Source organism: Pseudomonas sp. F1_0610 (assembly GCF_047470865.1).
GTDB lineage: Bacteria > Pseudomonadota > Gammaproteobacteria > Pseudomonadales > Pseudomonadaceae > JAZDRH01.
The window spans coordinates 1-54,773 of record NZ_JAZDRH010000005.1 but is presented as its reverse complement, the minus strand read 5'-3'; the positions used below and the strand labels follow the sequence as shown (position 1 = coordinate 54,773).

General features: G+C 44.8%; 67 protein-coding genes, 1 tRNA gene and 1 other RNA gene. 11 read left to right on the top strand and 58 right to left on the bottom strand.

What is annotated here, in order from left to right:
- Positions 1-26: 26 nt before the first annotated feature.
- From VQ643_RS04515 to minC, 13 genes are all read right to left on the bottom strand, one after another.
- A complete protein-coding gene (locus VQ643_RS04515) occupies positions 27-464 on the bottom strand; it encodes a GNAT family N-acetyltransferase (protein ID WP_414198092.1) in 438 nt (145 codons plus the stop codon).
- Positions 465-663: 199 nt separating this feature from the next.
- Positions 664-930: a hypothetical protein gene (locus tag VQ643_RS04510; RefSeq protein WP_414198091.1), complete on the bottom strand. Its 267-nt coding sequence runs from the start codon at positions 928-930 to the stop codon at positions 664-666.
- 110 nt (positions 931-1,040) lie between these two features.
- Positions 1,041-2,117 carry a 3-deoxy-7-phosphoheptulonate synthase gene (locus VQ643_RS04505; protein WP_414198090.1) on the bottom strand — a complete coding sequence of 359 codons (1,077 nt, stop codon included), beginning with the start codon at positions 2,115-2,117 and terminating at the stop codon, positions 1,041-1,043.
- Between the two features lie 153 nt (positions 2,118-2,270).
- Positions 2,271-3,875, bottom strand: a complete 1,605-nt coding sequence (locus VQ643_RS04500; protein ID WP_414198089.1) for a BatD family protein — start codon at positions 3,873-3,875, stop codon at positions 2,271-2,273.
- Positions 3,872-5,428 (bottom strand): VWA domain-containing protein, encoded by a 1,557-nt coding sequence (locus tag VQ643_RS04495; protein ID WP_414198088.1) that lies wholly within the window; start codon positions 5,426-5,428, stop codon positions 3,872-3,874. The genes VQ643_RS04500 and VQ643_RS04495 overlap by 4 nt, the downstream gene beginning before the upstream one ends.
- Complete coding sequence (locus VQ643_RS04490) at positions 5,421-6,404, bottom strand: VWA domain-containing protein (protein ID WP_414198087.1); 984 nt, start codon at positions 6,402-6,404, stop codon at positions 5,421-5,423. Before VQ643_RS04490 ends, VQ643_RS04495 begins: the two co-directional genes overlap by 8 nt.
- Complete coding sequence (locus tag VQ643_RS04485) at positions 6,397-6,876, bottom strand: DUF4381 domain-containing protein (RefSeq protein WP_414198086.1); 480 nt, start codon at positions 6,874-6,876, stop codon at positions 6,397-6,399. Before VQ643_RS04485 ends, VQ643_RS04490 begins: the two co-directional genes overlap by 8 nt.
- Positions 6,864-7,775 (bottom strand): DUF58 domain-containing protein, encoded by a 912-nt coding sequence (locus VQ643_RS04480; RefSeq protein WP_414198085.1) that lies wholly within the window; start codon positions 7,773-7,775, stop codon positions 6,864-6,866. Before VQ643_RS04480 ends, VQ643_RS04485 begins: the two co-directional genes overlap by 13 nt.
- A gap of 1 nt (position 7,776) precedes the next feature.
- Positions 7,777-8,736 carry an AAA family ATPase gene (locus tag VQ643_RS04475; protein ID WP_414198084.1) on the bottom strand — a complete coding sequence of 320 codons (960 nt, stop codon included), beginning with the start codon at positions 8,734-8,736 and terminating at the stop codon, positions 7,777-7,779.
- 91 nt (positions 8,737-8,827) lie between these two features.
- Entirely contained in the window at positions 8,828-9,460 is a 633-nt protein-coding gene (locus tag VQ643_RS04470; protein WP_414198083.1) for an RluA family pseudouridine synthase, read from the bottom strand.
- 201 nt (positions 9,461-9,661) lie between these two features.
- Positions 9,662-9,916, bottom strand: a complete 255-nt coding sequence (minE, locus tag VQ643_RS04465) for a cell division topological specificity factor MinE (protein ID WP_414198082.1) — start codon at positions 9,914-9,916, stop codon at positions 9,662-9,664.
- Entirely contained in the window at positions 9,913-10,728 is an 816-nt protein-coding gene (minD, locus tag VQ643_RS04460; RefSeq protein ID WP_414198081.1) for a septum site-determining protein MinD, read from the bottom strand. The genes minE and minD overlap by 4 nt, the downstream gene beginning before the upstream one ends.
- 58 nt (positions 10,729-10,786) lie before the next feature.
- Positions 10,787-11,542: a septum site-determining protein MinC gene (gene minC / locus VQ643_RS04455; RefSeq protein WP_414198080.1), complete on the bottom strand. Its 756-nt coding sequence runs from the start codon at positions 11,540-11,542 to the stop codon at positions 10,787-10,789.
- A gap of 104 nt (positions 11,543-11,646) precedes the next feature.
- Between minC and VQ643_RS04450 the strand changes: the two genes are divergently transcribed.
- Entirely contained in the window at positions 11,647-12,567 is a 921-nt protein-coding gene (locus tag VQ643_RS04450; RefSeq protein WP_414198079.1) for a lipid A biosynthesis lauroyl acyltransferase, read from the top strand.
- Between the two features lie 11 nt (positions 12,568-12,578).
- Positions 12,579-13,697 carry a patatin-like phospholipase family protein gene (locus VQ643_RS04445; protein WP_414198078.1) on the top strand — a complete coding sequence of 373 codons (1,119 nt, stop codon included), beginning with the start codon at positions 12,579-12,581 and terminating at the stop codon, positions 13,695-13,697.
- A gap of 2 nt (positions 13,698-13,699) precedes the next feature.
- On the opposite strand, the gene VQ643_RS04440 is transcribed toward VQ643_RS04445, so the two are convergent.
- The 3 genes from VQ643_RS04440 to metG form a co-directional block, all read right to left on the bottom strand.
- The gene (locus VQ643_RS04440; RefSeq protein WP_414198076.1) at positions 13,700-14,485 is read right to left on the bottom strand and encodes a VacJ family lipoprotein; all 786 of its coding nucleotides are present in this window, start codon (positions 14,483-14,485) and stop codon (positions 13,700-13,702) included.
- Positions 14,478-15,779, bottom strand: coding sequence for a serine/threonine protein kinase (locus tag VQ643_RS04435; RefSeq protein ID WP_414198075.1), 1,302 nt, complete (start codon positions 15,777-15,779; stop codon positions 14,478-14,480). The genes VQ643_RS04440 and VQ643_RS04435 overlap by 8 nt, the downstream gene beginning before the upstream one ends.
- Positions 15,780-15,925: 146 nt before the next feature.
- The gene (metG, locus tag VQ643_RS04430) at positions 15,926-17,968 is read right to left on the bottom strand and encodes a methionine--tRNA ligase (protein WP_414198074.1); all 2,043 of its coding nucleotides are present in this window, start codon (positions 17,966-17,968) and stop codon (positions 15,926-15,928) included.
- A gap of 170 nt (positions 17,969-18,138) precedes the next feature.
- On the opposite strand from metG, the gene apbC reads away from it, so the two are divergent.
- Positions 18,139-19,221: an iron-sulfur cluster carrier protein ApbC gene (apbC, locus tag VQ643_RS04425; RefSeq protein ID WP_414198072.1), complete on the top strand. Its 1,083-nt coding sequence runs from the start codon at positions 18,139-18,141 to the stop codon at positions 19,219-19,221.
- A gap of 60 nt (positions 19,222-19,281) precedes the next feature.
- On the opposite strand, the gene VQ643_RS04420 is transcribed toward apbC, so the two are convergent.
- Entirely contained in the window at positions 19,282-19,494 is a 213-nt protein-coding gene (locus VQ643_RS04420) for a cold-shock protein (protein WP_414198071.1), read from the bottom strand.
- Between the two features lie 316 nt (positions 19,495-19,810).
- On the opposite strand from VQ643_RS04420, the gene dcd reads away from it, so the two are divergent.
- Both dcd and VQ643_RS04410 read left to right on the top strand, forming a co-directional pair.
- Positions 19,811-20,377 (top strand): dCTP deaminase, encoded by a 567-nt coding sequence (gene dcd / locus VQ643_RS04415; protein ID WP_414198070.1) that lies wholly within the window; start codon positions 19,811-19,813, stop codon positions 20,375-20,377.
- A 55-nt stretch (positions 20,378-20,432) separates the two neighbouring features.
- Positions 20,433-20,509, top strand: a tRNA-Asp gene (locus tag VQ643_RS04410).
- Positions 20,510-20,832: 323 nt separating this feature from the next.
- On the opposite strand, the gene VQ643_RS04405 is transcribed toward VQ643_RS04410, so the two are convergent.
- The 16 genes from VQ643_RS04405 to VQ643_RS04330 all read right to left on the bottom strand — a co-directional run bounded on the left by VQ643_RS04405 (position 20,833) and on the right by VQ643_RS04330 (position 36,191).
- Positions 20,833-22,995, bottom strand: coding sequence for a phage tail protein (locus VQ643_RS04405; RefSeq protein WP_414198069.1), 2,163 nt, complete (start codon positions 22,993-22,995; stop codon positions 20,833-20,835).
- Positions 22,985-23,212, bottom strand: coding sequence for a hypothetical protein (locus VQ643_RS04400; RefSeq protein WP_414198068.1), 228 nt, complete (start codon positions 23,210-23,212; stop codon positions 22,985-22,987). Before VQ643_RS04400 ends, VQ643_RS04405 begins: the two co-directional genes overlap by 11 nt.
- Positions 23,212-23,442 carry a hypothetical protein gene (locus tag VQ643_RS04395; RefSeq protein ID WP_414198067.1) on the bottom strand — a complete coding sequence of 77 codons (231 nt, stop codon included), beginning with the start codon at positions 23,440-23,442 and terminating at the stop codon, positions 23,212-23,214. Before VQ643_RS04395 ends, VQ643_RS04400 begins: the two co-directional genes overlap by 1 nt.
- An 8-nt stretch (positions 23,443-23,450) precedes the next feature.
- Complete coding sequence (locus VQ643_RS04390; protein WP_414198066.1) at positions 23,451-24,266, bottom strand: phage BR0599 family protein; 816 nt, start codon at positions 24,264-24,266, stop codon at positions 23,451-23,453.
- Positions 24,247-25,956: a hypothetical protein gene (locus tag VQ643_RS04385; protein ID WP_414198065.1), complete on the bottom strand. Its 1,710-nt coding sequence runs from the start codon at positions 25,954-25,956 to the stop codon at positions 24,247-24,249. The genes VQ643_RS04390 and VQ643_RS04385 overlap by 20 nt, the downstream gene beginning before the upstream one ends.
- Before the next feature lie 2 nt (positions 25,957-25,958).
- On the bottom strand, positions 25,959-26,801 hold the full coding sequence (locus VQ643_RS04380; protein ID WP_414198064.1) for a hypothetical protein: 843 nt from the start codon (positions 26,799-26,801) through the stop codon (positions 25,959-25,961).
- Positions 26,801-27,646, bottom strand: a complete 846-nt coding sequence (locus VQ643_RS04375) for a hypothetical protein (protein ID WP_414198063.1) — start codon at positions 27,644-27,646, stop codon at positions 26,801-26,803. Before VQ643_RS04375 ends, VQ643_RS04380 begins: the two co-directional genes overlap by 1 nt.
- Before the next feature lie 30 nt (positions 27,647-27,676).
- Positions 27,677-31,300 (bottom strand): tape measure protein, encoded by a 3,624-nt coding sequence (locus tag VQ643_RS04370; protein WP_414198062.1) that lies wholly within the window; start codon positions 31,298-31,300, stop codon positions 27,677-27,679.
- A 126-nt stretch (positions 31,301-31,426) separates the two neighbouring features.
- Positions 31,427-31,894: a DUF6631 family protein gene (locus VQ643_RS04365; RefSeq protein WP_414198061.1), complete on the bottom strand. Its 468-nt coding sequence runs from the start codon at positions 31,892-31,894 to the stop codon at positions 31,427-31,429.
- A 3-nt stretch (positions 31,895-31,897) separates the two neighbouring features.
- The gene (locus VQ643_RS04360) at positions 31,898-32,665 is read right to left on the bottom strand and encodes a hypothetical protein (RefSeq protein WP_414198060.1); all 768 of its coding nucleotides are present in this window, start codon (positions 32,663-32,665) and stop codon (positions 31,898-31,900) included.
- Entirely contained in the window at positions 32,658-32,843 is a 186-nt protein-coding gene (locus tag VQ643_RS04355) for a hypothetical protein (protein ID WP_414198059.1), read from the bottom strand. Before VQ643_RS04355 ends, VQ643_RS04360 begins: the two co-directional genes overlap by 8 nt.
- Positions 32,825-33,292: a hypothetical protein gene (locus tag VQ643_RS04350; protein WP_414198058.1), complete on the bottom strand. Its 468-nt coding sequence runs from the start codon at positions 33,290-33,292 to the stop codon at positions 32,825-32,827. Before VQ643_RS04350 ends, VQ643_RS04355 begins: the two co-directional genes overlap by 19 nt.
- Complete coding sequence (locus VQ643_RS04345; protein WP_414198057.1) at positions 33,292-33,708, bottom strand: gp436 family protein; 417 nt, start codon at positions 33,706-33,708, stop codon at positions 33,292-33,294. The genes VQ643_RS04350 and VQ643_RS04345 overlap by 1 nt, the downstream gene beginning before the upstream one ends.
- A gap of 4 nt (positions 33,709-33,712) precedes the next feature.
- Positions 33,713-34,114, bottom strand: coding sequence for a hypothetical protein (locus VQ643_RS04340; protein WP_414198056.1), 402 nt, complete (start codon positions 34,112-34,114; stop codon positions 33,713-33,715).
- 45 nt (positions 34,115-34,159) lie between these two features.
- Positions 34,160-35,077 carry a Mu-like prophage major head subunit gpT family protein gene (locus VQ643_RS04335; RefSeq protein WP_414198055.1) on the bottom strand — a complete coding sequence of 306 codons (918 nt, stop codon included), beginning with the start codon at positions 35,075-35,077 and terminating at the stop codon, positions 34,160-34,162.
- A 1-nt stretch (position 35,078) separates the two neighbouring features.
- Entirely contained in the window at positions 35,079-36,191 is a 1,113-nt protein-coding gene (locus VQ643_RS04330; RefSeq protein ID WP_414198054.1) for a phage protease, read from the bottom strand.
- 304 nt (positions 36,192-36,495) lie between these two features.
- Here VQ643_RS04330 and VQ643_RS04325 point away from each other — a divergent pair, with 304 nt between their 5' ends.
- From VQ643_RS04325 to VQ643_RS04310, 4 genes are read left to right on the top strand one after another with little or no spacing between them, the layout of a single operon-like run.
- Entirely contained in the window at positions 36,496-37,206 is a 711-nt protein-coding gene (locus VQ643_RS04325; RefSeq protein WP_414198053.1) for a hypothetical protein, read from the top strand.
- A complete protein-coding gene (locus tag VQ643_RS04320; RefSeq protein WP_414198052.1) occupies positions 37,193-37,489 on the top strand; it encodes a hypothetical protein in 297 nt (98 codons plus the stop codon). Before VQ643_RS04325 ends, VQ643_RS04320 begins: the two co-directional genes overlap by 14 nt.
- The gene (locus VQ643_RS04315) at positions 37,489-37,755 is read left to right on the top strand and encodes a hypothetical protein (RefSeq protein WP_414198051.1); all 267 of its coding nucleotides are present in this window, start codon (positions 37,489-37,491) and stop codon (positions 37,753-37,755) included. The genes VQ643_RS04320 and VQ643_RS04315 overlap by 1 nt, the downstream gene beginning before the upstream one ends.
- Positions 37,748-37,972 carry a helix-turn-helix domain-containing protein gene (locus VQ643_RS04310; RefSeq protein WP_414198050.1) on the top strand — a complete coding sequence of 75 codons (225 nt, stop codon included), beginning with the start codon at positions 37,748-37,750 and terminating at the stop codon, positions 37,970-37,972. The genes VQ643_RS04315 and VQ643_RS04310 overlap by 8 nt, the downstream gene beginning before the upstream one ends.
- A gap of 162 nt (positions 37,973-38,134) precedes the next feature.
- Here the strand turns inward: VQ643_RS04310 and VQ643_RS04305 are convergent, their stop codons facing one another.
- The 25 genes from VQ643_RS04305 to VQ643_RS04185 form a co-directional block, all read right to left on the bottom strand.
- Positions 38,135-38,719 (bottom strand): phage virion morphogenesis protein, encoded by a 585-nt coding sequence (locus VQ643_RS04305; RefSeq protein WP_414198049.1) that lies wholly within the window; start codon positions 38,717-38,719, stop codon positions 38,135-38,137.
- Between the two features lie 110 nt (positions 38,720-38,829).
- On the bottom strand, positions 38,830-40,161 hold the full coding sequence (locus tag VQ643_RS04300) for a phage minor head protein (RefSeq protein ID WP_414198048.1): 1,332 nt from the start codon (positions 40,159-40,161) through the stop codon (positions 38,830-38,832).
- Positions 40,158-41,720, bottom strand: a complete 1,563-nt coding sequence (locus VQ643_RS04295) for a DUF935 domain-containing protein (RefSeq protein ID WP_414198047.1) — start codon at positions 41,718-41,720, stop codon at positions 40,158-40,160. Before VQ643_RS04295 ends, VQ643_RS04300 begins: the two co-directional genes overlap by 4 nt.
- Positions 41,704-41,892, bottom strand: a complete 189-nt coding sequence (locus VQ643_RS04290) for a hypothetical protein (RefSeq protein ID WP_414198046.1) — start codon at positions 41,890-41,892, stop codon at positions 41,704-41,706. Before VQ643_RS04290 ends, VQ643_RS04295 begins: the two co-directional genes overlap by 17 nt.
- Positions 41,893-41,894: 2 nt before the next feature.
- Positions 41,895-42,038 carry a hypothetical protein gene (locus tag VQ643_RS04285; RefSeq protein ID WP_414198045.1) on the bottom strand — a complete coding sequence of 48 codons (144 nt, stop codon included), beginning with the start codon at positions 42,036-42,038 and terminating at the stop codon, positions 41,895-41,897.
- Complete coding sequence (gene terL / locus VQ643_RS04280; protein WP_414198167.1) at positions 42,038-43,636, bottom strand: phage terminase large subunit; 1,599 nt, start codon at positions 43,634-43,636, stop codon at positions 42,038-42,040. Before terL ends, VQ643_RS04285 begins: the two co-directional genes overlap by 1 nt.
- 78 nt (positions 43,637-43,714) lie before the next feature.
- Complete coding sequence (locus tag VQ643_RS04275; protein WP_414198044.1) at positions 43,715-44,218, bottom strand: DUF1804 family protein; 504 nt, start codon at positions 44,216-44,218, stop codon at positions 43,715-43,717.
- A 4-nt stretch (positions 44,219-44,222) separates the two neighbouring features.
- On the bottom strand, positions 44,223-44,417 hold the full coding sequence (locus VQ643_RS04270) for a hypothetical protein (RefSeq protein ID WP_414198043.1): 195 nt from the start codon (positions 44,415-44,417) through the stop codon (positions 44,223-44,225).
- 107 nt (positions 44,418-44,524) lie between these two features.
- Positions 44,525-44,929 (bottom strand): hypothetical protein, encoded by a 405-nt coding sequence (locus tag VQ643_RS04265; protein WP_414198042.1) that lies wholly within the window; start codon positions 44,927-44,929, stop codon positions 44,525-44,527.
- Positions 44,926-45,345, bottom strand: a complete 420-nt coding sequence (locus VQ643_RS04260; protein WP_414198041.1) for a structural protein — start codon at positions 45,343-45,345, stop codon at positions 44,926-44,928. The genes VQ643_RS04265 and VQ643_RS04260 overlap by 4 nt, the downstream gene beginning before the upstream one ends.
- Positions 45,338-45,769 carry a hypothetical protein gene (locus VQ643_RS04255; protein ID WP_414198040.1) on the bottom strand — a complete coding sequence of 144 codons (432 nt, stop codon included), beginning with the start codon at positions 45,767-45,769 and terminating at the stop codon, positions 45,338-45,340. Before VQ643_RS04255 ends, VQ643_RS04260 begins: the two co-directional genes overlap by 8 nt.
- Positions 45,770-45,773: 4 nt before the next feature.
- On the bottom strand, positions 45,774-46,109 hold the full coding sequence (locus VQ643_RS04250; protein ID WP_414198039.1) for a hypothetical protein: 336 nt from the start codon (positions 46,107-46,109) through the stop codon (positions 45,774-45,776).
- A 54-nt stretch (positions 46,110-46,163) separates the two neighbouring features.
- The gene (locus VQ643_RS04245; protein WP_414198038.1) at positions 46,164-46,568 is read right to left on the bottom strand and encodes a PH domain-containing protein; all 405 of its coding nucleotides are present in this window, start codon (positions 46,566-46,568) and stop codon (positions 46,164-46,166) included.
- Between the two features lie 8 nt (positions 46,569-46,576).
- Positions 46,577-47,020, bottom strand: a complete 444-nt coding sequence (locus VQ643_RS04240; RefSeq protein WP_414198037.1) for a Mor transcription activator family protein — start codon at positions 47,018-47,020, stop codon at positions 46,577-46,579.
- Position 47,021: 1 nt separating this feature from the next.
- Entirely contained in the window at positions 47,022-47,426 is a 405-nt protein-coding gene (locus VQ643_RS04235) for a gp16 family protein (protein WP_414198036.1), read from the bottom strand.
- A complete protein-coding gene (locus VQ643_RS04230; protein ID WP_414198035.1) occupies positions 47,423-47,701 on the bottom strand; it encodes a hypothetical protein in 279 nt (92 codons plus the stop codon). Before VQ643_RS04230 ends, VQ643_RS04235 begins: the two co-directional genes overlap by 4 nt.
- A gap of 5 nt (positions 47,702-47,706) precedes the next feature.
- Positions 47,707-47,773: hammerhead ribozyme type II (locus tag VQ643_RS04225), an RNA gene on the bottom strand.
- Position 47,774: 1 nt separating this feature from the next.
- The gene (locus VQ643_RS04220; protein WP_414198034.1) at positions 47,775-48,386 is read right to left on the bottom strand and encodes a DUF3164 family protein; all 612 of its coding nucleotides are present in this window, start codon (positions 48,384-48,386) and stop codon (positions 47,775-47,777) included.
- A 2-nt stretch (positions 48,387-48,388) separates the two neighbouring features.
- A complete protein-coding gene (locus tag VQ643_RS04215; protein ID WP_414198033.1) occupies positions 48,389-48,568 on the bottom strand; it encodes a hypothetical protein in 180 nt (59 codons plus the stop codon).
- On the bottom strand, positions 48,555-48,881 hold the full coding sequence (locus tag VQ643_RS04210) for a hypothetical protein (protein ID WP_414198032.1): 327 nt from the start codon (positions 48,879-48,881) through the stop codon (positions 48,555-48,557). The genes VQ643_RS04215 and VQ643_RS04210 overlap by 14 nt, the downstream gene beginning before the upstream one ends.
- Positions 48,878-49,498 (bottom strand): hypothetical protein, encoded by a 621-nt coding sequence (locus VQ643_RS04205; protein ID WP_414198031.1) that lies wholly within the window; start codon positions 49,496-49,498, stop codon positions 48,878-48,880. The genes VQ643_RS04210 and VQ643_RS04205 overlap by 4 nt, the downstream gene beginning before the upstream one ends.
- 2 nt (positions 49,499-49,500) lie before the next feature.
- Positions 49,501-50,217 (bottom strand): AAA family ATPase, encoded by a 717-nt coding sequence (locus VQ643_RS04200; RefSeq protein ID WP_414198030.1) that lies wholly within the window; start codon positions 50,215-50,217, stop codon positions 49,501-49,503.
- 18 nt (positions 50,218-50,235) lie between these two features.
- Complete coding sequence (locus VQ643_RS04195) at positions 50,236-52,350, bottom strand: Mu transposase C-terminal domain-containing protein (RefSeq protein ID WP_414198029.1); 2,115 nt, start codon at positions 52,348-52,350, stop codon at positions 50,236-50,238.
- Positions 52,350-52,790 (bottom strand): hypothetical protein, encoded by a 441-nt coding sequence (locus VQ643_RS04190; protein WP_414198027.1) that lies wholly within the window; start codon positions 52,788-52,790, stop codon positions 52,350-52,352. The genes VQ643_RS04195 and VQ643_RS04190 overlap by 1 nt, the downstream gene beginning before the upstream one ends.
- A 2-nt stretch (positions 52,791-52,792) precedes the next feature.
- A complete protein-coding gene (locus VQ643_RS04185; protein WP_414198025.1) occupies positions 52,793-53,131 on the bottom strand; it encodes a helix-turn-helix domain-containing protein in 339 nt (112 codons plus the stop codon).
- A 231-nt stretch (positions 53,132-53,362) separates the two neighbouring features.
- Between VQ643_RS04185 and VQ643_RS04180 the strand changes: the two genes are divergently transcribed.
- Both VQ643_RS04180 and VQ643_RS04175 read left to right on the top strand, forming a co-directional pair.
- On the top strand, positions 53,363-54,019 hold the full coding sequence (locus tag VQ643_RS04180; RefSeq protein ID WP_414198024.1) for an XRE family transcriptional regulator: 657 nt from the start codon (positions 53,363-53,365) through the stop codon (positions 54,017-54,019).
- 412 nt (positions 54,020-54,431) lie between these two features.
- Positions 54,432-54,773, top strand: a 342-nt coding sequence (locus VQ643_RS04175) for a hypothetical protein (RefSeq protein WP_414198023.1), incomplete at its 3' end; no start/stop codon positions are given.

Genomic DNA, 54,773 nt, shown 5'->3' with positions numbered 1-54,773 from the left:
GCTTGTGGCGGAATATTAGAGACCAATTAGTATTCTTTAATAGCTAAGATGTCATCACCATCTTGATCTAAACCTTGCTCAATAAAACCAAAGCTAGCGTAAAAATTTTTAGCGATAGGATTATTAGGGTCATAACAAATTTCAATTTGTTTAGGTGCTAAACTTTGTTGAATTTCAGCTAAGGCTAATAACATTGCTTGGCGTCCTATGCCTTGAGCTTGATATGCTTTATCAAGCATAAAGCGCCAAATAGAAGTTTTATCTGTTGTTTCAGGAACCCACATAAAAAATCCAACAGGCTGTTCATCTAAGAAAATTCCTCGAGTTATATAGCTTGGATTAAATGCAGCCTCAACCAGTGACCATACATTGCTAGCAACAAATTCTTCTTGTGCTTCGTACACTTCTAAATCACAAATGGCTTCGTAATTTTGTTGGGTGATAGGCTTTAACGATATATTCATGCTATAGAATCCTATTATTAGGCTAAAAATCTAACCAGCCTTAATAATTATTGGTAAAATCTAGTGTTAGTAATTCATCATTACCCAGCGCTGTTTGTCTGCTTCTGTCACGTTATAAGATAAATACTCTTCAAATAAATCTCTGTTCTTTAGTATTTCTTTATTGTCTTTGTCAGAGCGATATAAGCACTTAGCTCGTTCATCTGCCGTGCAAAAGTAAATGAAGGTTAGCCTTTAATACCTGGCTTTGTGGGGCAACTAAGGATGAGAGTTTACGCTGTGCATAAGCGCCTGTGTAATAGGTTTTATCTGGTTTTGCATTCCAAGCTAAGAGTTCTGTTTGGTTAGCCCATAGTACCCAAACGCCCGTTTGGGTTAGGTAACTTTTTTGCGATTCATTTAGAAATTGAGCAATAGTTTTATCGCTTTTTTTCGTTAAAAGATAAGTGATTTCATGGTTCGTCATATCATCATCTGCGCATACGCTATCTCTATCAATACTGATTTACATAGGTAATTCATTATCTTTTTTGATAAAAAACGCCAGCAAAAGCTGGCGTTGTGTTGTTGCCAAGCTTAAGTACGTTCGCGCTTAGGTAATACGTCTTTGAGTTTGTCGCGCATTGAGCGAATGGATTTTTCAGTGGTTTCCCAGTCAATACAGGCATCAGTAATAGATACACCGTATTTCAGTGCTGAAAGATCAGAACAGATAGGTTGAGCACCCCAGTTAAGGTTGCTTTCTACCATAAGGCCAATAATAGATTGGTTGCCTTCTACAATTTGGTTGGCAATGTTTTCTAATACCAGTGGCTGTAATGCTGGATCTTTATTAGAGTTGGCGTGGCTGCAATCAATCATAATGTTTGGTTTGATTTTTGCCTTGCTTAATTCTTGCTCGCACACAGCAACGCTCACTGAGTCGTAGTTTGGTTTGCCATTGCCACCGCGTAAAACCACATGTCCGTAAGCGTTACCTTTGGTTTCAACCAATGACACGCCGCCTTGTTGGTTGATACCTAAAAAACGGTGCGGGCTAGAAACAGATTGCAAGGCGTTAATAGCTACAGTTAAGCCGCCATCAGTGCCATTTTTAAAGCCAACAGCAGATGACAACCCAGATGCCATTTCGCGGTGCGTTTGTGATTCAGTAGTACGCGCGCCAATAGCAGACCAGCTAATTAAATCTTGTAGATATTGTGGCGTAATAGGGTCTAGCGCTTCGGTGGCAGTGGGCAAGCCAGCTTCTGCTAAATCAAGTAATAGCTTGCGTCCAATATGCAAACCATCTTCAATTTTAAATGAGTCGTCTAGATAAGGATCGTTGATTAAGCCTTTCCAGCCTACTGTTGTACGTGGCTTTTCAAAATACACACGCATAATCAGATAGAGGGTGTCTGATACTTCTTCAGCCAGAACTTTTAGGCGTTGTGCATATTCATGAGCAGCTTTGAGGTCATGAATAGAACAAGGACCAATCACTACAAATAGACGGTGATCTTTACCATCTAGAATGTTTCGAACAACTTGGCGGGCTTGCGCGACCGTGTGGCGTGCACTTTCACTAAGTGGCATTTTTGCCTTGAGTTGTTCTGGCGTGATTAAGGTGACATTGGAAGCAATGTTAAGGTCATTAATCGGTAAATCGGCCATTTCTTTACTCATTCAGGTTTGGGTCGTAATTCGTTTGAACGCAAATGCCGGCGACCCAGATCGGCGTTCATTATTTTTCGTGCAACTGCTCAACCATAGCCGTTTACTAGGCAATGTGGAAGTATTTTTAGTGAATGTTTGCCGAATATTTTATTATTCGGGGTAAAGCGGTGGTAGGCTTTCATCATTACTTGTGCGTTGTTGTGCACTTTTATTTACTAAGCTATTGACAGCGAGCCATAGTTTTTCGCCTTGCCATTCTTGCGCGTTATCGCTGTAAAGTACGCTGTTGAGCTGCTCAATGCTATCAGCTAGCTCGGCATCTTCACGCGCCATTTGCACTAGGTTTTGGGGGTGTAAGCGTGCCCAAGCATCAAGGGCTGAGCGGGCTGTTTGTGGATCATTTTGTAAGCAAGCAAACTTTAAGTTAGTGAGCAGTAGTTGCTGTTGGTTACTTTCTGTTTTGCTAGGCGGCATAATGGCAGGCTGAGTACGTGCATGTTGCCATAAAATAAAGAACGCTAAGCTGAGTAAGGCTAGAGCGGCACTCAGTAGCTGCCAATAAAAATGTTTGTTTTGTTGTGTTTGCAGGCTTTTTTGTTGTTGTTCTATATAGGGTGGAGTGGCAATATTTAATTTAATAGGTGCCACTTCGCTGTGCTCAAGGCTGTCTGTCTGTGTGTTCCACCATGTAACACCGACGCGTGGAATATCTAATAAGCCTGAGGTGTAGGGTAAAATAGCAAGACTTTCCAGGCGTGAACTTGTTATACCTAAAGGTCCTTCTTGTTCATTTAACTTAGGTTGTTCTGTAAAGGTTTTGGCTTGGATATCCATCGTTTGCGCCAGTTTAGGTAGTTCACTACTAGGCAAGCCTTCCGCAGCTATGTGTATTTGGTAATTAATGGCTTGATCTGCATAGTAAGGTTCTTCTGGATGAAGAGTCTGTGTTAATTTTAAATTTTTTGCAGGTAGCCATGGCGTGTCAATAGGATAACTGCTGGGAATAGGCTTCACTGTAAAAGGTATTTCAGGTGATTTAGCGGTTACTTTTTCAGGCGCTTGGTTATTAAATAAGTTGGCGGCTTTTAGCAGTGTGCTACTGAAGGTTTGCGCGGGGATTTTTAATTGGCCAGTAGTTTGTGGAAAGATGGCATAGCGCATTTGAATAACACCAAAGCGTTCACCATTAATAAATTGATCAAACAAGCGTGGCTGCCCAAGCACTTCAACCCGTGCTTGAGGAATTTGTAATGGGCTTAACTGGGTATCTGCTTGTAGTGGATAAGCGTGATAGATGCGTAAGGTAAGTACTAATTGTGCGTTGACATAAACATCATCTTGGTCAAGTCGGCTATCAATATAAACCGGCGCTAGTTTTAAATTTTTTGGCGCAATCAAGGGTTTTACCGTGAGAAAAATAGGATCGCTTTGTAACTGACCTAAGTTAATACTGGGGATGACCAGGTTGCCTTCTTTGCTAGGCAGTAACGTAAGGCGCCAGCGCGTGTTGTGTTGTTTTTCGCCATTGATTTCAGTTAGATAATTATTTTGTTTACTGGCAAGGACTTTAAAATCAGCATCTAACACCTTTAAGTCAGGCAGGCTTTGAGAGCTACGATTTAAAGCTTCAAGGGTTAACTCAAAACTTTCACCGCTGTTAATATCATTACGGTCTACCTGTGCAGTAAAGGTTTCAGCCAACACGGGCTGGCAAATAAATACTAAACAAAAAAATAAGCGGACGAATTTATTCATGGTTGCCTACGTTGCTGTTGTTCTAGCCAGAATTTACGACGTAACAGCTCACTGGGGTCGTCTTCTATTTGCTCTAGCCAATGCTCAAGTGCGTTGTGTTGCAGTAACTCAGGGTTAGTCGCTGTACTTAGCGCGTTATCTGCTGATTCTAAACCAGTGCTGGCTTTTGTAGAGGGAGCATTAGCACTGTTAAGCCCAATGTCATTGGCTTTGCTTTGTGTTTCTTGCTGTTCTAACCATTGTTGAACCTGAGCATGGTTATAGCTTGCCTGGTGTAATTTAGGATTTATCGCCAGTGCTTGTTCATAGGCTGCTAGAGCCTGTTCATATTGTTCAAGGCGGGCGAGGCTGTTACCAAGGTTATAGTGATCTTCTGCCGTTTCTCCTTGGGCGAATAACTGTGCCGCTTGTTGATAATTGCCTGCTTGATAGAAAGCGACGGCTTTCCAGCGCCAATCAGTAAATAATTGAGCCGCTTGCTGTGGATCTTCACTTAATAAACGTTGGGCTTTTTCATTGTCACTGAGCCAAAAATCATTCCATTGCGCTGCTGGGGCAGGTAATGGCGTTAAGCAGACAAAAATAACAAACAACCAGCCGCGGCGCGCCATAAATGCAGCTAATAAAAGAATCGGCAGTAATAGCCAGTAACCTTGGTTACCTTGTTGGAGTAAGGCTTGTTCACGCCAGTGACTGGCAATAGGTGCTTGAATTGGGGTGAGGCTCACTGGTGATTGAGAAAGAAAGTAAATAGGCTTATTAATCTGTTTGGCAAACTGGGCTAACTCAGCGTGATCTAGTTGTGCTAAGGCAATATTACCTTGTTCAGTGCGTAGTAGTTGCCCGTTTTTATCTTGCAAAGGCACACCTTCTTCTGTGCCTAGCATGGCTAAATGCAGGTTACTGTCTTGTTTTTTTAATAATGTACTAATGGCAAGCTGCTCTGCGTTATCTAAGGTATCAGCAATCAGTACTATGGGTGTTTGCTGTGGATTAGGAATCAGCTGCATGGCTTTATTTAAAGCAACATCTGCTCTATTGCCTTGTACGGGCATAATGTCAGGATTAATGGCAAGTAGTAAATTTTTAAGGGTGGCAATGTCTTGTGTTAGAGGTACTAGGGTATGGGCGCTTCCTGAATAAACCACAATAGCGGTGGAGTTAGGTTGGCGTGCATGTACAAATTCTAAAACTGCATTTTGTGCTTGGGTTAATCGTGTAGGGGGGAGGTCAGTCGCTAGCATGAAAGGAGAGACCTTTAATATCAGCACTAATGGTTGATCATTACTCAGAGTGTCTTCTTGTGAGCCTAGGTTAGGCCCAGCTAAGGCCAACAACATGCCTACCCACATGACGCCTAAGAGTACTAAAGGTGCTTTACGGCGCTTTCTTTGTGGCGATAACAACACTGCTTGGAAAGGTTTGGCTAAATACTTACTCCAATAGCTTAACGCAATGGTTTTTTGCCATAAAAAATATAACGGAATAGCAACAAAGGGAATTAATAATAGCCACAGCGGTGCATGCCAATATAGACCTAAGAGCTTAAACATCCTGCGCTCCTTGGGCTAAACGTATGCGCTGTAAGCTTAAAAGTAGGCTTAAAACAAAGGCAACAGCTAAGGGATAAGGAAACAGCTCTTTTATAGTGGCTCGCCATTGCTGCGGCTGTTCATGGGGGTAATGCGCGTCTAGCAAACCTAAGAAATGATTGAAGCTTAAATCATCGGCTACGTGGCTATAAATGGCGCCTGTCATTGCCGCAATTTTTTCGAGTGTTTCTTGATCAAAGTCTAAGTCTAATGGGTTGTCGTCTTCGGCAGCCTGTGGCGTGCCCACGCCTAGGGTGTAAATTTTAATATTTAAATTTGCCGCTAATTTAGCAGCAGCTAATGGGTGCATAACGCCTGAGTTGTTCGCACCATCAGTGACTAAAATAGCAACACGTTGCTTAGCCTCTTGTTCTTGTAAACGCTTGATAGCTAAACCAATAGCATCGCCCATAGCCGTATTTTTGCCAGCAATACCTGGTACTGCATCATTGAGCCAGAAGATCACACTACTCTGATCTAATGTAAGTGGCGCCTGCACATAGGCATTAGAACCGAACAAAATTAAACCAAAACGATCACCTGTACGCTGCTTAATAAGAGTACTTAACTTGTTTTGTACAAGCGCTAGACGCGAAACCATAACGCCATCTAATTCACTATCTTCCATTTGCATGGAGCTCGAAACGTCGAGCAAAATAAGAAAGTCTCTGCCATTACTGGGAAACTGCTCTGGTTGACTAATAATTTGAGGGCGCACAGCGGCGGCTAGTAAAAAACACCAGACTAAAATGGGTAAAAAATAGCTGCGCGTTCGCTGATACCAAGGAGTAGGGAAAGCTTCAGTCAGTTGTTGAAGTTGTTCTGTAAAAGGTACTTGAATATAGCGCGCTTGGCTTTTTGTGGCTGGCAAGCTACGTCTTAGAATCCAAGGTAGCGGAAATAGTAGTAGCAACCAAGGCCAAGCAAGACTAAACATGGCGCTCAATCCAAATACTAATCGCCTGATTAAGCTCATCAATGGCTTTATTTGATAAGGTGCAAGTTGGTCGATAAATACCGTCTACTAAAACCATCCAGCGCGATAAACCAGCTGCCGTGCAACGGCTATCTAAAAAAACTAACCAGTCCTTTCCCGTTAATGTTTGTACATTGGCGTTAGGGTAGTTTGCTACGCACAGGCGTTTAAGTAGTTGGTTAAGTTGTTGTAGCCATTCCATTGCAGGTTGTTCATTGTAAGGGCGTTGCAATAACTTGAGTGCTTGTAAGGCTTCTTCGCGTGCAGTTAGTGGTGTAGGAGCTACAACTAAGTTGGTATTTTTATTAAATTTAGAAAGGCCAAACAAGAGTCCAATTAATAATGCAGTTAAGGCTATCCACCAACCTATAGCAGGCTGCCAACTGTCGATGTAGCTAGGCAATATTAATGGCTCAAGCACTAGTTCTGGCATAACACCGACTCCAGTTGATCATTAACGGCTTTGCTTGTGCTTAAAGGAATTAACGCACAATTAAGCGTTTCTGCTAAAGACTGCCATTGATCTTGGTAACCTTGTGCGATTTTTAACCACTGTTGGCGCACATTATGTGAGAACGAGGAGACACGCACTAAGGTATCTTTTTGCCCGAAATATAAATCTTCACCCGAGGGAATAACCCAATCCAGAGGATCGCTAATAGGCATTAAAATAAGTTCTAAATGTCGCGAAAGGGCGGTTAATAAACTAGAGGCGGCTGTAGTTAATTGTTTGAGATCGCAGATAATAATAGCGATACCTCGTGCATGGGTGCTGTAGAGCAGTTGGCGTAAGATTTCTTCTAAGTTAGCCTTTGCAGCAGAATCACTTAGGCTTAGCTGTTGGTTGGCTGAGGCAAGTTGGGCTAAAAAATGCAATGCATGATTTTGCCCGCGCTTAGGCTTAATAGGCAGACTACGCTCAGCGCTAAAAATAAAACCGCCCACATGGTCTTTGTGTAAAGCGACAGACCAAGCGCACAGTGCTGCTGCTTCGGCGGCAACCACGGATTTAAATTGCAGACTTGAGCCGTAGAATAAGGCGTTGCTTTGCTCAACAAGAATAAAAACAGGGCGCTCACGTTCTTCTTGATAAATTTTAGTATAGGGTTCGCCTGTGCGAGCAGTTACACGCCAATCAATACTGCGCACATCATCTCCCTGTTGATAAATACGTACTTGATCAAACTCCATGCCGCGACCACGTAAACGTGCTCTGTGCTTGCCCATCCGGCTATGTAACGGTAGTGAGCGTTGTAGTAGCATAAGCTTATGTGCTTGATGTCTTAGTTCAAGTAACTCATCTAATGAGACAGAAGTACGCGCCTTAGGCATATTAGGTAACCGGTACGCTATCTATAATCATTTGGAGTACATTATCTACATTGACGCCTTGGGCATGGGCTTCAAAAGATAAGATGACTCTATGGCGCAATACATCAAAGAGTAATGCTTGCACATCTTCAGGCGTAACAAAATCGCGGCCTGCCAGCCATGCATGAGCGCGAGCACAACGTTCTAAGGCTATAGTGCCACGTGGGCTTGCGCCATAACTTAACCATTGTGCCAGTTGTGCATTGAATTTTTCAGGTGAACGTGTGGCGATGATTAATTGAACAATGTACTCCTCAATCGCACTGGCTACATGGATTTGCCATATTTCTTGACGGGCTTGCACTAGGGTATCGCAAGAAATCTGTGGCGATTCTGCAATTTCTAACTGTAATGCTTGTTGGCGGGTGAGTTGTAAAATTTTACGCTCGGTAGCTGCATCTGGGTAATCTACATTCACCTTAAGTAAGAAACGATCAGTCTGCGCCTCGGGTAGAGGGTAGGTACCTTCTTGTTCAATGGGGTTTTGGGTTGCCATTACCAAAAATATTTCAGGTAGAGCATAGCTGTTTTGGCCAACACTAACCTGCTGTTCAGCCATAGCTTCTAATAAGGCAGACTGTACCTTGGCAGGGGCACGGTTGATTTCATCAGCCAGAATCAAGTTATGGAAAATAGGCCCAGCTTGAAACTCGAAAGTACCCTGAGCGGGGCGATAAATATCGCTTCCTGTAATATCGGCAGGTAATAAGTCTGGCGTAAACTGGATGCGTTGAAACGAAGCGTCTAGGCCTTCTGCAAGGGCTACAATAGCTTTGGTTTTGGCTAAACCCGGTACGCCTTCTACTAGCAAGTGACCATCTGCCAATAAGGCAATCAGCAAGCGCTCAACAAGAGTTTCTTGCCCAAGAATATGTTGCTGTAGATAACGGCGTAACGCCATAAACGCATCACGAGAAGACATAGCTGTACCTAGTTAGAAATTCTGTGCACTTTAGCTTAAAGCCATTTCAAAGTTCTATGCGCTAAGTTAAACAATTTGTATTAGCTTCTTATTAGAAAGGAGCGGGAGACTCAAAACGCATAGGCTCGCCAGTGGCTGGGTGAGTTAATGCGAGCATGCTAGCATGCAAACATAAGCGCTCAGCCGCTTGTAATGCATCACCCTGAGCATAGAGTTGATCACCTAATAACGGGTGTCCAATAGCTAGCATATGGACGCGCAGCTGGTGTGATCTGCCAGTGTAAGGGGTTAGCTCAACGCGACAAAAACTATCTTGACGTTCTATCACTTTCCAGAACGTTAATGCGTGCTTGCCTTGCTCATGGTCGACAATATGCCGTGGTTTGTTCGGTGGATCATATCGCAAAGGTAGCTCTATACGGCCCTCATCCTTTGGTTGCCCCCAGCAAAGCGCAGTATAGCCTTTATCTGTTTCACGATCATGAAACTGGCGAGAAAGTTCACGGTGGCTGTCGGCATCACGCGCGAGTACTAAAATTCCGGATGTTTCCCAATCTAACCGATGGACAATGCGTGCTTCTGGGTAGCCGTTATCGTTTAATCGAGTAACCAAACAGTCTTTGTTGTCTTCAGCGCGTCCTGGTACAGACAGTAGCAGGCTAGGTTTGTTAACAATTAAGATATGCTGATCTTGATAAATAATTTCGATATTCGATAACGGCATTAGGGCTTTCCACAATAAAATAAACAGCAAAATAGCTCAGGCGGCATTTTAGCCTGTATTGAGTTTATAGGGTAAGTGTTGCTAGATGGAAAGTTTAGCTAGTTACTGATGAGTGCGCAGCGGCTATTGTAGTTATATGCTTTGCTGTATGAAGCAATAAAGGCGATAAGCTATCGCCTTTACTTGAAAGAACTTAATTACTTACCTATCAGGTAAGGTAATATTGAGTTCTAAAATAGAGCAACTGTCTTGATCTTCCAATGAAACTTGCACTTGTTCGTTATCAATATTGACGTATTTACGAATGACTTCTACTAATTCCTTTTGTAGCGCAGGTAAATAATCAGGCTGACCGCGCTTGCCTCGTTCGTGCGCCACAATAATTTGTAGGCGCTCTTTAGCAATAGAGGCAGTAGGTTGCTTCTTACGCGATCGTAGGAAGTCTAAAATGCTCACTCTTTACCTCCAAAAATACGCTTAAAGAAGCCTTTTTTCTGTACTTCTAGGAAGCGATGAGGAATGTCTTTACCTAATAAACGATCAACCGAGTCGCTATAGGCTTGCCCCGCATCGCTTTGCTCATCCAAAATAACAGGAATACCCTGGTTCGACGCTTTAAGTACGGCTTGTGATTCTGGTACTACACCAATCATAGGAATAGAAAGAATTTCTTCAACATCATCTACACTGAGCATTTCGCCTTTAGCTACGCGCTCGGGGCTATAGCGTGTGAGTAGTAGGTGTTCAACTATAGGCTCGCGGCCTTCTTTGGCTCGTTTTGATTTGCTTGCCAGTAAGCCTAGCATGCGATCTGAGTCGCGCACAGAAGAAACTTCAGGGTTGGTTACCACAATGGCTTCGTCAGCAAGGAACATGGCCATTTCTGCGCCTTTCTCAATACCCGCCGGCGAGTCACACAAGACAAAGTCAAATTGCTCTGCTAGCTCAGTGATAACTTTTTCAACGCCTTCGGGAGTGAGCGCATCTTTATCACGTGTCTGGCTGGCGGCAAGCACATAAAGGTTTTCAATGCGTTTGTCTTTAATCAAGGCTTGATTAAGCGTGGCATCACCATTGATCACATTAATGAAGTCATATACGACACGGCGCTCACAGCCCATAATTAAGTCAAGGTTGCGTAACCCAACATCAAAGTCGACTAATACCGTTTTATGACCACGTAGCGCTAGACCTGTGCCAATCGCTGCGCTAGTAGTTGTTTTGCCTACGCCACCTTTTCCAGAGGTCACAACGAGAATCTTGCCCAAGTGGATCACCTTAAATGAAAAAAAGTAAAATTTAAAAAATCAATAGATAAAGTATGATTTAAAGCTCATTGATGATCAACTGATCATCCTCAAGCATAATGAAACAAGCCTTTTCCCACAGTGGAGAACGACGTAAATCTTCAGCTACTTTATATTGGCCAGCTATAGATATTAACTCAGCAGCCATTTGCTGGCAGTAAACGCCAGCCGAGGTGTCGCCGCTTAATCCTGCTAAAGCTCGCCCACGTAAAGCACCATATACATGGATGTTGCCATCAGATAATAGTTCCGCACCAGCGCTAACACTAGACATTACAATTAGATCACAGTTCTTTGCCACTATTTGTTGACCACTTCGCACAGGTTGGCGAATTACTTTGGCGCTTTTATGCAATATTGAGCTTTCTTTAGTTTCTGTTATGGAAATATTATTTTCTTTTGGCTTTTGCAATTGACTAACCGCTGTAGCGCGCTCTTTTTCTTGGCCTGCATTGATAACAGGAAGATATAAGTGTTGTGCTGCGTTACTATCTTGTTCACGTTGCGAGCGAATAGCTACAGTGAATAGGCTAAACTCGCGGCAAAGGCTGACAATGGCATTAAGATCAAGTGTAATATCAGGGTTAGCAAGTTTATCTAATGCTAAAATCAAAGGGGTATTATTGAATAGATTAGGCGCTTGCTTAACTTTTTCTGCAAGTTGTTGTTTAAGTGCGACTAGGTCAGGCTCTATGAGTTCGAGTACAGTAATTGTTAAAGTGCTACCTTTAAATTGAAAAACAGCAGTATTTGAGGTTAGGTCTGAAGGTTTCATGAAAATCTCAATAAACTTAAACAACATGGCAATTTACAGCATGACAGTCTATTAAACTGTTTACCATTGTAAACTATTTATTTTTATGCATTTGGAATCTAGTTATGCAACGAGTGCAGTTTCAGCAAGCTTTTTTACATCCTAAATACTGGCTAACCTGGTTAGGTTTAGGCTTTTTATTCTTAATTTCACTACTACCTTATGCTGTTTTATTATGCTTAGGCCGTATTCTAGGATGTGTGATGTATTATGTTGCCAGCCAGCGCCGGCATATTGTGCAACGTAATCTTGAGCTTTGTTATCCGAACTTGACCTTTGCCCAACGCAAGGCTTTAGTGAAAGCTAATTTTGCTTCAATGGGAATTGCTTTTTTTGAAATGGCCATGAGTTGGTGGTGGCCAAAAGCACGTTTGGCTAAATTGGCCCATATTGAAGGACTGGAGCATTTACAAAAAGCTCAAGCCGAAGGGAAAGGGGTTATCTTAACGGCTATTCATTTTACTACCTTGGAAATTGGCGCAGCACTTGTAGGTCAACGACAAACAATTGATGGTATGTATCGTCAGCATAAAAATCCTGTTTTTGATTATGTGCAGCGCCGTGGGCGTGAGCGTCATAACTTAGACTCCATTGCTTTAGAGCGTGAAGACGTGCGAGGTATGCTTAAACAATTACGCCAAGGTCGTGCCATTTGGTACGCACCTGATCAAGATTATGGCATTAAGCAGGGCATTTTTGTTCCTCTATTTGGCATTCAAGCGGCTACGGTAACAGCCACTAGCAAGTTTTCGCGCTTAGGTCGTGCTTTAGTTGTGCCTATGACACAAGTACGCTTGCCTAGGGCTCAGGGTTATCAAATAACAATTCATGCGCCGGTGGAAGATTTTCCAACAGAGAATGAATATGAGGACTGTTTACGTATTAATCAATGGGTTGAACAGGCCATTAATAGCCAGCCGGAGCAATATTTATGGGCGCATCGTCGTTTTAAATCACGCCCAGAAGGACAAGCAAAACTTTATTAGGATAATAGTATATGGCCAAGGTTGGTTTAGTGTTATCTGGCGGTGGTGCACGCGCAGCTTATCAGGCAGGCGTGCTACGTGCTATTGCGGGGCTTTTACCCGTTAATGCGACTTGTCCGTTTCCTATTGTGGTAGGTACATCGGCGGGCGCATTAAACGCGATGGGAGTTGTACAAGGCGCGCAAAACTATGCTGCTGCTTGTGATCAACTCTATGCTTCTTGGCAGCATTATCAGTTTGCAAATGTTTACCGTAGTGATTGGCGGGGAGTTATGTGCCAAGCAGGGCAGTTTACCTTGCGCCATTTGCTTGGTTTTGGTAAAGCAAAAAAACCACCAGCTTTGCTAGATAGTTCGCCATTATACGAACTCTTAAAGCAAGAAATTGATTTTGAAAAAATACAAGCTGTATTAACCAATAAAGTTATTGAATCACTGGCAATTACTGCTTTTAGTTATGCCTCAAATCAGTCAATCACTTTTTTTCAAAGTCATTTAACCATCAATAACTGGCAACGTTTTCGCCGAGCAGGGGTGCGTACTCATTTAACCTTAGCGCATGTGTATGCTAGTGCATCAATTCCCTTGTTGTTTGCACCTGTGCAATTAGATGATGGCTATTATGCGGATGGAGCTGTGCGACAATCTTCACCCATTAGCCCGGCCTTGCATTTAGGTGCCGAAAAAGTACTAGTTATTGCCCTTGGTAATCCTACAAAAAATACTCAAAGTACATTGATTGCAGGGCAGCCGAATTTGTCCAATATTGCAGCTAATTTGCTAACCAGTACTTTTGATGATCATCTTAGTGAAGATTTAGAGCGGTTATATCGCGTGAATCAATATGTGCCGTTGTTACGAGAGCAAGAGCATATACGCAGTGTTAAACATGTTGATGTCTGTGTGGTTTCGCCCAGCCAAGATGTAGATCTTATTGCCAGCAAATATCGCAAAGCTTTGCCTAATGCACTTAAACCATTCTTACGTGGTTCAGGCGCTATGTCAGCTAAAAGTGGTGGGGTGCTAAGTTATTTATTATTTCACCCTGAATACTGTAATGAGCTTTTAGCATTGGGTTATCAAGATGCGCTGGCGCAGAAAGAGCGCATCTTGAAATTTTTAGCGATTTAAGCTTACTCGGCTGTTTGTACTTCACGTGCTTTAGTGTAGATATAACGCACCGCTTCATATTCAAAGGGGGAGTTGAGCTTACCGTAAGCCATATCAATGCTGTCGCGAATGTTAATAGCACGTAATCCCCATAATTCTAAATGGCGATTAGAAGCGCTGGCATTATTAAAGGCATCCACAGCAGCACTGATTTCAAAGTCTACATATAACCCAAGACCGTCACGTACATTCGACGGTCCCATAAATGGAATAATGATATAAGGACCGTTAGGCACACCATAGAAAGCCAGTGTTTGTCCAAAGTCGGCACTTTGCTGTTCTAACCCCATTTTGGTTGCTGGATCCCAAATACCAAAGACACCAAAAACAGTATTAAACATAAAACGCGCAGTGGTGATGCCAGCTTTACGCCCTTTAAATTGAGCAACACTATTAAAGAAAGTTGGAATTTCACGTAAATTGCTGGTGAAGTTCTGAATACCTTTGCGCACCGGCTTTGGCGTAACATAGCGATAGCCACGCACAATAGGCAGATAAACATATTGGTCAAAACGATAGTTAAATTGATAGGTGCGCCGGTTAATGTTTTCAAAAGGATCATATACATTAAGTGCATCTATAGTAGAGGCAACAAATTCATCATGCTCACCTTCTGGCACAAAGGTGAGCCGATCCAATGGGTTTTTATAACCATCAGCATCAATGTTAGGCGTATTGGCGCTAGCAACAGCTGTAAAAGATAAAAGACAGGCTAGAGCAAAGCCGCAGGCTAAGTTAAGTTTAGTCACGTAGGAACTCCAGCATGTCGTTAGCATTTACAATGTAGTCAAAGTTTCCACAATGCCCACCATAAGGATAGAGGAAAAAGCGCTGATCGCCGAAGGTTTCACGTAAATAACCTAAATCGCCTTTACCTAAAATAGGGTCATCAGCGTTATGCATTACTGCGATTTTGTTTGATGTTTTTAAATAATCAGTAATGGCATAAAGGCTGGTTTGATGAATAAGCTCATCAAGTGAATTGCCTTGGTACTTTTCTTTCCAAAAGGGTAAAAGCTGAGTTTCTAAATAACACTCGAAATCGCACATAAGAGCTTTTTTAAAGAAAGGCGTTAGACTGGTGCTATTGGTAATACGTATATCTGCTGGTGTATAGAGCCCGCGTTGGTTAATTAAGTCAGCGGTAAAACTAATATCGGCAGAAAAGAAGCGGAACATACTGCCAATGAGCATGGCCATTTGGTTGTCATCTAAACGCTCTGGTGAGTTCTGAAAATCAAAAATAACAGCTTCATCAATATTAAAGTTGCCACGCTTCTTAAAGTACAGCGTTAACTTGTCAAAGATAATTTGATAAAAGTTGCGTTTATCATTTTCATTCTTAATTTGAACGTCTACCAATGAATCTAGGTTTGACACAGAGGTGAACAAGTTAACAGGTGGGTTTAGTAAGAGTACTTTTTTAAAATTAAATGACTGTTTTGTTTCATCAATATGGCTTAAAAAAGCAGCATCTAATGCGCCTAGGCTATAGCCTGTTAGATACCAGTCGGTAGTTTGTAATTTACCATGCTGCTGAACACTAATGGCTTGCATTACACGGTATAAATCTAGGCTATCTTGTGGTGTAAAGCCTGGCGTAGCAGTACTTGATGCAGCGGCCATAAAGTCGTAGCTGGTAGGCGAAGAAATTTGAATAACATTATAGCCATCGCCATAGAAAAGCCGTTTTAGATACTCAACCGTGGTGGTGTCATAGCGTGAGCCTGTGCCAGCAATAATAAAGATTGTGGGCGCGGCATGTTTTTGTTTAGCTACTCGATATTTAAGATGCTTTACTGCCCAAAAAGGGGCTGGAAGCTTTTCTTCACGCTCAGGCAAAAGTCTAAGCGTAAAGTCTTTTTGATCAATAGCAGAGTAACTCGGTAGTTGTGGATGCAGTACGGAGGGGGTTGAAGCAATAGTTGACTCAAAAGGATTAGTTAATGGATAACCATAGCTTTGTTCGTCATAGGTTTTAGCCAAACCAGATGAGGTAAAAAATAAAAAACACAGACTCAGCAGTGCAGGGATTTTCTTCATGGAAAACTTCCGAACATGTGAATCTAGTAAAAGATTCAGCCGTTAATTAGTCGAGGGATACTCCTACAGCTATTGGAATACTGTCAAGTTGTAAACAGCGGATTAGCTTCCTACCACGCATTTCTACGTGGTAGGTAATTGTATCTTTACATTACGCGTTGGCCTGGAATTGCACCTTGGTCAGGGCTGAGTAAGTAAATTTCGCTGCCACCGGGGCCAGCCGCTAATACCATGCCTTCTGAAATACCAAATTTCATTTTGCGTGGTGCTAGGTTGGCAACGTAGAGTGTTAGACGTCCTTCTAGCAAGCTTGGATCAGGGTAGGCGCTTTTGATTCCTGAAAATACATTACGTTTTACTCCGCCTAAATCTAAGCTTAAACGCAGTAATTTATCAGCACCTTCTACAAACTCCGCTTTTTCAATCAGTGCAATGCGCAAGTCAACGGCTGCAAAGGCATCAAAATTAATTTCCGCGGCTAAAGGCGCTTTATCAAGCTCGCCATTAGTAGTTGCTGCTGGCGCTACGTTCGTTTCTAAAAGATCTTGTTTGGAGGCTTCTGTCATTTTCTCAATATCTTTCATATCAATACGTGTTAGTAAAGGTGTGAACTCATTAAGTTGATGATTGATGAGGTCATTCGGTAAATCTGCCCAAGTAAAAGCTTTAACGTTTAAGAAGTTCTCAGCAGCTTGAGTTAGTTGAGGTAAAACGGGTTTTAGTAAAATGACTAATTGGCGGAATAGATTAATGCCTAATGAACAGATAGCCTGAACTTCGGCTTGTTTGCCTTCAACTTTGTTCATCGCCCAAGGCGCTTTATCTGCAATATAAGCATTTGCAAGGTCTGCTAAAGCCATAATTTTGCGCATAGCTTTAGCAAAATCACGGGCTTCATAAGCACTGGCAATCTCTGCTTCAGCTTGCGCAAATGCCTGTGTTAGCTCAGGCTCTTGGGCGGGCTGTGTAAGTACGCCATTATTACCTTTATGCACAAAGCCAGCACAGCGGCTAGCAATATTAACAACTTTGCCTACCAAGTCAGAATTTACTTTTTGGGCAAAATCCTCAAGGTTTAAGTCTAAATCTTCAACCCCAGTGCTCAGTTTAGAAGCGTAGTAATAACGTAGATACTCTGGATTTAAATGGTCTAAATAAGTACGAGCTTTAATAAAGGTGCCGCGTGATTTAGACATCTTAGCGCCATTTACGGTTAAATAACCATGCACGTTGACTCCAGTAGGTTTGCGTAAGTTAGCGCCATGCAGCATCGCTGGCCAAAAGAGTGCATGGAAGTTGGTAATGTCTTTACCAATAAAGTGGTATAGCTCAGTGTCTGTATCTTCTTGCCAGTAACTATCAAAATCTAATTCTGGGCGGCGCGCGCATAGATTTTTAAAGCTCGCCATATAACCGATAGGGGCATCTAGCCAAACGTAGAAAAATTTATCTTTTGCCCCTGGTATTTCAAAACCAAAGTAAGGTGCATCACGTGAGATATCCCATTCCTGCAAACCGCTGTCGAGCCATTCAGCCAGTTTGTTGGCAACAGATTCTTGCAATGTTCCGCTGCGTGTCCACTCTTGCAGCATGCTTTGAAAGTTAGGCAGCTTAAAGAAAAAATGCTCAGAGTCTTTCAGTACAGGCGTTGCACCCGAAATAGTTGAGTATGGATTTTTTAGCTCAGTAGGTTGATAGGTTGCACCACATTTTTCGCAGTTATCACCGTATTGATCGGCTGTTGCACACTTAGGGCAGGTGCCTTTAATAAAGCGATCAGCCAAAAACATGCCTTTTTCAGGGTCATAGTATTGGGTGACATTGCGGCTAGCAATGTGTCCTGCGGCTTTAAGCTTTAGATAAATCTGTTCTGATAACTCGCGGTTCTCAGGGCTGTGAGTACTGTAGAAATTATCAAAGTCGACATGAAAATCTTTAAAATCGCTGTAATGTTCTTCACGAACATAATCAATTAGCTGTTGAGGGGTAATGCCTTCTTTTTCTGCACGTAACATAATAGCTGAGCCGTGGGCATCATCGGCGCACACATAAGTGCAAAGATGACCACGCATTTTCTGAAAGCGAACCCACATGTCAGTTTGCACATACTCAAGCATATGTCCTAAGTGGATTGAACCGTTGGCATAAGGAAGGGCGCTGGTAACAAGAATTTTGCGTTGTTCGCTCATAGCTATCTTTTATAGTTGGTGAATGAAAAATAAGAACAAACAACTATATAGCTAAGCTTGTTTTTTTGCATCTTTAAACTGCTAAACGAGAGTTTGAGCAAAAAACGTGGATATAGCTTTGTAAGTATTTGCGCTACTATAAAGGCATTCGACGAAGGTAGGAGCTACATATGAGCGTTACCCCAGAGCAGATTGAAACAGTACTGCGTCAGTATACCGACCCCCATTTAGCAACTGATCCTGTAACAGCAGGTTGTATTCGCCAAATCAAAGCAGATAACAGCCAAGTACAGATTGACTTAGTGCTGCCTTATGCTGGCGACTTATTTAAAGTAGGCTGGGCGCAAGTTCTTGAAATGGCTGTAAAAAACGAGCTTGGTTGCACGGATGTACGGGTTAATATTAGCTATCAAATTCCTACGTATCAGGCAGCTGATACGCCGGCATTACAGAAAGTAAAAAACGTTGTTGCCGTGGCTTCTGGCAAAGGCGGTGTGGGTAAGTCAACTACAGCGGTTAATTTGGCATTAGCTTTAGCTCGAGAAGGCGCTAAAGTTGGCATGCTAGATGCCGATATTTATGGCCCTAGCCAAGGCATTATGTTTGGTATTACCCCAGGTACTAAGCCAGAACTATGCGAAATAAATGGGCAGAAGTTTTTTGTACCCATTAAAGCGCATGGAGTTGAAGTAATGTCCATGGCTTTTTTAGCAACAGATGATACACCTATGGTTTGGCGTGGCCCTATGGCGTCGGGAGCTTTACTGCAACTGATTACACAAACCGCCTGGGGTGAGTTGGATTATTTAGTAGTGGATATGCCGCCAGGAACAGGTGATATTCAATTAACCTTAGCGCAGAAAATTCCTGTAGCGGGCAGTGTTATTGTCACAACACCACAAGATATTGCCTTGCTTGATGCGCGTAAAGGTATTGAAATGTTCAACAAGGTTAATATTCCAGTACTTGGCGTAGTAGAAAATATGGCGGTGCATATTTGCTCTAATTGTGGTCATGCGGAACATATTTTTGGCGAGGGCGGCGGTGAGCGTTTAGCTGAGTTATATGGCATCGACTTATTGGCTTCATTACCATTATCGCTAGCAATTAGAACGCAATGTGATGGCGGTAAACCAACGACTATTGCTGATCCACAAAGCCAAATTGCAATGATTTACCAAGAGCTAGCCCGCACAGTAGGTGCTCGTTTAGCACAAAACCAAAGCCAAATGCCTACTATTGAAATTGGCTAACATGATTGCAGCATAAAAAAACCCGTCACAAGTGACGGGTTTTTTGCATTCGGCTAGAAGTTAAGCAACAACTTGAACTTCTTCTGCTTGCATGCCTTTTTGACCGCGAGTAGCAACGAAAGTTACTTTTTGGCCTTCTTTCAGAGTGCGGAATCCTTCAGATTGGATAGCGCGGAAGTGAACGAATAAATCTTCACCTTGCTCTTGAGTAATGAAGCCGAAGCCTTTTTCGTCGTTAAACCATTTAACGGTGCCAGTTTGACGGTTAGACATTTCTGTCTCCTTGATCATAAGAATTAAACAGGTGTAAGCCTGCGGGTGTTACTGAGCGCAAGGAGTTACCGGAGTCTAAATTCTTAGCACAGCCAAGCCTTTATGGAATCGCGTTACAACATGCAGCAGCAGCAAACCTATACTCTACCTGTTTTTTCGCTAAGTGCTATAGTTATTTTGGTTTAGTTGTAAAAAAAGCCCGATAGATCAACTTTTTATTTAGATTTCTGTAAAGAATCATACCTGCTTTGCTTTCGTAGTAGAGCGCTGCTTGATAAGATGCACAGCAATTTGTCTTGTCGTGGAAAGAATGTTTATGAGTATTAAATCAGATAAGTGGATTCGTCGCATGTCGCAAGAACACGGCATGATTGAGCCTTTTGTTGAGCGTCAAGTGCGTAATGAAGGTGATGAACGTATCATTTCTTACGGCGTGTCTAGCTATGGATATGACGTTCGTTGTGCGGATGAATTCAAAGTATTCACTAATATACATTCTGCAACAGTTGACCCTAAAAATTTCGATGAAAAAAGCTTTGTTGATATCAAAGGACCCGTTTGCGTTATTCCGCCTAACTCATTTGCACTAGCAAGAACCGTTGAGTATTTTCGCATTCCGCGTAACGTGCTGACTATTTGCTTGGGTAAAAGTACGTATGCACGCTGTGGTATTATTGTTAATGTCACTCCGTTAGAGCCAGAGTGGGAAGGGCACGTGACGTTAGAGTTCTCCAACACTACTAATTTGCCTGCTAAAATTTATGCGTATGAAGGCGTTGCTCAGATGTTATTTTTAGAGTCAGATGAAGAGTGTGAAACCTCCTACAAAGATCGTGATGGAAAATATCAAGGGCAAACAGGGGTTACTTTGCCTAAGGCATAAAGTGTGTAAAAGTTGACAGTAGCCTAGGCTGGCTATATAGTGCGCGCCACGTAACGCAGCGGTAGTTCAGTTGGTTAGAATACCGGCCTGTCACGCCGGGGGTCGCGGGTTCGAGTCCCGTCCGCTGCGCCATATTTAAAGCCCTTATGTTGAAAAGCATAGGGGCTTTTTTATTGCACAAAATCTATCATGCATAACTCAAGCAGCCAGTAAATCTAAGCATTGAGGCAGTTATACAATCACTAAAAACATCCAAGTATTCCTTGTTAAATAGATTTGGTCTGTATCTTATCTTATTTTATTAATGGCTTATCAGGTTGCTCACTTAATTAAAAGAGCTTATTGTAGCGCGGCGGTTGTTTTGTCGTTGATTTGCGCATTTATTGTCATAGCATAAAGAACAATAAAGACAATAGAGCTGCAAAATATACGCGTCCTTGCGTTTAATATTCTCTCTACATCTCACTGGGCGTGTATGCGAAAGTAATCTTATTACTTTGCCATGATCTAAGTCCGTTACGCTCTGAGTACAGCTCTAATACCACTTCGCCTTGATAATCTGTTTCTATGGTTGTAGTGGTTGCAGCCATGGCTGTAGTACTGGCTAGTAGCGTGTTGTTGTCTTTGCGTAGTAGTCGCACGGTGTAAGTTGTTTCGGGTTCTGGGCCTATGCTTTGCATGTAGTAGTCAATCATTTGATCTGCTTGCAACAAGCGGTCACGGTGTGCCCAGGTAATGATAATCGAGCCTTGTACTTGGCTTGGATAATACTCGCCATTGATCTTGACGTTAGCAGGTGGGTACGGCCTAGCTTGACGCTGCTGCATAGTGAGGCTGTCTATTGCCGCTAGCACAGGATTGAGCGTGGCTTCACTGGTACGCGTTATTACTCTGGCTTGTACCGTGGTGCTAGGTGCGTATTCTGTTTGATCAATACCTACGGTGTCATCGTAAAACCATATTTCGCTACCGGCATCATGCGCAGTAGGTACTGTATCTACACAGCCACGTCCTACTTTGATTTGACCTGCCGCTACATCTATATAGTCAATACGAACAATCTCATCACCTATGATTGCAGCCGAGCCAACCTCTACATCAGATAACACCAGCATGTCACCACTGACAAACAGTGTGTTGTTTAGTGCATCAATAGCAATTGATAGACGCAATAACTCGGCAAAGCTAGCGGTGTCTTTGTTTTCCCATGCACCAACGCCAACCCGCGTTTCTAAATCATAGTTTTGGTGCAAGCTGGTTGGTTTAATAGCAAGACTAGTTAAGTAGCAAGCAGTACTAGGAATAAGGTTCACCTCAGCTTCGGTGGTCATGCTAACGATATCACGCCAGTTACGCTCTATTAGTTTACGTTTGTAGGCAACTTGTGGGGTGCGGTCAGGCGCAACCCATTGCGGCGGTTGTGCTTCAGATATACTTTGAGCAGGCATGCCAAATACATCTTGCACCACAGTAATCGTCATCTCACCACTGCTTAGTGTGCCATCCTCAACACGGCCTGCGCGTACAATAAGGTTGTTAATACCACGCCGTTTACTACTAATACGCAGTGGCTTACCTGGCTCAATTCGCCAGCCACGCCTATCTAGTTTAACTTTGAAACGTTTAAGATTAGCCGCACGTTGGGCTAATTCTCGGTTGGCAACACGTCCTGCTAGTTCTTCGGTAGGGATACCTGAATAATCCAGTGATGTGGTGATCACTTGCCCATCCGAATGAATAGCCGCAAGGTTGCGTTCGCGCCATTGACGGTCGTTATCTGTGATTGGATCATGCCAGCGTAAGATCAGCTCGTTAACTGCGCCAGAGCTTGCACCGTTATCGTCCTCTTCTATTGTGAGCAAGCCGTTTTCTTCATCGAAATAAGGCAAACTATCTACGTCATAATCATCACGAATTAAATCTAAGTAGAACAATCCGTCAAAGCGGCTTTGATAAAGGCTAGCGCCTATGTGGTTTACAATGGTTTCCACAAAGGATTTAACCGCTTCTTGGCGTGTCCAGCGAATACATAAACCAAAACCCTCTTGGGCAAGACGATCAGCAGCTAAACGAAAAGACGCATCGCTGAGTAGTGATCTATCCATACCACCACCCCAGTCACGATTGGTTAAGCATTCGTAAATAATATGTGCAGGATTCATTGCATGAATTTGCCCATCTTTTAATGGTATCGTGGCTTTTCCTGCATACCACGTATTATCACCATCCCAGCCTTTAGTGGTGCGACGCAAGCGGATTTTCCACGGCTTTATATAAGGGTTCATCGCAGCAATTAAGCCGTCATAAAACAGACTTACAATGCCGCGAAAAGCAGGTACATCACCGCCTAACATACTTTTTAAAGCCGAAGGGGCTTGCTGTGTTTTTTCACCCATCATTAAATGCAGTGAACCTTGGATGCCACCTTCTTTTTTTTCGCCGCCAAAAAGCCCAGGCTTATCTATATAAATAGTCTGCGTTTGATTGGCATTGCCTTTATAGATTTGCTTTCCATCGGCGGTGATTTCTACCAGCTCGTCAACAGGTCCACGGCACGCACCCATATGGATGCCCATGTAGTATTTATAACCAATAACCACACTTTTCTTACTGCCCATAAAGTTCCTTCCTTGCATGTGCCACTAGCCGTAGTGCTAAGGCATCTTGAGTGGCTTCTAGTTGACTGGCGTAAATACCGCCTTGTTGAACTGCTTGTGCCCAACTAAGCTGATAACGTTGACAAAACTGGCGCGCACCGCGATGACAAAAACCTTGCCCTACGCTTAAACCTTGCACGCTATGCAGGTGCTCAAAAGTGACAAGAAAATCAGTCATTATTTACCACTCTTTGTTTTTATTTTTGATGTGCGTAAGTTGCCATAACTAAGCACCTGCCAGCCGCTAATCCAGCAATCACCAAAGATCACACTTTGCTCTGTACCTTCATCCGTATTGGGCATATTGAAGTCGTCAATAGCGGCAGGCTTAGGGGATTTTGGCTTAGGCTGCATGGCGTAGCTAACAATGAGCGATACCACCAAAATCGCAATTTGGTAATAAATCATAAAGGCTCCTAGAAGATATTTTGGCCGTAGGGCGATTCGCCCGCCAAATGAGGGATGCCGCCAAAGTTGTCTAAGTTATTGAACGACTTGCAGCCGCTGGTAGTTTGTTTGCAACCCGGATAAACACGTATTTCAGCACCTAGCGCCAAGCCTGTTGTGCCACCTAATAAGAACAGTTTGCTTTGCTGGTGTTGTTGAATGCCGCGGCGCTCATAGCTGCCGCCAGCTAGCATCCATTCCACATAGCCACCTGTAAAATAGCCAGCTTGATAACCTGCAAACGCGCCATTCTCTAACATGGCGCCATCCATATTTTGAATACTGCTTTGCACGCGATAATGGTCACGATTCACGCCACAGGCTACTGAATATAAAGCATGTGGGCAGCTACGTTCCCAGCACAAACGTAAGCCCGTCATATCCATGCGTTCTGACAGTTGCGCGCAAGTAATCACGCAGCTTTCAGGTTTTGGCCAACCAACATTGCGCACTTCGCCTGCATAGATAACCACAAAATCATCGATGCCAAAATGGCGCATATAAATAGTGATAAAAATAGGGCTAGAAGGCGCGGCACCACGGTATAACTGCGCTACTTCTAAACTAGCAGGTGCGGTAATTTTTAAAGCATCAGCTGTGCCTTGACCTGTCTGTTTAATACCACTATCGCTAATACCACCCACTAAACTTTTAAAGATTTGATTATTATGGGTGATATCACGATCTGAGCTGTTATAAGTAAAGCGCAGTACATCGCGCCTAAACTCATACAACCGTATGGGCTGTGCATCAGCTAAAGATTTTTCAATTTGGTTGAAACTCATCGTCACGCACGCCTCTAAAAATAAGGCTAGTTTGCGCGACTCCTTCTGAGTCTGTTAGATGTTCTATTTCAGCAGTGTCACTGTCGCTACGGCATAGCATTAACCAACTTATGCGCCGTACTTGATGTGGTTCTATTTGTTGTCCTAACGGGCTATCTAATGCTAAACGCTCAACTGTAGTGCTTTGTTCGGCGCTGGCCACAATACGCCGATAAAATACTTCACCTGTGTGCAGTTCAATACGGATATCACGACGCCCTGTGCGTTGTTGGCCGAAGCGGCTGTAGCCGATATAAGCGATATCTAACACAGTGCTGGCACTAGTTACTGTATCGACAAGGGTTAAATCATCGTTAAACGTGGGAATCCATAACGCTTTTTGCCTGCCGTTTAACGCATAGAGTAACGCTTTAAACTGAGCATGTTGTTTACGTCCATGCAGTAGCTTTTTGTAGCCTTGCACAGGTAATGCACGAGCGCCGATATCTTCATTTAGTGCAATGGCGCTGCCGTTATCTAATGTAGCTAACAAGCGTGCATAACTTAGGGTTAAGTCTTCACTTTGATTTGGCTCTTGCTCAAGCACAGGATAGTTACGGTACTGAGCGCTGGGCATTTTTGCGCTGTAGTTGTTTTGTTCGCTGACTTCAAAGCGCACAGCCAGTGTTTGCAAGTTATCTGACTTGCGTGCCGCTTGCGGCGCTTCTTTAAGCTGGGCGCTACGCGCTGGGTAAAGCTGCGTTCCTGCTGGCCAAGCTTGTTGGGTTGGGCGTTTAAGTGTTAAGCCGTTGGTTTCAACCGTTAAAATCTCTACCGTTTCATAACTAAAAGCCGTTAAACCGCGCAGAATAGCTAGGCCTTGTGCGTTAAAGTCAAGGTCTTCAGTTTGGCAAGGAATAAACAGCACTTCTGTATCCAGTGCTTGATCTAATTGCTGTACTTCATGCCAAAGTGGCAATGCCCAAATACGCGCTCCCCAGCCAAATAATGCCATTTCTAAAAACTGGCGTTCTTGTCCATGCACTATCATTTGCGCGTCAAACTCACGCCGTGGCGATAAGCGTAAAGCACGGCGTTGTTCTACCATGGTTTCGCTAGTCAGAATGTCAGTTGCCCAGATAAAACGCTCTTGTATATTGCCGCTCCAGTCGGGGCTAAAGGTCCAGCCAATAATGCGGTTAGCGGTGACATGTACAAAGGGAAATTCATCGCTAAAGTCAAAAGTGACTTTTGTATCGAGTACAGGCTGCCCATCGGGCGTGACAGACAGCTGATACACACGCTCTTTTAACGGCATATACAAAGTAGGCAAGCTGTCTTGCCCAGATACGGTTAAGCCTGCATCTGTGCCTGTAATTTTGCTCAGGGTTTTAGGCGTAAGGTGGGCATTCCAGACATAAACATCAGTTGTTTGGGTTGAGACGACGTTCCCTAAATCTAAGCGCTGTGGGGTGATATGAATACGGTAGTAAAAATCATCAAGATAGGCGTTTAAACGCACGCTTTTAATCGCGTGCGGATTCGCTAACACAGGTAGATTACTTTTAATTTTAGCCGCACCTGGACTACGTAGCGTAATAGACTCATAGGGCTGTTCAATAAACGCAAAACGGTATAGGTCCTTTGCGAACTGGGGGGCGGTAAAACCGCCTTGAATAGGCAACACATGTATGGCATCTAACTTAGCCATGTCTAAGGACCGTCATAGCGAATAGCCCAACCAAAGGTCCCCGTACTTAATGCTGTAACTCCATCCCTATCTTCAATGTTTTTATAAAACCACGGTAAAATTTTCCATTTCTCGGAACCGAGCATTACAATGGCACCAGGCTCGTAGTTATCAATACGTATATGACGCGCATGCTCAAGATCGACATATAAAACAATTTTGTTTTCTAAATGATTTTTATATCCGCGAATCGGAATGAGTGCAGACTCAGCATTCCATGCTGAAGGCTGTATTTTTAAAATCGGTTCCAGTACTTTAAAGCCAGGCATTTGTCCGCCTTTCCATTGCCACTCACTACCATCATAAATGAAGCTTGTACCCCCCCCCCATTGAGCACCCATAGCCCAAAACAGAGCGCTTACTGCTGTATTTGAGCCTATTGAGGCTCTCATACTAACTGAAATATTATTTTGTGATGATGCTTCAGGAAATGTACCCCCTAGCCAGAGATAATCACTATTTAATGTAGATATGCCGAAGGACAAGAACTGAAAATGTGAGACATCATATTCAATGACAAGATATACTTCTTGTGAAAATATGAATAAATGCACTTCAGCAGGAAATACAATATTAGTTTTTCCGTTTACATAACCTGTTCTCACATAAGCACTGTAGTTACCCTCATTCTTATGCTTTGCTCGTATACGTAAGTTATCTGCAAGTATGTTTAACTGAAGCTGCATAGTGTTTTTTGATAGTTGATTTTGTACGCTATCCCAAATCCATCCTTGCTCTTGGCAAGCATCAACCAGCAGGGTCTGAATAGCTACAATGCTGTTAGCTGTGCTTTTGATGTAAGCCATTATAAATCCATCCTTAACGCTACGTAATCAGTAAAACTTGTACGGCTAACATCTTGCATAACAACATAGTGCCGCCCATCGACATCCATTGTGTTTTCAACAGCATTATTAAAACCTGAGATATAGAAGATACCATCCAATGCACCCCACAAATTAGCTGTATTGTCGTGCAGTTCAATGGGAATTAATGGGTAGAGGCCATCCGTATCACGTAACTGAGTTGACCCCGCAAGCGCAGCATTCCCCCACGGATAACAATACACATTGCGCCACTGGTCATTTGTGCGTAGCGCCAAGCGCTGGCTATTACCTTTAAAGCCAAAACCGTGGTTTGTTGAAGTATCACTAAAGCGGGTACTCGGTGTGCCATTCAACATCCCCGCACAAACCACAGGATACGGATACTGCGACGGTCGTGCATAAGGCAGCATTTTGCCGACATAGCAGGTTTCATAAACGGGCGTACCAACTTTCATTGCCAACACAATGCGTTGTGGGTTTAGCGTTAGCCAGTAGTCAATGCGACGGTTATGTGCAGGAACGCCAGATAAATAAGCACCTGGTTGACGGTCAAAAGTATTGCTAGGTACATAGCCTGTAAATACTGCCGCGACGAGGTTATAAAAGTCGGCATTAGCGTTTTGATAAGTACGAAAACCGACAAAGATTTCTTCTTCGCCACTAAAACCTACACCTTTTAAAATCAGCTCGCGGTTTTCGGCGCTGTCGTCATAACGCAGTACTTGCCAGCCATTGGTGCTGGCAAAGTCTTTAATCGTGGCTAGCATGTTGTAGTGAGCTAGGTTGCCGTTGCTATTGTCAACATGCCCGATTTGATGCGGCATCTTTAATACCTCGTTAAACGAGGTTAAAGACTAATTAACCCCGAGAATGGATCTAAACTTTGCTGGGTCTTTACTGAGCGCTACAATCAGCTTTTCTTCGCTACCTTTGCCCCATGCGGCGCTCATTACGCGGTCTGGGTCATCCACCAAATAAAAGCTTTGTTGGTTGTGTAGCGTTGCATTGGCGCTCGGTGTAGCTACATCCGCAGCACCTAGTTTAGGTGCTGCAAATGCAGGTGCTGGAATACCTGCTAAGCCGCCTGTGGAATGCTTAACGCGCCTTGTCCAATCAAGTAAAGCGCGCATTCCTCTAGCGTTAAAATCACTGAGAAAAGCGAGCGCGCCAGGCTGTTTTACTACCGAAGCTCTTGTCACAAACTCATTGTTTGATAACCAAGCTGGAATAGAGTCTGACTTATCGGTGCCCGCGCCACGTACATGACCGCCTTCAGCAAAGGCGGCTGATGAAGAGAATGAACCTGCTAGTGATGCCCAAAAACCACCACCCGAACTTGCCATGCCACCTGCCGTACTCATAGCACTGCTTGCCCCATTTGCGGCACTAGCGGATGTAATAGCCGCTGCAAACGCTTGAGCACCTGTCATTGATGCTGAAGAAATAGCGGTACCCATGGCTGTGGCGCCCTGAGTGGATGCTGTTGTAATAGCTAAGCCTTGAGCACTTCCTGCATCGCCTTTACTAAACAAACTCATAATGCCACTGGTAGCAGTTTCGGCTAACCCTTGTGCTGCCATTTGCACCATGGAATCAAGTACCGCTTCAAGCAATGAGCGGATTGCATCGCGCAAATCCATTGTGCCTTTAGCTAAACCCGCAAGTGATTCAGAAATACCGTTTTGTAATCCATTGCGAAGCGCGTTTTGCAGTTCATTTGACGTAGTTTTTAACTGAATTAACTGGGCTTCTAACGTCTCTAATGTAATACGCGCTTGTTCGCCCAACGCCCCAGGTAAGTTCGCCATTTCGCGCAGCTGTGGCATGTAGCGTTCAACAATGCTGGCGGTTTGTTGGTGTAGTTCGGCAAGACGTTTGCGGCCTTCAATTTGCGTGATAAGCCCAGCGTTAACTTGCGCATCAATACTTTGCTCGCCGCGTTGTTGGGCGCTTAGGGCTTTGTCGACTTCGCTTTGCAAACCGTCCAACTGAATGCGTACTGCGTCCAATGGAATCAGCTGCTTGACTAAATCAACGCCAGCGCTGTTGCCGTTCTTGATCATCTCGCGTTGCATCTGTGCAAAACGTGCAGCACTTTCAACCATTGCCGCTTCAGTATTCTTGCCTGAAGCTTTTAACAGTTGCGCTTGTAATTCGGTAACGGCTTTGGCGTTGGCATCAGCTTGTTTCTTTTGCTCGTCAGCAGCAATAGTCGCCAGTGCAGACTGCGCGCGCGTTAGCATAGCGCCTGACAGTTTTTTCTCTGCAAGCTCATAAGCACGTACTTCAGCGGCTGTTTTATTTAGAATTGCTGCCTGACGCTCTAAACCTTTGACATAACTTTCTTGTGCTTTTACTTGCTTGTCTGTTACACCAGCTTTTAAATTTAAAGGAGTTGCTTTAGCTGCATTACGTAACTGAACTATATCTTTTTCACGTTCAGCACGTAACTTTATGCGCTCCTCACGCTCTTTTTGAAAACGTTCTAAACTAGCTTTACCACCATTAACAATCGCCTCTCGCTCAGCAAGAATATCGCTGAGTGATTCATCTCGAATACTATTCAGTTCAGCTAACTTTTCGTCTAAAAGCTTATCAATTGACTCTGCTGAGGTATCTGTAAATACGGATTTTATACGCTGCCCAGCCCAGACTGCATAAGCAATAGCTTTATCAAATAAACTAAGAATCTCAACTACAGATATTTTAATAAATGCACGTAAGTTGGCTGGCATTTCCTTGAATGCATTAGCAATAAAGTTACCAGTAGATGAGCCACTTTCAGCTAATCCTATAATATCAAGTTCCAATGATTGAATGTCCTTGCTCATAGCGTCAAAAACACCCGACCAAATTGAAAAAGACTCAATCAAGCCATCACTAAGACTTCCAGTGTCAATCCATTCTGCCAAACCAACCAACATTGAACTAAATGAGCTAGTAGCACCTGTAGCTTCATTTACCTCACCAATCAACTTAATAAAACTATTTCCCAAAACCGTCATGGCTTGAGAGCCTGTCACCTGCACCTTAGCGAACTGTTTATCAACAGCATCACCTTGACTTTGTAGTGCTTGAATAACATTTTGAGCTGAGAGCTTACCTTCAGATCCTAGTTTTCTAAGTTCGCCAACGGTTACACCTAAGCCATCAGCTAAGGTTTTAGCCAATGCAGGTGCTTGCTCAAGGACGGAGTTAAGTTCTTCACCGCGCAAAGTGCCTGATGCAAAGGCTTGCCCTAGTTGAATTAAAGCAGCGCTAGATGCTTGGCTTGAAGCTCCACTGATAGCTAAAGTTTTATTAATAATGTCAACAACTGAAGCAACGCCTGCACCTGATAGTTTTAACTCGTCCGCATTAGTGGCTATCCGCTGATATAACTCAGCTGTTGCATTAAGGGGCTGCCTACCATTTTGTGCGATTTGATAAACTGCATCCTGTGCATTAGCAAGTTCTTTAGTGCTAGATGTAACTAATGCTAAGCGGTTATTCATGGCTGTATAACTTTCAGTTGCTTTAGCCACTTCACGCACACCAAAGGCAGCAACAATGGTTTGAGCAAGACCTTTAATCATACTAGGCATCCCAATACCTGCATTAATACTTTGCTTGCTTCCCTTAGACTGAGCCTCTAGTTCTTTACGTTGTTGTCTGAGCTCCCTTAAAGAATTCTTGTAATTATCAACATCTAGACGGCCTTCTTTAAAGTGCCGACGTAGCTCTTGCTCTTGTTCTGATAACCGTTTCAAGCCAGTAGAAGTGGGATTGATCGTAGCTAACAGTTGCCTTAATGCATTACTCTGCCTGTCGGCTTCTGTTGCAGCACGTGCTGTAGCCGCAGCAGTATCTTTGTTTTCTTTTGAATTATTAACTGTATGAGTGCGCTTACTGTCTATTTTAGCCAAAGCTACTGCATAAGCCTCAGCATCAATACGCCCAGCCTTGAAGTGCTGATTGAGTTGATCTTGCTGAATATCTAACTGATTTAAAGCGCGCTCCGTTGGATCAATACTTTCTAGCAAGCGAACCAATGATGCTCGTTGGCTTTCGCTTTCTTCTGCCAATTTTGCAGCAGCTGCCGCTGCTTGTTCTTTGAGTTGAATTTGCTTGCGTTCCGCTTGTTCTTGTTCAGCATAAGAGCGCATCGCTGCATTTTGCGCATCATAAGTAGCTTGCCAATGCTTAACCGCTTGCTGTTGCGTTTGACTTAAGCCTTGGGTTTGCTCACGCATGGCTTGGGTAGCCTGCGCTTGCTCAAGGCTGGCACGGACCATTTGTGCAATACGGTCTTTTTGCTGCTCAGCGGTTTCACCCACGTTTGATAACGCGCCCGATAACTCTGAACTACTACGGCCTAATGCTTGGCTTTGCGCATTCACATCATTAAGCCCATTGGCCACTGAATCAAAGGCATCAATGGCTTCTTTCATGTCTGCTTGAATGCGCAGTGCCAGTTTTAAATTAGTGTTATCTGCCATGTTATTCACTCAGTTGCTTTAAGGCTTGGGTTGCATCTTTGCCGCCTGCAAAGCCCAAATTTACTGCTAATAGATCACGGGCTTGCTGACGGTTATCGGCTTTGATGGCTTGTTCAAAGTAAAGCGTTAGTTGTCTTGCTGTGTAGTCGCTGAGTTCGGCTCTGAGATGTCCGTGTCTGATGAGAGTGGCAAAGATGCGTCCCCAGCCAATGCTGCCTTGATCATTTTTGGACGCACAAGGCGGCGGACGAAAAAATTCTTATTCACTGACCACCATGTCAGTAGTAGCGCTTCACCTTCATCACCCGTGAGCTGATCAAAGTCGATGGATTGCTCACAGCTGGCTAAAATTACGGGTTGAATGGCATCAAAATGCTGGGCAATCACATCCAGCATGGCGTTAATACTGTCCGCATTACCTTCATATAGACCGTTAATTTGCGACAAATCATCTGCTAAAGCAGCTAGCTGACTGTTAAATTTAATTTGCTGACCAAAACGCAGTTCTTTAACACTAACGTCTTGCTCCCCAATGCGAATGCTCGCATCAGGGAACAGTACAGCAAGCTCTTCTACTTCTACTTGCTCTGACATGATTTACTCCACTTGAATGAGGCGGCCAAACTGACCCAGCGCACCATTAGCTGGCTTGCTACCATCGAGCAGTACGCCAAAGTTCACAGGCATGCCAGCCACTTCATTACCATCAGTAATCAGCGATAAATCTGTTAACAGTGATGGAGCGCATTTGTAGAACTCAGCAATAATAGGTGCGCCGTTTTCAGCCAAGTTAATGCCTTCATAACGCAGTGCAACATCAGGGCGTTTGCTAGTGCTTAAAAACGACACTTGCTTATTTGCAACGTATTTATAAGCCACATTGAATGGTTGCTGTAGTGCAGAATCTATGCTGTTAAAAACAATAGTCCCGTAAGCCTGATCAACAGTGTAGCTGGCTGGGTCGACGGTCACGGGGGATGCTGCACTATCTGTAATCACCACATCAGTGATACCAGGATTATCTAGCACAACCTCATCACCTGCTTGTAGCTCTGGCAAAGCTTCAGCGGTAACAGTACCTGCTGGGGTTTCTGTGGCTACGCCTGAAGTAAACAGCGCAAGGTTATCGGTAATAACACTATGTAGCACAGCATCGACCTTGGCTTCAGGTGAATAGCCAAACTCACGCACTTTGGCTTTTATGCCGCTGTAACTTTCACGGTGTGAAATGGTTTCTTCACTCATTGAGATTTTTAACGAAGAAACATCACCTACCCAACGCCAAGCACCTAGCTTGCCATCTGTGCCAATCATCGCAATTTTAACTTTGCCTTGGCCGTATAAGTACTGTTCTTGTTTAGACATTTTCAGTCTCCTTGCGCTGATTTTGAGCGCTTGATGCAGGCTTTTTACGTATCACGTTAGCCTGTAGTAAAAATTGAGCTTCTTGTTCACTGACTTCCAACGTTGCACCTACTGCATACTGAATACCTGCATGCGTGTGTGGTCGTTCAAGAGTGACTTTTAGTTTTTGGGTTGCCATGGTTTGCTCCGTGGGTAAACAAAGTTGGCTTGAAACACTAACGGGTAATAGAAATAGCCGTCGATGTAATCAGTGGGGGCTTGTTGTGCTGCTCGCACTAAAGGCGCTACGTCTTGAGCAGGTTTCCAGCCTGTGAGTGTTGCGAGTAATTGCCCTAAGTAAGGACCCGCTAAACGTCGTGCGCCGTAGCCATCGCCTGCGCTATCGCCGTAACTCACACAAAGCACTACTGCCCAATTTTGCGTTACCGTTTGAATGGTTTTTTGCCCGCCCTGATGAGACGCGCCTTGTGGCACCCAATCCCCCAGATACACGACAAAAGCGCTAGGTGTGCTGAGTGCGCTTTGGTCAACATCGGCTAAATCAGCAATGCCTTGCACAGTGAGCTCAGGTACTTGCTGTTGAATACGAGCAATAAGCAAGTCTTCTAAAAACAAGTAGTCGTCCATTACCAGCCACCTTGAGCAAAGTCGTTTCGCCCACCGCTGATTTGCACGTTATCTGCCACAGGAACCACATCGCCTGCCACATCTAGCCCAATACTGAGCTCACCCTTGCTAATACCTTTGAGCATGCGGCGGCTATGCTCAGCTGCACGCAATGCAGGGTGGTTTTCACCTAGATTTTTATGCAAGTTGGCATAGGCAATTGAACCTGCAATCCTTACCAATACACGTGGCACAGTCAGCAATGGCAATGGGTAGCGTCCTTGTAGATGCAGGTCTATTTCTGAGTCAGCATCTTCTAGCGCACGGTCGATCAGCACAGGGTTAATCTGTTTTGCAGGACGATTGTCATCGGTTAACTGCGCTAATACTGTTTCGCCATATAGCTCAATTAACTGGGCTTGAGTGCAATAGTTCATGGGCTTACTCGGCAATGTATTCAACATGCAAGTAAGGATCTGTTTCTAAAGCAGCTAGATCCACAGCATCCAACGCTTCACCTTCAATCAGTGTCGGTTCTCGTGTGAATACAAGGCCAGCACGGCAGCGGCGCTCTAGCTTGGTGTGTACCCGTACCCCGACCAGCGTTAATTGCTGCATGCCTTCAGGTTCAAGTTTAGAATCAGTGTCTGTTGTAGCAACGGGCTCTGGTGTTGACGTAGCTGCTGTTGTGGTTTCAGAAGTACTGGTAGTTTCGTTATCCACTTCCGTTTCAGAAATATCAGTAACTTCATTGCCGATATTGGCTGTTTGAGCTAATTCTGCTGCCGCTTTCGCCTTAGTAGCTTCTGCAGCTTTCTTTTGTGCAGCGGTTTGACTTGCCATTTCACTTACTCCAAAAGTGGACGTCCTTGTCCGTGGGTCATGGGATTACTTGTTTAGCCAGGCTACGTCGAGCACGTCGACTAAACCGTAATTTGGGTTATCGCCACCACCTGGTAACAGCGCAGTGCCTACTACCTTCTTAGCCGCAGCGCGGAGCGTGGTCGGCACAACTAATACCGTGGCTTTCACGTTCAGCGGACGGCCACCATCGGCTTTTAACGCACGCATGGCGTCATAAACTTTTTCGAAGTTTTCCGCGTTAAGTGGCAAGGTAGACATAGCGGCTAATTGCCATAAGCCATAGCCGACGTTGTTACGTGCGCGAATGCCGTATTGATATTCATCGGTGTTAAACACCACTGCATCGGTTTCACCTGTTAACGCAGTAAAGTTTGGCTTAATGCGTTCTTGATAAATCAGCGGTTTTAATGCGCGGCTGGTATCTAACAAGAACCATGCAGGCGCATCCGCATCAGTACCTGCAAACAAGTTGCTAACCATCACTGGTGTGCCTGTGCCATCCTCCTCTGGATACACTGGGTGCTCTGTATCAAAGAAGTTTTGGCCGTCATAACATAGGTTGCTGTCGCCTTTGGCTAGCAAGCTAAATACTTGAATATCAGGGTGGGCATTAGATGCGCGACCAGCTTCAATAAACAACGGTCCATAAATGCCTAAGTTGTCGTCTTCAATGTCGGTGCGCTTAACACCCACAGTCGATTCCCAAAGCTTGTTTACAATGTTGTAACCATGCTCTTTCATGTTTTGCACAACACGTGCGCCAATCCATTCACGCAATGCTGGGAACTGACCAAGCCAGCCGTAAGTATTGCTAGCGGTGGTGGATTTAATCACCGTGGCAATCTTGGTGTATTCACTTGGGGCTTGCTCTAAGCCATCTTGGAAGTACTTTTGAAAGCCAACACGTAAGCTTTGTAAAAGCGCAGCGGTAATAATCGCCATGTTAGTTAACTCCTTTTGCTTTCGCGTATTCAGCTGGGCTTAAGCCTGTTAGTTTCGCGGCTTCAAGCTCAGAGGCGGTTAAGTTGTGGTTAGCAGGGTCAGGCGCGCCGCTGGTTTGCAAACTAGTGAGTGCGGCAACACTAGGGGCTTGAGCGATAAAGCTTTTTAAGCTGCCCATATCCTTTGCGCCCAATTCACGTGCCCATCTCTCCATGCTTGGCATTAAGCGACCATCAGCCAGTGCGCTTTGCACCAAGCCATCTAGCTCGCCTGTGTTTAAACGAGCAGTTAATGCCGCGACTTGGCCTTGTAATTCAGTGACTGCTTGAATCGGCACATATTTGGCGGGGTCGACTTGTTGTTGCTTAAGTTGGCTAGCACAAGCCGCAATTTGCTCGCCTGTGGCGCTAGGTTCTAAACCAAGAGTTTGGCGTAGTTGCTCAAGCACTTGCTTGCTGCCATCAATAGCGGGCTTTAATGCAGTTAACGCAGCAATGGCTTGTTCTTGCGTGGCATCTTCCTTTAATGCCAGTGCGGCAATAATTGCCTTCAGTAGTTCATTCATGACGGGTTCCTCGTCGGATAAGAAATGACCGAAAGTAGCGGCAGCACGGCGCGCTAAAGGCTCCATGCCGTCGATTGCTGGGTCATTAGTGAGTGCGCCCATTAGGAACGCGAGCACGCGCCCGTCTGAGGCATAGCTAAAAACTGGGGAAAAATAGAGATACTCGCCGTCGGTAATCATCTGACGAGCGCGGTCTGTAAGTTCAACCAAACCCCATAGGCCTGAGCCTTCACGCCACTCAAAGTCGTAAAAGCGCCCCGCCGCAGGCGCAGGCTGGCCGTTTTCTTCTTTCTTTAGGGTTTGGTGCTCATAGTCCAGCACCCGTGGCGTGCCACGAGCTTTGGCGCGAGCAATAACCGCCGCAGCGATGGCGTGGTCGATATACCAAAACGGCACATCCATCGCACGCCCATCAGCAGGCTTAAATTGCCCCGCAGGTGTTAGCTGGATCCAAACGCGACCGTCTTCCAGTTGCGGCAACTGGAAAGAACAGGCGGCGATGGCGATATAGGATTTTGATTTGTTCATGCCGCCAATGATGGGCGGCATTTGGGGTGCGGGTAATTAGAAGGGGTTCAGCAGCTCAACTGACCTTAACTGACGCATAAATGAAAAAGCCCCAGCTTTTGGCTAGGGCTTTCTAAGCTGCTTATTCAGCAGTAAATCATAAAACAAACTAAGTATTTTCTAAGCTGCCTATGCGGCAGTAAGGTTTTTATATCACTAACAACTAAATAAAGGAAGCTACCGTTCGTCAGCAACTTAAAAAAAATCTCTTATTTCAGTTGAAAACCGATAAATTTTATCGGATTATAGTTTCACACAAAGATACCTTCCGCACAGGAGAGTCAAAATGAGCACTATCAAAGTAATCAAAATCGAAACTGGCTACCAAGTTTTCTTCCCTTTTGAGCTAAAAGACAATTTTCGCTCTATTTTCAAATCAGCAAAATGGAATCCAATGGCTAAGTGCTGGGAAGTCGGCACTCGCTCAAAAACCCGTTTAGAAAATTGGGTTGAAGCTGTTCAATCAACAGCGGACGCTATTGTTACCAACGCTGAAGAAGAAGCCGCAGCACGCATTAGTGAAAATGAACTTTTTGCAATTGAGCAAGAAATGAAAGAGATCCAAAAAACTTTGGCTCTTGCAAAAGAAATTCGCGCTAATGCAGAAAAAACAAAAGAGTTTTTAGAGCCAGCTAAAGCTGAACTAGAAGCTGCTAAAGCAGAGCTAGTTGCTGCAAAAAAAGAAGCTGTTAGCGCATTAAATGAAGCTAAAGCATTTGTATCAAAAGTGATTGATGTTGAAGCTGTAACCGCTGCACATCAAGCAATGTGCAAAAACCACGGGGAAGTAGGTTCACAAGCTCGTGAAGCATTTAACTCTGCATGCTGGGTTATGCGTGAGCAAAATGACAAACTCAAAGAGCTAGGCTTCTATTCACCAGCTTTAGATGCTCTGTATCACATGAATTTCAATCGCCCACAGCGCGACATTCCACGCTCTATAAATATTAATATTGATATTTATACATTAGAGAAACTTGAAGATGATTCTAATTAATATAGATGGCACTAAATTTCTAGTGCCACCTACTGCTAACGATAACTCAATTGAACTGATCATTAAGCACAAGAGCGATATAGTTGATTATATCGCTCAAGCAAATAGAGCACTAAAAGCTATTAAAGATGATGTGTTAGTTGCGCAGGCCGAGCCAACGCCTGACGTTATAAAGCGGTTAAAGGAAGAAACGGGCATTATCGGATATCCTTTCGATCTAAGAGATGTAACTCTTTACATACTCGATCAAAAAATAGCTATAGATTTAGAGATTGATCTTTAATGCGCGAATTAATTACTGATACTACAATTCCAACCAACGATGTTTTTCATCACTTATTACGTCTTTTGCAAATACATAGAGACAAAGACTTAGTAATTGATATGTTTGCAGCTCAAGGCATAACAATTACTAAGTCAAAACTTAAAAGATGGGATTCAAAAACGGGCGAATATAATGAATACTTTTCATATATCTCGCGTGAAACGCTTGAGAAGTTTATAGACGAGTGCTACAAGCGCAAACTTGTAACAGTTTCTGATGAATAAAAAAGTAAATTCCAGCTTTTACAACCCAAGCGCCGAATATGTAAGCGCACTTGTGAAGAAAACAGGGCTTACTAAAGTCGAAATATGTAAACGCTTAGATATTACAGAAGCTACTTTACGAAATTATAGAAATGGAAACAGCAAAATAAGTTATGCACTACAGTTTTGCCTTGAGCATCTTGTATATGAAGCAACAAATACTACTCATCAAGAATAAAACTATTTACTGATTTTTCTATCTACTCCGTCCAGCAACTCAAAATAACCCTCACCAACCCCGTTAACCACCCGTTAAAAATAGCGTTTAGCCAAAACCAATAGAATGACCGCGCTCAGCACGACAAACCGCCTTAAATCGCGTTACAGGCGGTTTGTGTGTTTAGTTTAAAAACTGACTTAACACTGTCATCACCGCATCCAGCGCGCGGGGTTTGAGTTGTCCATCTGGGGTAACAGGTAAGAAAGGTCTTGCAGGGATATCGATGCTATAGGCTTGAGCATTGTATTCACGCTCTGTAGCGCGTTTATGACTTCGTTTAGCAAACACTGCCAAATTGCTGTGGCCTTTTTGACGTAGCAGCCTGCCTTTAGCATCAGTACGTAGGCGCACTGTGCCTTGTTTGGCTTCGCGCTGGATGCGCCCACCAAATTGATGAATGGCGGCATAGGGAACATTGGTACCGATAATGGCAAAGTCTTGCCCTGATTGAGTGGTAATAGAACGGGCTAAGGCGTTGCTGACTTGTAAGATAGGATGCGCGCCACCTTTGCGGCGTTTTACAGTGCTGGGGCGTAGTTGTTGCCAACCTGGGCCTTCGTCAATAAATGCCAGTTCTGTTTGGGCAGCCAGTTCATTGGCGATGGCGGCCATCATCGGTTGGCTGTTGTCTAGCACGCGCATGATCTGGCTGATACGTTGCGTTAAGGCAGTATTGTCTAGACTAATGTGAATGCTGTTGGTCATTGCTTTTCCTTGCTGTTATAGTGGTAGTAGAGAGGTAGTTTCCTAATGGAAAGGTTGGGGTGAGCTGCTTAGGCACTGCGCCATTATCGGGTTCGAGTCCTGCGCCTCTCTTATCTCACCTTGCTGTACATACCACTTTTAAGCCCTGAATTAATATCTAACGCTGACACTTTAAACACAGTGGCGGCGTCATCTATATCAGCTTTCCCATAAGTGTTTTTAGCAAAGCGCACCACCACTTTAGTGCTTAGGTCGTGGCTTTCATCTAAGACATACATCAGTGTTTTATTGGCGTTATCCCAGAGTACTTGGCTGGCATTTAAAATGCGTTCAGGCAATGACTTCCATTCGGCTTGGCTTAGCGCATTACCTGCTTGGCTATGGCGGCGGGCTTTGCCGCCTGCAATTAACTCATCACGAATAAAGAGCAAGCCTGTTTGTAGTTTAGCGCCTTGTTGTTTGGCAAAGGCGATATCGGTTGGCTGCATAACGCCAAATGCCATACTTTGCCCTTGGCGAAAACCTAATTTTTTCGCGTTGTCGATATAGGCATTCCATGCTTTTAAGCGAATAGGATTGAGCAGCACTTGCTGCATTTCATCTGTACCTGCCTGCTCGCCTAATGTGCGTTTGGCTTTTTGCAGTAGTACGTCGTCCATAATATGACTATTGGCGGGGCTACCATCAAAGCCTGCATCAGGGCTAAAACGAATCGGCTTGCCGTTTTTGTCTGTAGTTTTTAGCACTGTCACTTCAGTACTGTTGATTTCGCCCGTTTCTAGCTCTACCCCTGTTTCAATGGTTTCAGTAGTGGTTAGGCCTTCACTGGATTCAACAACCAAGCCGCGCCGTTCAACTTCGTCTGCGCTGAGTGCAACAAAACGGCAGCGGCAGTTGTAACCGTTCGGCGGCAAGATGTGCTGCCAGATAGGATCGTCATAACGAAATACTTTGCCGTGTAATGCTGCGTGGCTGGGGCGTGTGATGCTGTCCATTACCGCGACATACATCCAATACGGGTGAGTTTCGGCGCTGTCTAATGCGGCTTTGTAACGCCCTGCCATGTAGGCACTTTGTAGGTTGGTTTGGTAGATGGTGTCTAAACGGCGCGGGCTGCCTAGCTGTACCTGTTGTTCTTCACCTGCGGGATTCTCAACAGTTTGACGCCCCCACCAGCCTTTGGCTTGTAAAATAGGCTGTAGGTTGGCTTTAAAGTCGGCCAGTGTTTGCCCTTGTTCTAAGTTAGTGATTAAAGCACTGCGAATATCATGCAACACATCGACACTCGCGGCTTTCGCGACGGTAAAGGCGCGTGCATGGCTGGACGCATCGACACTGTGCCAGTCCCACGTAATGGCAAAGCCTTTGCGTTTTAAATAAGCGATGGCGTCATCAGGTTTTAGGTTGATGATGGCTTGTAGATCGGCTTGGGTGGGTTTCATACGCCACCTTGCAAGCGGGCAAAGGCATCCACCGCAAACAGCGCTTTGTGCAATGCTTCAGTAAGCGCGCTTTCGTCCAGTTCGGGGAAAGCCTCAGCCAACAAACCTAGCACCGCGTGCTCGTCTTGCCCTTGCTCAATGGCTGACAATAAAGGCGCTAAGATACCGTCTAGTTGCTGTTGTTTTTGCGTGGCTGGCAGGTTGTTTAACGTGTGGTCTAACGCGCTTTGATCAGGATAGACCGCAGCTAATATTGAATTTAATGCTGCGAGTTTGGGCGGCTGTTGATTCAGCATTGCCACGTTAACGGGCGCTAGTACTTCTTCATGCGCATCTGACTGTGGAATCCCTAACTTGTCATGCACCCAAGTTTTAGGGATTTGCATGCCAATATTAACTAATGGCGGTAAGGCTGTAGCAAAGGTGCTTAAGTCTTCTGTCTGTTTTAGGTCGAAACTAAAGCGCGGCATACGGCGGTTGTTAAGATCGCCACCACGATTAAGCACAATTAACGGCCAGAGCAAGTCTTTGGTTAAGGTAGCGGCTAACTGGCGTGCGTCTGACTCTAATAAGTCGTGGCGTACTTCGTTATGCACTTTGCCTAATGCATAAGAGCCACCACCGCCTGAACTTGTTTGGCTGGTGAGTGTACCGCCGAGCACGGCTTTGGAAATACTGGCATCACATTGTTCCATCATCGCCAGAAACGGGTCGGCATTACCTTGTGCGGCTGCCTGAAATTCAATCTTCATCGACTCAGGAATAATGCCAGCTGCACTGTGCCCTAATTGAGTAACGGCATTGAGCAAGGTAGCTTTTTCTTTTTCAGCTGTACCCGCTGGATACATACCTAACCGAATAGGCATACCATACACTTCTAGTAGCTCCGCAAGGTCACGAGTACTGTAGTGCTTAAATAAGTAAGGCCATGCTAAAACACGGTATAACCCTGTGCGCGCAATGTAGCCGCTGCGGGCTTTTGGCGTGTGGACTATCCAGTTAAAGGGACGCAGTTCTTCAGGTTCGCCATGGTTAGTCCGTAGCAATAGCTTGTTCTGATTAGTGTTTTCAGTGATAAACCAGCTTTGTGGTCGATGATGAAAAGCTTGCGGTTGCCACTCTTTGCCGTAGCGCTGCCATTGCAACTCGATGCAACTGTAGCCATGCCCAATGCCGTCTAGCATATCAAGCATTAGATCTTCAACGTTGTCTAAATCCAGCAGTAACTCGTGTAAAAATTCCGCATCCGCTTTTTCTTGTGCTGTTGCGTTACGTGCTGGATCTACTGTCCAGTCCAGACCAATAACCGCACGCTTGCGCTTACTTATTTCAGAAAAGATATGCCCGTCGCGTTCTTCCATGTCCTGAAATAGCTCTGCTTGACCTTTGAGCTGACCTTCCTCGGCATCTTGCAAAATACGTGCTAAACGGTGCGGGGTTAAATTGCGCACGGGGTGCTCGGCAAACTCACTGTGCAAACCTGCCAAACGGGCGGTTTGTGGCTCTTTTAAGGTTTCAGCACGTAACGGTCTGCCGTGAATATCAATAATTTGGCTCATGTTTTCTCCTTACTCTCTTGGCATCCGCTTTTTTCACAATATTGATATAGCCTTGAGGTTGGCGGCTGATATAGCAGTCTGTTTCTTCTCGCAATAACGGCACACATTTACCAATCAAATGGGCGTACCACATACGTGGGTCTGGGCTTTGGGTGATTTTTAGTTCGTACATGGTTATTCACTCAACTCTGGCGTGCAGTGATACGTTTGTTCACCAATAAAAAACCCACCTAAACGCTGACATTCTGCTGCAACAGTTAAATGAGCAAAAAACCAGCCTAGCCAAAATATAAGTACAATTTTTAAAGCACTTCTCATCACCAGCTCCCGCCAAAGCGACTGCCATCGTCAATGTCGTCATCATCGTAGGCGTTATAGGTTTGTGTTTCGCGCTTACGCGCTACCGACTGAAAGTCAAAGCTGGCAAAACCCGTGGTGGCAAGCATCCACAACATGTGTAGTGCATCTGGGCCATCATCATGGTCGGCCAGCGGAAAGTGTTTAAGTTGTTGTTCCAGCACGCTCTGGCTTTGGTGAATACGGATTAAGCCGTTTACAAAGTGCGGCTGTAAGCTTTCGATACGTAGGTATTTATCTGAATGTGGGGTAATGGCTCGTGCAGGTACGGGAATACCTAACTTAGCGCTGCGTTTAACAAGCTCTGTGCGCAGAAACTCTTGAAACTGCACGGCTTCAACGCCCCACACTAAGCAGCGGTATTCTTTATGCAGAGTAATGATGTCGCTAATAATCTTGTCTGGCAGGCGCTTGCGGATCAGCGCTTCGACCACATCCAGCACACCTGTTTCACGATTAAAGCCACCAACCAATAATGCGCTAGGGTCGCGTCCTGCGGCTTTCTTGCCCAGTGACGGGTCACAAGCACCGTAGAATATCCATTGGGTTAAGCGGTTAACCCAAAAATTAATGCAAGCGGCAAAGGGTGCATTGTCGCCTTGTACAGGATCGTTCTGCTGTTCTGAGTCGAAGGCATCGCGTCCGTCACGCGCGCGTTTTTTCATCAAAGTTAACAAGGGCTGTCCATCGGGCCAACTAATAACAGCGCCTGCTTTCATCTCAGCCTGATTAGCCTGATAGAACGCATCAGCGGCTGCGCCTTCATCGTCGTTATTGAGCAACAGCTCTTCCCATTGCTCCCATAAGTCCATACGGTCGGGCCATGTCAAAATCGACTTAAAATGGCGACGCTTCCACAGTGGATTGCGTAATAAACGTGATAACACTGAGTCATAGTGCAAGATGGTGCCGATAATAATCACGTCCATGCTGTCATCTACATCGCCCAAGCTAAGCACGGTTTTCTTTAACCAGTTGTCTAGTTTGTCGCGCTGTTCGGGGTTACGCACGTTTTCATCGTTTTCTAAGTCATCACCAATCACTAGATCAGGACGATAAGGACCGTGGCGTAAGCCACGCATACGTTTGCCACTACCGAACGCCTGAATCTTTACATCGTTTTGCGTGATTATTGTCCCGACTTGCCAAACTCGACCTTTGCCTGCGGCTTTGGGGTAATCCATAGCCAAACGAGGGTTAAATTCAAGCTCGGCTTTAACGGCTTCAAGCATAGTGGCGGCTTGTTCAAAGGCATCCATAATGATGATGCTGTAATGCTTGCGCCCTGTGAGTACGCACCAGATATTAAAAATTTGGCTGACGACGGTTGATTTAGCGTTACCCCGTGGTGCAGCAATGGCTTCGTGCTCGCCGCTAGGTGAATCCACTAGTTTAGGTAAACGCTGGTAAAGATAGTCATGCAGTAGTGCGTTTTTACGTTTTACATAATGCGGAAAGTACGTGCGTGCAAAGTATTCAAGATCGTTCTGCGCACGTTCTACTCGTTGCTTGCTGGCAATAGGATCAGGGTCAAAGCCGTCTACTTCAGCTTCAACCATCTTTTTGAACTGAGTAGCTAATTCACTCAGTTCTTTTAAAAAGTCTTTATAGTCTTGTGTGTTCTTTCTAGCCATCGTTTAGTTCGCTAGCGTTTTTGCTAGCTCCTCCCCAAACGGCTCTAAAATCTCAGCAAAAGCTTGGGCGTGTTGCGGGTAATGCTCACGCACAAAGCTAGCTTGTTTTTGCAGTACTTCCATTGCGGTCGCTAAGGCGCTGGTTTCGGGCAGAATGCGTTTAGAAGCGGATACCGTTTTGTTGTAAGCATCGGCAAGGCTGGCGAGCATTTGCACTTTGACTGAAGCTTTAAGTTCTTCGTCAGTTTGGATCTCTTGCATAGTTGATTGAAACTGTACAACTAAGCCAGTCAGCACTTGGCGTGCAACGTCTTCAACGCCACCGCCACTTATAAGCTGCGCAGTTTGTAGCTTGTCCCAATCGTCGCCCATGTCGGCGGCGGTCTTTTTCCAGCGCGCTGCGGTTGCGTAAGACACACCCCACATGGCCGCGGCAACGTCTAAACTGAGGCGGTCATGCACATACGCACGGCGCACGCCATCACGTATTTTTTGCGGGTGTGCCATTGGCTTAAGCTCCTAACTTAATTTTTGCTAATGCCACACCCACTGCGGCAATGGCCCCTGCGATGCCACCTGCAAAAGCGCCATAAGTGATGGCTTTGCGTTCTGCCGTTTCAAAGCGCTGCTCAATATGTTCTAAGCGCCCGTCAATACGCTGTAGTAGCTTAAATTCTGGGCTGTCTGGGTTAGTTTGCTGATTCATATAAAGTCCTTGTTTGGTATTCAAGTACGGTATTCCAATGCAGTTGCGCACAGTGCCCGTACTGGTCGTAAAGCTGTTTAAGTGCCATAGCGATATCGTCCGCACCACTACTGAGCGGGCTGACGGGTACTGGGCACGGGGTTAACAGTGCTGCGGGTAGTGGCGGCACTGGCGCGATCACGGGCTTGGTATAGGTACTGCATGACGTCATCAGGCAAGTTGCAATCAGTGCGATTAGCAGCGGTTTTAGCCAGCGCATCGTGTAGCTCCTTTGTCGTTTGTTGATCCTGCTTTGCTCGGCTTTGCATTTGTTTGAGCAGCGCATTGCTGGCTTGATTAGCCGCGTCAATCTGCTGCTGACTACGTGCGAGTAGCTGCTCAATGGCTGCCATGTTTTGTCGTTCGTGTTTGAGCTGCTGTTCACTGGCCCCTTGCCACTGACCAACCCAATAGCTCGCCAGCAGCGTAAGTGCATAAAATGCACTTACCATTAGCCACGCTCGCCAGTTCACTGGAGCACCTCATCAATAGCCGCACTAATTAAATGCGGTGAGTACGGCTGCTGGCCGTTCTCTTGGGTGATGATGGCAGGAATCAGTTTTTGTAAAGTTGGCTTGTCTAAGTGCAGCGGTTCGTAAGCACTAATGCCCATTTCTTCAGCGACAAAACGTGCATAGCCTTTAGTATCGTTTTCATTGCTGGGCGCAAAGCGGCTAACTAAAGCTTCAATGGTGCGTAAACCGTGAATCTTACGGTAATTAAGCAGCAACTTAGCAAGTGCTCGAATGCCATTAAATGCAGTGTCAAAACGTACAAAGCGCGTTTCAATAGTGGGATCATGCGGCAACTGTCCACGCCAATTATTCTTAGCGTTGTAGACTAGATTGCCTGGGTTGTTGTTACGAATGCCACGTGATGGTCTACTCATGTTTATTCTCCAATTTACGTCTAATCCAGTTCGCAAAGGCACCTATCCAGCTTTCGCCATCACGCTCAAAAATCCGCAGTGCAGCGCCGATCAGCCACCATGCGGGCAAGCCCGCAATCACTAGCAAAGGCGAGGCGACAAACAGCAAGCCGAAATTGGGATCTAGCCCATACAAGCTGGCGACTTCATTAGCAGAGGCGAAAAGTTCGGGGTTACTGGCATGCAAACGCACAACCAGCATTGGCCCTAAAATGCTGCTGGATGAAATAGCTACAAACAGGCGGGCAAATCCTTCCTTGACAGTTTTAGGCCATAGAATTAAGAAACCTAACGCCGCGGCTAAAGCGCCTGCGCTAATGTGTAAACCAAAATATTTAAGAACAGCTCCGCTGGCCGCGGCTGTGCTGGTAGCTGGGTCTGCCATGGCGTTAACTCCTTGACGGCAGGTTCGCGCGCAGTTTTTGCAGGTAGTCATTTCCCACCTCTGGCGATGATTTTTTATAAGCAGAAATACGAAAACCTGTGTCGGTAACGCGTGGAGCTGGTGTCGGCTTAGCTTGCTCGCCTTGCTGGCGAACAGTTCTATAAGTGCGGTAGCTTTTTGCTTTAGCCCAGGCGTCTTCCACCAGCGAGCGTACGAGAGCGCGCCACTCTTCGGGACAGCGTTCTAGCAGCGCTTTGCGCGCATCACGTGATGGCTCAGCTAAGATAGCTTGAGCATATTCACACGGACGGCTTAGGGTTGTAAGGGGTTTTCTGTTCATGCCACCCATGATGGGCGGCATTTGAAATGTGGGTAACTAGAGGGGTTTCAGCGCTTATGCTTGGAATGCATTCTCAATTGTTTTTTTCACATGTAACGGATTAGCAATGTTTTTTAGCACGCAGTCACTAATACCGCGCCCTGTTATGCGAACTGTTCCAAAGCCAAAAATACGCCCTATAATACTTTGATCAATATCGATAGTTTCAATAGATGAAAGCTTCATTTCTTGGGTTTTGCGAGCAACTATGCCTGTTTTAATAATAACGCGCTTGGTGGTGACACCTTGCTCTATATTCTTTAAGCGAACAAACTCATACAAGGCAAAAATAAGAGTAATACCCAATGTCACCGGTGCAATGACAATCCACAAGATGAAATACATCCAAGAAAACCAGTGCAGTTTAAACTTAGCCGCAATATTTTCGCCATTTGATAGCGATTGATCGATATAAGCCATAATTTCTCCTATGATCCAAAGAGTGCGTACTGTTCTTGATCGGGTATATAACTATTAACAATATCCCATACTCGTCTATCGCTCAATTGATACTGACGTGCTAGTTGCCAAACGGTATCACGTGCGCTTAACCCTTGTTTTATAGCGATATCGTATTCATTGTGAATATTAAGGTCTCGCACTTTGCGCAATAAAGCGCAGCAACGCGGCAAGTATATTTCATTTTGGGCATAGTGTTGGCGTAGTAGTTGCTCAGCTTCTGAACCGACCATTTCTGCCAATGCTTCGCGCTTTGCTTCACCTTCTGCACTTCGACCTATAGCAACGCGCCAAGTAGTACCGCCTAACGCTTGCACTACTTTTAACGTGTTACTAAAGCCGATTAACGCAATCATTTCTTGCACTGACTTGGGTAAGTCTGTTTGTAGTTGTTTTAACAGCTCAACGTTCATATCACACCTCGTGACGCTTAGCATCAATGATCAATGCTTGCATTAAACGCTGTGTTTGGCTTTCGTCTAACCACTCAACACGCTCTACTTTAAACATGTGCTTAGCCATGCTGTCCGCGTAACTCCATGGGCGTTTAGCATCGGCAAGTAGTGCTTCAATTTTGTTTAAGTAGCTTTGCTTATTATCCGTGACATTCGGCTTTTCACGGCCTTTATTAGTGGCTTTCGGGGTAAAACCTAAACGTTCAAATTCAGCCATGACTAAACCAATTTGACGCGGGTTTAACTCTTTTGCTGATTTTACACCTGCAACACGGGCTAGCATGGCGCGATAGCTGTCGTCATCCATGCTTAGCTGGGCTTTGGCAATGTGAATTTTTGCCAGCTGAATACGTTTTATACTCATGCGTGACTCCTTATTTTTAATAATTCTTGAAAGCGTGACGGGTCACGCTCGGCAAGCTCAGCGACGTTGTGCAGCAGCAAGGTGATGGCCTCTGCTTCTTGCTCAAAACCACCCACATGGCAAATATGCTCAAGCGCTTGCGTTGTTGCGCGATACATTTCCATACGAAACTCACGCGCACCCATAGCTTCACGATGAGCACGTTTGCGCTCTCGCTCGGCTTGTTTACGCTCGCGTGCTTGCTTGCGTTTTAACTCTTGAATTGAATCAGTCATAAATCTCCTGGCTGCTCGTCAGTACCTAGCCACCACGCTAGGCAGACAGCCCATTGCTGGGCTGTTTCGCATGTTAAATACTGGCTAAATCAAGGCTGATGGGGGTGTATTGATTGCTATCGCCTACTCGTTGATACAGGCGAATGTAGATTTTTGAGCCGACGACTTGGCACGCATCACTAACGGCATCCATAGCACGCTGCCAACGTGGATCTGCTATTTCGTAGCGACGCAGAGCAAGAACCCGTGCAGTGCGGATCTCGCCTTTGGTGTCAACGCGAAAAGCGTCGTTAACAATTAGCGCCAATTCTGGGCGAGCGTCTTTTACCCACTCCTTTAGACATTCATCAATCAGCGAACGAGCGGCTTGCAAGCGCTCGTCAAAAGCAATGCTTTCTTGTACCGCATGCTGGATTTTGTATTTGCCATCAAAACTAAGTAACGACACATTGCCTTTCTTGCCGCCTAACTTAGTGCCGTACTCATTGGCACTAAGCTCAACAAACTGCTGTATTTCGCTAAACGCTACTTGTTTAAATTCACGCATGGCCTTTTGCAGTACTTGGGCTTTGGTGGTGATACTGGTCACAAGCTCATCACGTAACTTGTCAATTTCTTTAATTTGTTCTACAGGTACTAAGCGACCTTGTGCATCTTGTTTGTAGCCTTCTGGTATTAAGCTCATGGCTAAGCTCCTTGTTGATTTTGTTGAATACGTTGTAAGCGTGGGATATCGGTTTCTAATTCTTTAGCGCGGATGTGGGCAAAGGCTGGATCTGACACCAACCCCACACAACGTCCGTTAAACATCAAACGAACCATGCCTTTGCCGCGTATCAAAACCTGTACTTTGTTAGTGTTTTGCATGAGTTTTGTCCTTGCACTGGGTGTTATGAATGCAGCTTTGGCAAACGCGAAAATGCTGCATGGCAACGGGGTTATTTAACGGGGGTTGACGGTTGTGATACTCAGCGCACTGGACAGGCAATAGTTGCCCCATCACAGGACAGTTAATTTGTCCGAATGCACGTTCAATACGCTGCGCCATTGCGCAGGTTTTAGCGCCATATTTGCCTGACAGCAGCAAGCTGACAGTGGTGCGTGATACGCCAAGATGGTTGGCTACTTTTTGCATGCTTGAGCGTGCTACTTCTTTTTGCAGCAGTTCTAGATAGCTCATAGCAAGTCCTCTGGGTTTTGTGCATACACGACTTCAGCCGTATTAGGGTCGTAGACTTGACCGATACGTTGAATCTGCGGTGCGCGAGGGCCTTTTACTTTGGCTTTAATTAGGCTGTAACGGCGGGGTTTACCGTTGTTGTGTTGTACGTAGCCTGCAAGTAGCAACCACTTTATATAGCTTTGTGCAGTGGATACTTTCACTTCCACTCCAGCGCTGGCGTAGCCAGCTAGTTCTTGAACAGTTACGTTTGGTAGCATGCGCAATGTGCGCCACATAGCTTCTGTGCCTTCGCCTGCACGCGAGGCTTTACCACTTTTGCTAATTTGTGGTGCTTCTACGCCTAAGTCTTTAACCAGATATAGGCTTTTTTCAGAGAACGCATTAGTTGTTGGGGTGCCATCGTTTTCTAGGCAATGGGCAATAACACCTGCTTTTTTCAGGCCCTGAAAGTAGGAACATGTGGTGTCGTAATTGACCTGTGCTTCATGCGCTACCATGGTCGCTGAGAACCTTGTACGGTTAGCGCGAATAACTTCCCAGATACGTTGACGGTTACTTTTTCCACCGCGTTGTTCTAAGTGAATGGCTTTGCGCCCAGTTGCTAGCTTAGTCATGCTTAAGCTCTCCGCTTAGGCGCTTCGCCAGTGTAAATTTCACGCTTACCCCAGCTTGCTAAGTCAACAGCATCTAAGCCTTCGTTAAGTGCGGTATCGCTAATATTGGCAAGGTTAGTGGCTACACGACGTACTGAGCCGTTTGCGCGTTTAACGATGAGGTCTAGTAAGTCATCTGCAACAGGTACTTGGCTATAAATAGGCACTAAACGCTTGGCATCTTCAAAGCTGACGGGCTGGGCTGGCACCCAACTCAGTACGCGACCGTGAAAACGTTCAAAGCGTTTTAGCTTAGTTGGCAGCATTTCTTCGCCAATGAGTAATATTGGCGATTGGCTGGCTTCGTAAATGTCACGAATAAGCTCAACAGAACCACGTGCAACAATGTGGTCCATTTCGTCAATAATTAATGGTTTACCTGTGGCTGCCAGTTCTGAAGCAATCGCATCGACTAGCATGGATGCCGTTGCGCCTGTGGGTGCGCTAACACCAATGGCGTCAATAATGGCGCGCAGTGTGTCTTTTTTCGTCCAAACGCTGCGAGCTTGCACGTAGTAAGCGCGGCGGGCGTTAGCAACATAGCAAGCACTGCTAGTTTTGCCGTAGCCACTTGGACCATAAAAACACACCATTCCAGGTAAACTTTCAGTGCGGCTTAATGCCCGTTGTAAGGCAACATCACACAAGCCAATGTTGGCAATAGAAGCAACTTGAGACATATCTTTTACCGTCCTTAATTAATAACTAACTGTTTGTAGTGATTCAGCTTGTCTGTAGCTGAATGCCTTAAATTCACTGCCGCTTGGGTAGTTCTTAAACCAGCGCACGACTTTTGCATCACGTGTGGCTAAATCTTGGTTTTGATCTATTTCAACCCACAGGGCATAGCGTGCTTCAGGCGTACTTGGAATCACGCTGATAGATGCAACTGGGGCAATAGGTGCGGCTTTTGCGACCGTTTGGATAGGGGTGAACTCAGCTTCCTCAATAAGCTCGACTTGCTCTGCGCGAGCACGTAGCTGATTCATGTCATACTGATCTAAGCCCGCAACGGGAACATGCTCGACTTCAAGCACGCGTGATCCGTAACGTTCTGCATGTACTTCTTCAAGGTGGCTATTGAGGCGTTTTTCACGGCCTTTTAGGCGCTCATCACGTTTACGCTCGACAAAGTTTTGCGGCATGTAATCGCGCTTGTTGCCATCTAGCTCAGCGGTGCAAAGGAATGCACCTTCCTGGTTGTACACCCAAACCCTTGAAACGTCGTGAATATCAAAAGCAATACGCAACTGTTCGCCATGGAACTCTTCTAGCGCAGCAGCAAAATAGAGGTTGTTGAATAAGTTAATTTCACAACGGTTAACAATACGTAGCTCTTGCGGTCTAAATAGTGGTCTAGCTTCATCATCCGTGACAGAAATAACGCTAAACCCATCGGCTACGTGTTGTGCCCAGCACTCATTGGGTGTCATATGGCGGCGTTTGCCCGTTACTGGATCAGTAAACTTAGGCAAACTGCTGTGAGGCGTATTGTTGTAACGTGCAACTTGTTCAGTGCTGAACTCTACAAACTGTTCCCATGCCATTAGCGGCATAGCCACAATCTCACCACCTTTATCAATGGCTTTACGCGTTACCTTGAAGTTAGCTAGACGTGCTTGGCGGTCCATATCGACACCAACATAACTAGGCAGTGTACGCGCCGCTTTAATCCAGATACTTTGGTGTACTCGCTCAATAATGCCGCGTGCTTGTGAGTTATACGGCAAGCTGTTAACCATTTCCGTACCCAAGCGCGACATTAAGCCAATCGCAGGGTCAGTCATCATGGCGTTTTTATAGCCAGATCCGTTATCCACATAAAAAATGGCAGGTATGCCGTTTTTCACACAGGAGTAACGCAAGGCATCAATCACCGCTAAAGCGCTTTCGGCAAGATCGACTGACCAGCCAACGACTTTGCGTGTGGCGATGTCTATAACCGTGGTAATTTCTGGGCGAAATGGTCGGCCATGGGTTGGGTGCTGTACTTCGGCATCAAAAGTATGGCCGTCGGCGCTGTAAATATCGGTGGGTAATAGTTTGTCAAAACCACGACGAATAAAGGGCTTTAGGGTTTTCAGTTCACGCGCGCCCATGCGCCCAACTTCGCGGCTAACATTGCCCATTTTTTCTAGAAAACGGCGTACTTGGTGAATACTTGGAATATTACCTTGCTGACCTTGGGCAAACTGCTGGTAGGCATAACTCACGCTAGGCTTGCTTGGTAACTGATAGAAACTTAAAAAGCGTTTTGCCCATGTTGGAACTGTCATGTCTTTTTGACGGTAAACGGGGGCAAGTTCACCTTCTTTAGCCCGATTAATAAAGCGCAACAGTGAGCGACTAGACGGCAAACCATCCTCACTTGGGCGACCGCGTCCATCACGTGCACTTTTGAGCATAGCCACTACATGCGCGTCTACTGAGCCTGCGCGAGCCATATCAATTAATAGCTCTGCACACTTGGTTTGCGTGTAACCTGTGGTTTGCATCAGGTTATTAATGGCGTTAATAACACCCGTGCGGGCATCCGTAACCAGAGCCTGTTGCTCGGTTTCAAGCATTTCAAGCTGCACTTCATCGTTACGCACGGGCAATGTGTTGGTCGCCAGTACTGCTTGTGTGGCTTCTTTACGGATGGCGTTTTGAGTTTCTATTGGTAGGCTTTTGAAGGCGTATTCTAGGGCTTTGGTGCCTTCACGTTTGCGTGAGTCCCACTTTTCACGCTTACTACGCATTTGAATAGCACGATCAGTTTGTGGCAGACCTTTCATACCTGCCAATTCTTGAGCGGTATACCAATCTTTCATTACGCATCCCCCAATGCTTTTTTAAGTTCACGGGCTTTGCGTGCGTACTCTTCACGCTTACGTTCATAACGTCCTAGTTCTGCGTTTAATGCGTCACGACCATATGCAACGCGGCCACCATGCTGGTTAACTAACCAATTGGTCAGCAGGCGGCTAGAGCACACTTGTTCCAGTAGTGGTACGCGATAAAATGGGATGTTGTGTTCTGTTCGAGCAGGGCTTGACCAGGCATCAAGCATATTTTTACTAACGTCATCGCCTGAAAGCCTCGACATTTGAGTCGCAATTTCGTAGCGATCTATTTCTGCTTCTTTAAGGATCTCTGCAACTAACTCGCTAATAGTGGCAGCGTAGTTACATTGCCCTGGAATAGCTGCGACTGGTTGTGGCACTTCAAATAAGTCAAAAGTACGGTCGTCTTTTCTAGGTTTGCGAGCCATGTCTACACACCTCCACAACTTAAACGGTGCGAAGCGATGACAGTACTGTTAGAATTGGAGCGCGTGTATTTACATTCAGCTGTATTTGGACGCTCGCGAACAGGGGTGTAGTCATTGTTCCAACGCTCAGGCCATATTTCCCATGGCTGTACGTTCAACGCTTTAGCAATGCTACGTTCAATACGAGGGTAACGGTTTAGTTTAGCCCACCGAACCGTTCTCTCGTCGACCCCTATATCACGTGCAAGCTGAGTGATAGAAGTGCCACGCATTCGTAATTGGTACTTAATAAACTCCCATCGTTGTTCGAGAGTTAATTTCTTAATATCGTTAATAGTCATTTTCCTAACCATCTTTGCGGGGTGGTTTTTAACGGTGTTTAACAACCGATTGCGGATAAACATAGCCGTTTTGATCTATCAAGTAAAGCGAAAAACGGCATTTCGTTTATAAAATAAAGCAAGAATATAGAACTATTCGGCTAAATTATTGATTTTAAAGGCATATTTTAGCTAAGCGAAATTTCGTTTTCTTTAGTTCTGTATTTCGTTTGCTAGCTGGGTTAATCCGAAATGTTTGAGACACTAGCTGATAGAATTAGACACTGTGCAGAGTTAGCCGGAAGCGGCGATGAGCTAGCCCGACTCGCAACTATTCCAAGACGTACCCTGGAGTACTACATGACTGGCGAACGAGAGCCTAAACTGTCGCGTTGTGTAGATATTGCTAAAGTCGTCAAAGTGAACCTAGACTGGCTAGCAACAGGCGAAGGTGATATTACTAAAAGCAAAACATCTAAACTTGCTGAGGATGATAAGTATGCCTATATCCCTTTATATGATGCAGTTTGTAGTGCTGGTGGGGGCGCATGGAATGGTAAAGATCAGATACTTACCCATATTTCTTTTACACAGTATTCTTTGCGAAAAAAGGGATTGATTGCAGATCAACTCTCTGCTGTGCGTATAAAAGGCGACTCAATGGAGCCATTACTGCATGATAATGACACTGTTCTAATTGATCACACTCAGTCATCCATCACTGCTGATGGTATTTATGTCATACGTGTAGATGAGCATCTATACGCAAAGCGCCTACAACGCCAAATTAACGGCTCTATATTAGTGATCAGTGAAAACTCAGCCTACAAGCCAATGACTGTCAATCGTGACGCATTAGGTGATTTAGCCATAATTGGCCGTGTTGTGTGGTCCGCAGGCTGGATGTAACTCTTTATTCTTATTCTGTTTGCATTCTTAAGACAATAAAGGCGCAAATCTTCTCAGAAATGCGCCTTTTTAATCATTTTTTCGCAATCTCAAATTCATACCGTAAATCCGCTATACATCAACACTGTCAAAGCCTCCAGCCGTTTTAACCTTCATTCCTATCTATGACAATATGATTACCTCCCCACACTTATGCACTTATTAATGATGCATCCAAACAAGTGAATACACGAAATATACATTTGCCTGCTGGAATAAAACAGAATATTGTGATAAATACTAGAGGATTAGTACTTGATCAGAAAGTAATGGATAAAATTGTTGACAGTATTACACGCAAAACCAACGGTGTTGTCACAGGAAAGAATATTGAATTTCTAGCATTAACAAAAAATTAGTAACAGGAGGAAGTGTGCTAATAGGTTTTAAAGGTGGACCTCTTATTGAGGCTGTAGATACGGCAATAGGTATGAATAATTTTTTCTCCGTAGTAAAAAAAGTTGTTGTACCCGCAAGAAAAGATCTTGAATGGCCGATTTTTTTTGATAGATTTTATAAGAGATACCTAAGAGAAAATGAGTTTGATAAAATAAAAATTATAATGGATGCTATAAATGAAGAATTTTCAAAACATCCTGCCTCAGTTGTATCTGATATTTTGAAACTGGATAGTGAATCGAAAGATTTAATGTTGAGTGAGTATTATATTAAATATTTTGAAAAATTTTATTACTGTTATACCACTGCTTTAGCG

What these genes read in the sequence shown, in the direction of transcription:
- VQ643_RS04515 (WP_414198092.1), bottom strand. Translation starts at nt 464, where the DNA reads ATGAATATATCGTTAAAGCCTATCACCCAACAAAATTACGAAGCCATT.
- VQ643_RS04510 (WP_414198091.1), bottom strand. Translation starts at nt 930, where the DNA reads ATGACGAACCATGAAATCACTTATCTTTTAACGAAAAAAAGCGATAAA.
- VQ643_RS04505 (WP_414198090.1), bottom strand. Translation starts at nt 2,117, where the DNA reads ATGGCCGATTTACCGATTAATGACCTTAACATTGCTTCCAATGTCACC.
- VQ643_RS04500 (WP_414198089.1), bottom strand. Translation starts at nt 3,875, where the DNA reads ATGAATAAATTCGTCCGCTTATTTTTTTGTTTAGTATTTATTTGCCAG.
- VQ643_RS04495 (WP_414198088.1), bottom strand. Translation starts at nt 5,428, where the DNA reads ATGTTTAAGCTCTTAGGTCTATATTGGCATGCACCGCTGTGGCTATTA.
- VQ643_RS04490 (WP_414198087.1), bottom strand. Translation starts at nt 6,404, where the DNA reads ATGTTTAGTCTTGCTTGGCCTTGGTTGCTACTACTATTTCCGCTACCT.
- VQ643_RS04485 (WP_414198086.1), bottom strand. Translation starts at nt 6,876, where the DNA reads ATGCCAGAACTAGTGCTTGAGCCATTAATATTGCCTAGCTACATCGAC.
- VQ643_RS04480 (WP_414198085.1), bottom strand. Translation starts at nt 7,775, where the DNA reads ATGCCTAAGGCGCGTACTTCTGTCTCATTAGATGAGTTACTTGAACTA.
- VQ643_RS04475 (WP_414198084.1), bottom strand. Translation starts at nt 8,736, where the DNA reads ATGTCTTCTCGTGATGCGTTTATGGCGTTACGCCGTTATCTACAGCAA.
- VQ643_RS04470 (WP_414198083.1), bottom strand. Translation starts at nt 9,460, where the DNA reads ATGCCGTTATCGAATATCGAAATTATTTATCAAGATCAGCATATCTTA.
- minC (WP_414198080.1), bottom strand. Translation starts at nt 11,542, where the DNA reads ATGAAACCTTCAGACCTAACCTCAAATACTGCTGTTTTTCAATTTAAA.
- VQ643_RS04450 (WP_414198079.1), top strand. Translation starts at nt 11,647, where the DNA reads ATGCAACGAGTGCAGTTTCAGCAAGCTTTTTTACATCCTAAATACTGG.
- VQ643_RS04445 (WP_414198078.1), top strand. Translation starts at nt 12,579, where the DNA reads ATGGCCAAGGTTGGTTTAGTGTTATCTGGCGGTGGTGCACGCGCAGCT.
- VQ643_RS04435 (WP_414198075.1), bottom strand. Translation starts at nt 15,779, where the DNA reads ATGAAGAAAATCCCTGCACTGCTGAGTCTGTGTTTTTTATTTTTTACC.
- metG (WP_414198074.1), bottom strand. Translation starts at nt 17,968, where the DNA reads ATGAGCGAACAACGCAAAATTCTTGTTACCAGCGCCCTTCCTTATGCC.
- apbC (WP_414198072.1), top strand. Translation starts at nt 18,139, where the DNA reads ATGAGCGTTACCCCAGAGCAGATTGAAACAGTACTGCGTCAGTATACC.
- VQ643_RS04420 (WP_414198071.1), bottom strand. Translation starts at nt 19,494, where the DNA reads ATGTCTAACCGTCAAACTGGCACCGTTAAATGGTTTAACGACGAAAAA.
- dcd (WP_414198070.1), top strand. Translation starts at nt 19,811, where the DNA reads ATGAGTATTAAATCAGATAAGTGGATTCGTCGCATGTCGCAAGAACAC.
- VQ643_RS04405 (WP_414198069.1), bottom strand. Translation starts at nt 22,995, where the DNA reads ATGGGCAGTAAGAAAAGTGTGGTTATTGGTTATAAATACTACATGGGC.
- VQ643_RS04400 (WP_414198068.1), bottom strand. Translation starts at nt 23,212, where the DNA reads ATGACTGATTTTCTTGTCACTTTTGAGCACCTGCATAGCGTGCAAGGT.
- VQ643_RS04395 (WP_414198067.1), bottom strand. Translation starts at nt 23,442, where the DNA reads ATGATTTATTACCAAATTGCGATTTTGGTGGTATCGCTCATTGTTAGC.
- VQ643_RS04390 (WP_414198066.1), bottom strand. Translation starts at nt 24,266, where the DNA reads ATGAGTTTCAACCAAATTGAAAAATCTTTAGCTGATGCACAGCCCATA.
- VQ643_RS04385 (WP_414198065.1), bottom strand. Translation starts at nt 25,956, where the DNA reads ATGGCTAAGTTAGATGCCATACATGTGTTGCCTATTCAAGGCGGTTTT.
- VQ643_RS04380 (WP_414198064.1), bottom strand. Translation starts at nt 26,801, where the DNA reads ATGGCTTACATCAAAAGCACAGCTAACAGCATTGTAGCTATTCAGACC.
- VQ643_RS04375 (WP_414198063.1), bottom strand. Translation starts at nt 27,646, where the DNA reads ATGCCGCATCAAATCGGGCATGTTGACAATAGCAACGGCAACCTAGCT.
- VQ643_RS04370 (WP_414198062.1), bottom strand. Translation starts at nt 31,300, where the DNA reads ATGGCAGATAACACTAATTTAAAACTGGCACTGCGCATTCAAGCAGAC.
- VQ643_RS04365 (WP_414198061.1), bottom strand. Translation starts at nt 31,894, where the DNA reads ATGTCAGAGCAAGTAGAAGTAGAAGAGCTTGCTGTACTGTTCCCTGAT.
- VQ643_RS04360 (WP_414198060.1), bottom strand. Translation starts at nt 32,665, where the DNA reads ATGTCTAAACAAGAACAGTACTTATACGGCCAAGGCAAAGTTAAAATT.
- VQ643_RS04355 (WP_414198059.1), bottom strand. Translation starts at nt 32,843, where the DNA reads ATGGCAACCCAAAAACTAAAAGTCACTCTTGAACGACCACACACGCAT.
- VQ643_RS04350 (WP_414198058.1), bottom strand. Translation starts at nt 33,292, where the DNA reads ATGGACGACTACTTGTTTTTAGAAGACTTGCTTATTGCTCGTATTCAA.
- VQ643_RS04345 (WP_414198057.1), bottom strand. Translation starts at nt 33,708, where the DNA reads ATGAACTATTGCACTCAAGCCCAGTTAATTGAGCTATATGGCGAAACA.
- VQ643_RS04340 (WP_414198056.1), bottom strand. Translation starts at nt 34,114, where the DNA reads ATGGCAAGTCAAACCGCTGCACAAAAGAAAGCTGCAGAAGCTACTAAG.
- VQ643_RS04335 (WP_414198055.1), bottom strand. Translation starts at nt 35,077, where the DNA reads ATGGCGATTATTACCGCTGCGCTTTTACAAAGCTTACGTGTTGGCTTT.
- VQ643_RS04330 (WP_414198054.1), bottom strand. Translation starts at nt 36,191, where the DNA reads ATGCCGCCCATCATTGGCGGCATGAACAAATCAAAATCCTATATCGCC.
- VQ643_RS04325 (WP_414198053.1), top strand. Translation starts at nt 36,496, where the DNA reads ATGAGCACTATCAAAGTAATCAAAATCGAAACTGGCTACCAAGTTTTC.
- VQ643_RS04320 (WP_414198052.1), top strand. Translation starts at nt 37,193, where the DNA reads ATGATTCTAATTAATATAGATGGCACTAAATTTCTAGTGCCACCTACT.
- VQ643_RS04315 (WP_414198051.1), top strand. Translation starts at nt 37,489, where the DNA reads ATGCGCGAATTAATTACTGATACTACAATTCCAACCAACGATGTTTTT.
- VQ643_RS04310 (WP_414198050.1), top strand. Translation starts at nt 37,748, where the DNA reads ATGAATAAAAAAGTAAATTCCAGCTTTTACAACCCAAGCGCCGAATAT.
- VQ643_RS04305 (WP_414198049.1), bottom strand. Translation starts at nt 38,719, where the DNA reads ATGACCAACAGCATTCACATTAGTCTAGACAATACTGCCTTAACGCAA.
- VQ643_RS04300 (WP_414198048.1), bottom strand. Translation starts at nt 40,161, where the DNA reads ATGAAACCCACCCAAGCCGATCTACAAGCCATCATCAACCTAAAACCT.
- VQ643_RS04295 (WP_414198047.1), bottom strand. Translation starts at nt 41,720, where the DNA reads ATGAGCCAAATTATTGATATTCACGGCAGACCGTTACGTGCTGAAACC.
- VQ643_RS04290 (WP_414198046.1), bottom strand. Translation starts at nt 41,892, where the DNA reads ATGTACGAACTAAAAATCACCCAAAGCCCAGACCCACGTATGTGGTAC.
- VQ643_RS04285 (WP_414198045.1), bottom strand. Translation starts at nt 42,038, where the DNA reads ATGAGAAGTGCTTTAAAAATTGTACTTATATTTTGGCTAGGCTGGTTT.
- terL (WP_414198167.1), bottom strand. Translation starts at nt 43,636, where the DNA reads ATGGTTGAAGCTGAAGTAGACGGCTTTGACCCTGATCCTATTGCCAGC.
- VQ643_RS04275 (WP_414198044.1), bottom strand. Translation starts at nt 44,218, where the DNA reads ATGGCACACCCGCAAAAAATACGTGATGGCGTGCGCCGTGCGTATGTG.
- VQ643_RS04270 (WP_414198043.1), bottom strand. Translation starts at nt 44,417, where the DNA reads ATGAATCAGCAAACTAACCCAGACAGCCCAGAATTTAAGCTACTACAG.
- VQ643_RS04260 (WP_414198041.1), bottom strand. Translation starts at nt 45,345, where the DNA reads ATGAGTAGACCATCACGTGGCATTCGTAACAACAACCCAGGCAATCTA.
- VQ643_RS04255 (WP_414198040.1), bottom strand. Translation starts at nt 45,769, where the DNA reads ATGGCAGACCCAGCTACCAGCACAGCCGCGGCCAGCGGAGCTGTTCTT.
- VQ643_RS04250 (WP_414198039.1), bottom strand. Translation starts at nt 46,109, where the DNA reads ATGAACAGAAAACCCCTTACAACCCTAAGCCGTCCGTGTGAATATGCT.
- VQ643_RS04245 (WP_414198038.1), bottom strand. Translation starts at nt 46,568, where the DNA reads ATGGCTTATATCGATCAATCGCTATCAAATGGCGAAAATATTGCGGCT.
- VQ643_RS04240 (WP_414198037.1), bottom strand. Translation starts at nt 47,020, where the DNA reads ATGAACGTTGAGCTGTTAAAACAACTACAAACAGACTTACCCAAGTCA.
- VQ643_RS04235 (WP_414198036.1), bottom strand. Translation starts at nt 47,426, where the DNA reads ATGAGTATAAAACGTATTCAGCTGGCAAAAATTCACATTGCCAAAGCC.
- VQ643_RS04230 (WP_414198035.1), bottom strand. Translation starts at nt 47,701, where the DNA reads ATGACTGATTCAATTCAAGAGTTAAAACGCAAGCAAGCACGCGAGCGT.
- VQ643_RS04220 (WP_414198034.1), bottom strand. Translation starts at nt 48,386, where the DNA reads ATGAGCTTAATACCAGAAGGCTACAAACAAGATGCACAAGGTCGCTTA.
- VQ643_RS04215 (WP_414198033.1), bottom strand. Translation starts at nt 48,568, where the DNA reads ATGCAAAACACTAACAAAGTACAGGTTTTGATACGCGGCAAAGGCATG.
- VQ643_RS04210 (WP_414198032.1), bottom strand. Translation starts at nt 48,881, where the DNA reads ATGAGCTATCTAGAACTGCTGCAAAAAGAAGTAGCACGCTCAAGCATG.
- VQ643_RS04205 (WP_414198031.1), bottom strand. Translation starts at nt 49,498, where the DNA reads ATGACTAAGCTAGCAACTGGGCGCAAAGCCATTCACTTAGAACAACGC.
- VQ643_RS04200 (WP_414198030.1), bottom strand. Translation starts at nt 50,217, where the DNA reads ATGTCTCAAGTTGCTTCTATTGCCAACATTGGCTTGTGTGATGTTGCC.
- VQ643_RS04195 (WP_414198029.1), bottom strand. Translation starts at nt 52,350, where the DNA reads ATGAAAGATTGGTATACCGCTCAAGAATTGGCAGGTATGAAAGGTCTG.
- VQ643_RS04190 (WP_414198027.1), bottom strand. Translation starts at nt 52,790, where the DNA reads ATGGCTCGCAAACCTAGAAAAGACGACCGTACTTTTGACTTATTTGAA.
- VQ643_RS04185 (WP_414198025.1), bottom strand. Translation starts at nt 53,131, where the DNA reads ATGACTATTAACGATATTAAGAAATTAACTCTCGAACAACGATGGGAG.
- VQ643_RS04180 (WP_414198024.1), top strand. Translation starts at nt 53,363, where the DNA reads ATGTTTGAGACACTAGCTGATAGAATTAGACACTGTGCAGAGTTAGCC.